This window comes from Psychroflexus salis, assembly GCF_014640175.1.
Classification (GTDB): domain Bacteria; phylum Bacteroidota; class Bacteroidia; order Flavobacteriales; family Flavobacteriaceae; genus Psychroflexus; species Psychroflexus salis.
The window spans coordinates 1-57,671 of the sequence record NZ_BMGL01000012.1 but is presented as its reverse complement, the minus strand read 5'-3'; the positions used below and the strand labels follow the sequence as shown (position 1 = coordinate 57,671).

The 57,671-nt window shown below is 32.4% G+C and carries 55 protein-coding genes and 1 other RNA gene (1 of these 56 running past the window's edge); 20 read left to right on the top strand and 36 right to left on the bottom strand.

Annotated features, from left to right (window positions below):
• Positions 1-1,854: the 5' portion of a catalase/peroxidase HPI gene (gene katG, locus IEV63_RS10700; RefSeq protein ID WP_188406810.1), read on the bottom strand. The gene continues 474 nt to the left of window position 1, outside the view; only the first 1,854 of its 2,328 coding nucleotides appear in the window; the start codon lies at positions 1,852-1,854; the stop codon falls past the left edge of the window.
• 259 nt (positions 1,855-2,113) lie between these two features.
• On the opposite strand from katG, the gene IEV63_RS10695 reads away from it, so the two are divergent.
• Positions 2,114-2,539, top strand: a complete 426-nt coding sequence (locus IEV63_RS10695; RefSeq protein ID WP_188406809.1) for a DUF2147 domain-containing protein — start codon at positions 2,114-2,116, stop codon at positions 2,537-2,539.
• Here the strand turns inward: IEV63_RS10695 and IEV63_RS10690 are convergent.
• Together IEV63_RS10690 and IEV63_RS10685 are read right to left on the bottom strand one after the other, a co-directional pair.
• Positions 2,532-3,299 carry an SDR family oxidoreductase gene (locus IEV63_RS10690; RefSeq protein ID WP_188406808.1) on the bottom strand — a complete coding sequence of 256 codons (768 nt, stop codon included), beginning with the start codon at positions 3,297-3,299 and terminating at the stop codon, positions 2,532-2,534. The genes IEV63_RS10695 and IEV63_RS10690 overlap by 8 nt on opposite strands.
• Before the next feature lie 431 nt (positions 3,300-3,730).
• The gene (locus tag IEV63_RS10685; protein WP_188406807.1) at positions 3,731-5,518 is read right to left on the bottom strand and encodes an SLC13 family permease; all 1,788 of its coding nucleotides are present in this window, start codon (positions 5,516-5,518) and stop codon (positions 3,731-3,733) included.
• A 342-nt stretch (positions 5,519-5,860) separates the two neighbouring features.
• Here IEV63_RS10685 and IEV63_RS10680 point away from each other — a divergent pair, with 342 nt between their 5' ends.
• The 6 genes from IEV63_RS10680 to IEV63_RS10655 are packed head-to-tail and all read left to right on the top strand — an operon-like array spanning position 5,861 to position 11,063.
• A complete protein-coding gene (locus tag IEV63_RS10680) occupies positions 5,861-6,625 on the top strand; it encodes a ParA family protein (protein WP_188406806.1) in 765 nt (254 codons plus the stop codon).
• Positions 6,625-7,524 carry a ParB/RepB/Spo0J family partition protein gene (locus IEV63_RS10675; RefSeq protein ID WP_188406805.1) on the top strand — a complete coding sequence of 300 codons (900 nt, stop codon included), beginning with the start codon at positions 6,625-6,627 and terminating at the stop codon, positions 7,522-7,524. Before IEV63_RS10680 ends, IEV63_RS10675 begins: the two co-directional genes overlap by 1 nt.
• A 10-nt stretch (positions 7,525-7,534) precedes the next feature.
• Positions 7,535-8,110, top strand: coding sequence for a DUF5683 domain-containing protein (locus IEV63_RS10670; protein WP_229737233.1), 576 nt, complete (start codon positions 7,535-7,537; stop codon positions 8,108-8,110).
• Between the two features lie 2 nt (positions 8,111-8,112).
• Positions 8,113-8,838, top strand: a complete 726-nt coding sequence (dapB, locus tag IEV63_RS10665; RefSeq protein ID WP_188406803.1) for a 4-hydroxy-tetrahydrodipicolinate reductase — start codon at positions 8,113-8,115, stop codon at positions 8,836-8,838.
• Between the two features lie 11 nt (positions 8,839-8,849).
• Positions 8,850-10,421 carry a signal peptidase I gene (gene lepB, locus IEV63_RS10660; RefSeq protein ID WP_188406802.1) on the top strand — a complete coding sequence of 524 codons (1,572 nt, stop codon included), beginning with the start codon at positions 8,850-8,852 and terminating at the stop codon, positions 10,419-10,421.
• Positions 10,422-10,424: 3 nt separating this feature from the next.
• Complete coding sequence (locus IEV63_RS10655) at positions 10,425-11,063, top strand: WbqC family protein (RefSeq protein ID WP_188406801.1); 639 nt, start codon at positions 10,425-10,427, stop codon at positions 11,061-11,063.
• Here the strand turns inward: IEV63_RS10655 and IEV63_RS10650 are convergent.
• The 7 genes from IEV63_RS10650 to IEV63_RS10620 form a co-directional block, all read right to left on the bottom strand.
• Positions 11,050-12,099: an endonuclease/exonuclease/phosphatase family protein gene (locus tag IEV63_RS10650; protein WP_188406800.1), complete on the bottom strand. Its 1,050-nt coding sequence runs from the start codon at positions 12,097-12,099 to the stop codon at positions 11,050-11,052. The genes IEV63_RS10655 and IEV63_RS10650 overlap by 14 nt on opposite strands.
• Positions 12,099-12,989 (bottom strand): rhomboid family intramembrane serine protease, encoded by an 891-nt coding sequence (locus IEV63_RS10645; RefSeq protein ID WP_188406799.1) that lies wholly within the window; start codon positions 12,987-12,989, stop codon positions 12,099-12,101. The genes IEV63_RS10650 and IEV63_RS10645 overlap by 1 nt, the downstream gene beginning before the upstream one ends.
• A gap of 3 nt (positions 12,990-12,992) precedes the next feature.
• On the bottom strand, positions 12,993-13,748 hold the full coding sequence (locus tag IEV63_RS10640; RefSeq protein WP_188406798.1) for a rhomboid family intramembrane serine protease: 756 nt from the start codon (positions 13,746-13,748) through the stop codon (positions 12,993-12,995).
• Positions 13,749-15,593, bottom strand: a complete 1,845-nt coding sequence (gene mutL, locus IEV63_RS10635; protein ID WP_188406797.1) for a DNA mismatch repair endonuclease MutL — start codon at positions 15,591-15,593, stop codon at positions 13,749-13,751.
• A complete protein-coding gene (locus IEV63_RS10630; protein WP_188406796.1) occupies positions 15,593-15,889 on the bottom strand; it encodes a hypothetical protein in 297 nt (98 codons plus the stop codon). The genes mutL and IEV63_RS10630 overlap by 1 nt, the downstream gene beginning before the upstream one ends.
• 90 nt (positions 15,890-15,979) lie before the next feature.
• On the bottom strand, positions 15,980-16,492 hold the full coding sequence (ribH, locus tag IEV63_RS10625) for a 6,7-dimethyl-8-ribityllumazine synthase (RefSeq protein ID WP_188406795.1): 513 nt from the start codon (positions 16,490-16,492) through the stop codon (positions 15,980-15,982).
• An 8-nt stretch (positions 16,493-16,500) separates the two neighbouring features.
• Complete coding sequence (locus IEV63_RS10620) at positions 16,501-17,271, bottom strand: tetratricopeptide repeat protein (RefSeq protein WP_188406794.1); 771 nt, start codon at positions 17,269-17,271, stop codon at positions 16,501-16,503.
• 205 nt (positions 17,272-17,476) lie between these two features.
• Between IEV63_RS10620 and recF the strand changes: the two genes are divergently transcribed.
• From recF to IEV63_RS10605, 3 genes are read left to right on the top strand one after another with little or no spacing between them, the layout of a single operon-like run.
• Positions 17,477-18,562, top strand: coding sequence for a DNA replication/repair protein RecF (gene recF / locus IEV63_RS10615; RefSeq protein WP_188406793.1), 1,086 nt, complete (start codon positions 17,477-17,479; stop codon positions 18,560-18,562).
• Positions 18,563-18,572: 10 nt separating this feature from the next.
• Entirely contained in the window at positions 18,573-18,998 is a 426-nt protein-coding gene (locus IEV63_RS10610; protein ID WP_188406792.1) for a lipocalin family protein, read from the top strand.
• Positions 18,988-19,290 carry a DciA family protein gene (locus IEV63_RS10605; protein ID WP_188406791.1) on the top strand — a complete coding sequence of 101 codons (303 nt, stop codon included), beginning with the start codon at positions 18,988-18,990 and terminating at the stop codon, positions 19,288-19,290. The genes IEV63_RS10610 and IEV63_RS10605 overlap by 11 nt, the downstream gene beginning before the upstream one ends.
• A 19-nt stretch (positions 19,291-19,309) precedes the next feature.
• Here IEV63_RS10605 and IEV63_RS10600 read toward each other — a convergent pair whose 3' ends face one another.
• The 3 genes from IEV63_RS10600 to IEV63_RS10590 all read right to left on the bottom strand — a co-directional run bounded on the left by IEV63_RS10600 (position 19,310) and on the right by IEV63_RS10590 (position 21,112).
• Positions 19,310-19,660, bottom strand: coding sequence for a hypothetical protein (locus tag IEV63_RS10600; protein WP_188406790.1), 351 nt, complete (start codon positions 19,658-19,660; stop codon positions 19,310-19,312).
• 116 nt (positions 19,661-19,776) lie between these two features.
• On the bottom strand, positions 19,777-19,926 hold the full coding sequence (locus IEV63_RS10595; protein WP_188406789.1) for a hypothetical protein: 150 nt from the start codon (positions 19,924-19,926) through the stop codon (positions 19,777-19,779).
• Position 19,927: 1 nt separating this feature from the next.
• A complete protein-coding gene (locus IEV63_RS10590) occupies positions 19,928-21,112 on the bottom strand; it encodes a hypothetical protein (protein ID WP_188406788.1) in 1,185 nt (394 codons plus the stop codon).
• A gap of 324 nt (positions 21,113-21,436) precedes the next feature.
• Between IEV63_RS10590 and IEV63_RS10585 the strand changes: the two genes are divergently transcribed.
• The 3 genes from IEV63_RS10585 to IEV63_RS10575 are packed head-to-tail and all read left to right on the top strand — an operon-like array spanning position 21,437 to position 23,037.
• The gene (locus IEV63_RS10585) at positions 21,437-21,661 is read left to right on the top strand and encodes a TonB-dependent receptor plug domain-containing protein (protein WP_188406787.1); all 225 of its coding nucleotides are present in this window, start codon (positions 21,437-21,439) and stop codon (positions 21,659-21,661) included.
• Positions 21,662-21,717: 56 nt separating this feature from the next.
• Positions 21,718-22,164 carry a hypothetical protein gene (locus tag IEV63_RS10580; protein WP_188406786.1) on the top strand — a complete coding sequence of 149 codons (447 nt, stop codon included), beginning with the start codon at positions 21,718-21,720 and terminating at the stop codon, positions 22,162-22,164.
• 6 nt (positions 22,165-22,170) lie between these two features.
• Positions 22,171-23,037 carry a TonB-dependent receptor domain-containing protein gene (locus IEV63_RS10575; RefSeq protein WP_188406785.1) on the top strand — a complete coding sequence of 289 codons (867 nt, stop codon included), beginning with the start codon at positions 22,171-22,173 and terminating at the stop codon, positions 23,035-23,037.
• Between the two features lie 134 nt (positions 23,038-23,171).
• Here the strand turns inward: IEV63_RS10575 and IEV63_RS10570 are convergent, their stop codons facing one another.
• On the bottom strand, positions 23,172-24,332 hold the full coding sequence (locus IEV63_RS10570) for a tetratricopeptide repeat protein (protein ID WP_188406784.1): 1,161 nt from the start codon (positions 24,330-24,332) through the stop codon (positions 23,172-23,174).
• A 62-nt stretch (positions 24,333-24,394) separates the two neighbouring features.
• Between IEV63_RS10570 and IEV63_RS10565 the strand changes: the two genes are divergently transcribed.
• From IEV63_RS10565 to IEV63_RS10555, 3 genes are read left to right on the top strand one after another with little or no spacing between them, the layout of a single operon-like run.
• Positions 24,395-24,967, top strand: coding sequence for a hypothetical protein (locus IEV63_RS10565; protein WP_188406783.1), 573 nt, complete (start codon positions 24,395-24,397; stop codon positions 24,965-24,967).
• Positions 24,968-24,969: 2 nt separating this feature from the next.
• A complete protein-coding gene (locus IEV63_RS10560) occupies positions 24,970-25,668 on the top strand; it encodes a DUF2490 domain-containing protein (RefSeq protein ID WP_188406782.1) in 699 nt (232 codons plus the stop codon).
• A gap of 60 nt (positions 25,669-25,728) precedes the next feature.
• Positions 25,729-27,642: a fumarate reductase/succinate dehydrogenase flavoprotein subunit gene (locus IEV63_RS10555; protein ID WP_188406781.1), complete on the top strand. Its 1,914-nt coding sequence runs from the start codon at positions 25,729-25,731 to the stop codon at positions 27,640-27,642.
• 15 nt (positions 27,643-27,657) lie between these two features.
• Here IEV63_RS10555 and typA read toward each other — a convergent pair whose 3' ends face one another.
• Positions 27,658-29,454 (bottom strand): translational GTPase TypA, encoded by a 1,797-nt coding sequence (typA, locus tag IEV63_RS10550; protein WP_188406780.1) that lies wholly within the window; start codon positions 29,452-29,454, stop codon positions 27,658-27,660.
• Between the two features lie 320 nt (positions 29,455-29,774).
• Here typA and IEV63_RS10545 point away from each other — a divergent pair, with 320 nt between their 5' ends.
• On the top strand, positions 29,775-30,638 hold the full coding sequence (locus IEV63_RS10545; RefSeq protein ID WP_188406779.1) for a sigma-70 family RNA polymerase sigma factor: 864 nt from the start codon (positions 29,775-29,777) through the stop codon (positions 30,636-30,638).
• A gap of 62 nt (positions 30,639-30,700) precedes the next feature.
• On the opposite strand, the gene IEV63_RS10540 is transcribed toward IEV63_RS10545, so the two are convergent.
• The 5 genes from IEV63_RS10540 to IEV63_RS10520 are packed head-to-tail and all read right to left on the bottom strand — an operon-like array spanning position 30,701 to position 37,671.
• The gene (locus tag IEV63_RS10540) at positions 30,701-31,738 is read right to left on the bottom strand and encodes a CNNM domain-containing protein (protein ID WP_188406778.1); all 1,038 of its coding nucleotides are present in this window, start codon (positions 31,736-31,738) and stop codon (positions 30,701-30,703) included.
• Between the two features lie 21 nt (positions 31,739-31,759).
• Entirely contained in the window at positions 31,760-32,899 is a 1,140-nt protein-coding gene (ribB, locus tag IEV63_RS10535; protein ID WP_188406777.1) for a 3,4-dihydroxy-2-butanone-4-phosphate synthase, read from the bottom strand.
• Between the two features lie 13 nt (positions 32,900-32,912).
• A complete protein-coding gene (locus IEV63_RS10530) occupies positions 32,913-34,598 on the bottom strand; it encodes an LptF/LptG family permease (RefSeq protein ID WP_188406776.1) in 1,686 nt (561 codons plus the stop codon).
• Between the two features lies 1 nt (position 34,599).
• Positions 34,600-35,256 carry an outer membrane lipoprotein periplasmic chaperone LolA1 gene (gene lolA1 / locus IEV63_RS10525; RefSeq protein WP_188406775.1) on the bottom strand — a complete coding sequence of 219 codons (657 nt, stop codon included), beginning with the start codon at positions 35,254-35,256 and terminating at the stop codon, positions 34,600-34,602.
• Positions 35,257-35,268: 12 nt separating this feature from the next.
• Positions 35,269-37,671, bottom strand: a complete 2,403-nt coding sequence (locus tag IEV63_RS10520) for an FtsK/SpoIIIE family DNA translocase (RefSeq protein WP_188406774.1) — start codon at positions 37,669-37,671, stop codon at positions 35,269-35,271.
• Positions 37,672-37,888: 217 nt separating this feature from the next.
• On the opposite strand from IEV63_RS10520, the gene hutH reads away from it, so the two are divergent.
• Positions 37,889-39,400, top strand: a complete 1,512-nt coding sequence (gene hutH, locus IEV63_RS10515; RefSeq protein ID WP_188406773.1) for a histidine ammonia-lyase — start codon at positions 37,889-37,891, stop codon at positions 39,398-39,400.
• Between the two features lie 423 nt (positions 39,401-39,823).
• Here the strand turns inward: hutH and IEV63_RS10510 are convergent, their stop codons facing one another.
• The 15 genes from IEV63_RS10510 to IEV63_RS10440 form a co-directional block, all read right to left on the bottom strand.
• Entirely contained in the window at positions 39,824-40,741 is a 918-nt protein-coding gene (locus IEV63_RS10510) for a ribonuclease Z (protein ID WP_188406772.1), read from the bottom strand.
• Positions 40,741-41,073, bottom strand: a complete 333-nt coding sequence (locus IEV63_RS10505) for a ribonuclease Z (RefSeq protein ID WP_188406771.1) — start codon at positions 41,071-41,073, stop codon at positions 40,741-40,743. The genes IEV63_RS10510 and IEV63_RS10505 overlap by 1 nt, the downstream gene beginning before the upstream one ends.
• Positions 41,074-41,075: 2 nt before the next feature.
• Positions 41,076-42,002 (bottom strand): aspartate carbamoyltransferase catalytic subunit, encoded by a 927-nt coding sequence (locus IEV63_RS10500; protein ID WP_188406770.1) that lies wholly within the window; start codon positions 42,000-42,002, stop codon positions 41,076-41,078.
• Complete coding sequence (pyrR, locus tag IEV63_RS10495; protein ID WP_188406769.1) at positions 41,995-42,543, bottom strand: bifunctional pyr operon transcriptional regulator/uracil phosphoribosyltransferase PyrR; 549 nt, start codon at positions 42,541-42,543, stop codon at positions 41,995-41,997. Before pyrR ends, IEV63_RS10500 begins: the two co-directional genes overlap by 8 nt.
• 125 nt (positions 42,544-42,668) lie before the next feature.
• Complete coding sequence (locus IEV63_RS10490) at positions 42,669-43,484, bottom strand: prohibitin family protein (protein ID WP_188406768.1); 816 nt, start codon at positions 43,482-43,484, stop codon at positions 42,669-42,671.
• A gap of 12 nt (positions 43,485-43,496) precedes the next feature.
• Positions 43,497-45,407: a vWA domain-containing protein gene (locus IEV63_RS10485; RefSeq protein WP_188406767.1), complete on the bottom strand. Its 1,911-nt coding sequence runs from the start codon at positions 45,405-45,407 to the stop codon at positions 43,497-43,499.
• A 128-nt stretch (positions 45,408-45,535) separates the two neighbouring features.
• Positions 45,536-46,282: a 3-oxoacyl-[acyl-carrier-protein] reductase gene (gene fabG / locus IEV63_RS10480; RefSeq protein ID WP_188406766.1), complete on the bottom strand. Its 747-nt coding sequence runs from the start codon at positions 46,280-46,282 to the stop codon at positions 45,536-45,538.
• A gap of 79 nt (positions 46,283-46,361) precedes the next feature.
• Complete coding sequence (gene sucD / locus IEV63_RS10475; protein WP_188406765.1) at positions 46,362-47,234, bottom strand: succinate--CoA ligase subunit alpha; 873 nt, start codon at positions 47,232-47,234, stop codon at positions 46,362-46,364.
• A 76-nt stretch (positions 47,235-47,310) separates the two neighbouring features.
• The gene (locus IEV63_RS10470; protein ID WP_188406764.1) at positions 47,311-47,709 is read right to left on the bottom strand and encodes a hypothetical protein; all 399 of its coding nucleotides are present in this window, start codon (positions 47,707-47,709) and stop codon (positions 47,311-47,313) included.
• Positions 47,702-48,640 (bottom strand): UDP-3-O-(3-hydroxymyristoyl)glucosamine N-acyltransferase, encoded by a 939-nt coding sequence (locus IEV63_RS10465; protein WP_188406763.1) that lies wholly within the window; start codon positions 48,638-48,640, stop codon positions 47,702-47,704. The genes IEV63_RS10470 and IEV63_RS10465 overlap by 8 nt, the downstream gene beginning before the upstream one ends.
• A gap of 9 nt (positions 48,641-48,649) precedes the next feature.
• The gene (gene efp / locus IEV63_RS10460; RefSeq protein WP_188406762.1) at positions 48,650-49,216 is read right to left on the bottom strand and encodes an elongation factor P; all 567 of its coding nucleotides are present in this window, start codon (positions 49,214-49,216) and stop codon (positions 48,650-48,652) included.
• A gap of 8 nt (positions 49,217-49,224) precedes the next feature.
• The gene (lpxA, locus tag IEV63_RS10455; RefSeq protein ID WP_188406761.1) at positions 49,225-50,007 is read right to left on the bottom strand and encodes an acyl-ACP--UDP-N-acetylglucosamine O-acyltransferase; all 783 of its coding nucleotides are present in this window, start codon (positions 50,005-50,007) and stop codon (positions 49,225-49,227) included.
• On the bottom strand, positions 50,007-51,416 hold the full coding sequence (locus IEV63_RS10450) for a bifunctional UDP-3-O-[3-hydroxymyristoyl] N-acetylglucosamine deacetylase/3-hydroxyacyl-ACP dehydratase (RefSeq protein ID WP_188406760.1): 1,410 nt from the start codon (positions 51,414-51,416) through the stop codon (positions 50,007-50,009). Before IEV63_RS10450 ends, lpxA begins: the two co-directional genes overlap by 1 nt.
• Before the next feature lie 4 nt (positions 51,417-51,420).
• Complete coding sequence (gene lpxD, locus IEV63_RS10445; RefSeq protein WP_188406759.1) at positions 51,421-52,440, bottom strand: UDP-3-O-(3-hydroxymyristoyl)glucosamine N-acyltransferase; 1,020 nt, start codon at positions 52,438-52,440, stop codon at positions 51,421-51,423.
• A gap of 27 nt (positions 52,441-52,467) precedes the next feature.
• Positions 52,468-53,694 (bottom strand): HD domain-containing protein, encoded by a 1,227-nt coding sequence (locus tag IEV63_RS10440; RefSeq protein ID WP_188406758.1) that lies wholly within the window; start codon positions 53,692-53,694, stop codon positions 52,468-52,470.
• Positions 53,695-53,727: 33 nt separating this feature from the next.
• Between IEV63_RS10440 and porX the strand changes: the two genes are divergently transcribed.
• Positions 53,728-55,278, top strand: coding sequence for a T9SS response regulator signal transducer PorX (porX, locus tag IEV63_RS10435; protein WP_188406757.1), 1,551 nt, complete (start codon positions 53,728-53,730; stop codon positions 55,276-55,278).
• Positions 55,279-55,586: 308 nt separating this feature from the next.
• Here porX and ssrA read toward each other — a convergent pair.
• Positions 55,587-55,987, bottom strand: a transfer-messenger RNA (tmRNA) gene (ssrA, locus tag IEV63_RS10430).
• 347 nt (positions 55,988-56,334) lie between these two features.
• Between ssrA and IEV63_RS10425 the strand changes: the two genes are divergently transcribed.
• Positions 56,335-57,540: an NAD(P)-dependent oxidoreductase gene (locus tag IEV63_RS10425; RefSeq protein WP_188406756.1), complete on the top strand. Its 1,206-nt coding sequence runs from the start codon at positions 56,335-56,337 to the stop codon at positions 57,538-57,540.
• The last annotated feature ends 131 nt before the right edge of the window (positions 57,541-57,671 follow it).

The following is a 57,671-nucleotide window of genomic DNA, read 5'->3' as shown; positions in this document are numbered from 1 at the left end:
AATAGGCTTCAGTAAATTAATTGATTCTTCATCAGTTTGTTCAGCTAAAGCATCCATTCTTCCCGGTGTAAAAGGAATTTCAACTTCAACACCAGCATCTTTTGCTGCTTTTTCTACTGCAGCATTTCCAGCCAATACAATTAAATCGGCCATTGAAATTTGCTTATTTCCTTTAGCTTTCTTATTAAATTTTTTCTGAATTTTTTCTAATTCAACTAAAACTTTATCCAATTGCTCAGGATTATTTACTTCCCAGTTGCGTTGTGGCTCAAGTAATAAACGAGCCCCATTTGCACCACCACGTCGATCTGAATGACGATATGTTGAAGCAGAAGCCCAAGCTGTTGATACCAATTCACCTACGCTTAAATTTGAGTTTAAAATTTCTTTTTTCAGTTTATCCACGTCACCTTGTGCTACCAATTTATGGTCTACCGCTGGAATTGGGTCTTGCCAAACAAATTCTTCCGATGGAACATCTGAACCTAAATATGTAGAGGTTGGCCCCATATCTCTGTGAATTAATTTAAACCATGCCTTTGCAAAAGCTCTTTTAAATTCGTCTTCGTTTTCTAGAAAACGACGTGAGATTTTATCGTAAGCTGGGTCCATTTTTAAAGACAAATCTGTAGTTAACATATAGGGTAGTTGTTTTTTCTCTTCATCAAATGCATGAGGAATAATTGCTTCTGCATCTTTAGCTTTCCATTGATGTCCACCGCCAGGGCTTTTCATTAATTCCCATTCGTATTTATACAAAAACTCTAAATAATCATGACTCCATTCGGTTGGTGTAGATGTCCAAGTAACTTCTACTGTAGAAGTAATGGCATCAGCACCGCTGCCCGATTTGTAATCGCTAATCCAGCCTAAACCTTGATTTTCTATACTTGCGGCTTCAGGTTCAGCTCCTAAGTGTTCATCTCCAGCTGCTGCGTGGGTTTTTCCTAAGGTATGACCACCAGCAATTAAAGCAACAGTTTCTTCGTCGTTCATACCCATTCTAGCAAAAGTTTCGCGAATATCGTGAGCTGCAGCTACTGGGTCAGGCTCTCCATTTGGTCCTTCAGGATTAACATAAATTAAACCCATTTGTACAGCCGCCAAAGGTTTCTCTAATTCTCTGTCGCCTGAGTAACGTTCATCTTCTAGCCATTTTGATTCTGGACCCCAGTAAATATCAGTATAAGGTTCCCAAGAATCTTCTCTACCACCTGCAAAACCTAAAGTTTCAAACCCCATGTCTTCTAAGGCAACATTACCAGCTAAAATCATTAAATCTGCCCAAGAAATTTGGTTGCCATATTTTTGTTTAATTGGCCAAATTAATCTTCTAGCTTTATCTAGGTTAGCGTTGTCTGGCCAGCTATTAATCGGTGCAAAACGTTGTTGACCATCGCGAGAACCTCCGCGGCCATCGCCAGTTCGGTAGGTACCTGCACTATGCCAAGCCATACGAATAAATAAACCGCCATAATGACCAAAATCTGCTGGCCACCAATCTTGAGAATCTTTCATTAAAACTTTTAAATCTGATTTTACAGCTTCTAAATCTAATTGACTGAAAGCTTCTGCATAATTAAAATCTTCGCCCATTGGGTTAGATTTTGCTGCATTTTGTCGTAAAATACCAACGTTTAATTGATTTGGCCACCAGTTTTTATCGCGGGTTGCAATACGATTCATATCCGAATCATCGTAGGAGTTTTCTCCAGCACTTGCTGTTTCTCCATGAGCAGAATGTGCATTACCTTTCATTCCTGTAACTGGACATGTAGCAGTTTCTGAAGCTGCAGATTGTGCCCAACCTGAAAATGAAAGAAAAAGCATACTGAGTAATACTAAATTTTTCATGTGTACTAATTTTTGAGTTTTTATAAATATAATCATTTGTCAAAAGTAAATTATTAATAAACTTGTAAATATTTTAATAGATTGATATTATTTATACTTCAATTAGCTAATAAAATTTTAAATTAAGAGTTTATTTTAAATCATTAACTATTAGATATTTAAATTATATTATTTTTTATAATAGAACAAATCTATATTTAAAATATTTCACAAAGCTTAAGCTATCATTTGATATTGTATTAATTTAGAATCAAAAAGAATGAAGATACTGCTTCTGTTTGTTGGTTTATTGTTAAGCTCAATATCGATTTCTCAATCTATTGAAGACAAATGGATTACCATAGATGTTGATTCTGGAAAAGAAAAATCTGTTGTAGAAATTTACAAACAAGATGGGCAATACTACGGGAAAATTGTGAGATTCCTTGAAGATGGTGTTGCAAATGATGCTGTTTGTAAGCATTGTAAAGGCAAAATGAAAGACAAGCAGCTTATGGGTTTTAATGTACTTAAGTCGTTTAAAAAGGATGGAAATGAATTGATAAATGGAACCGTAACTGACCCAGAGAATGACAAAACCTACGATGCGAAATTGTGGATTGATAAAGAAAATCCAGATATTTTAAATCTACGTGCTTACGTGAGTATTATTTTTAAAACCATTCAATGGAAACGCGCTAAATAATACTTTCGCCACCATCTACTTTTATAATGCTTCCATTAATCCAACTTGCTTCAGGTAGACTTAACATATAAACCACATTAGCTACATCTTCTGGTTGAGTTAATCTTCCTAAGGGATGTTGTTTTTGTCTAAATTCAGCTAATTTTTCACTATTGGGTATTTTCTTAAATGCTTCAGTTAAAGTTAATCCAGCCTGAATACAATTGGAAGTAATACCGTGTACTGCAAATTCTATCGCTATATTTCTACTTATCGCTTCCAAAACACCTTTAGCAGAAGAAACCGCTGCGTAGCCTGCCCAAGCTTTTTGATTGCCTTCACTAGTAAAAGCCAAAATTCGCGAAGGATTGTTTAGCAATTTTGAAGTAAATAAAGCATCTACCCATTCGTACAAGCTGTATCCCATAGCTTGTATTGTAATTGAAAAATCTAAATTAGATAACTTTTGCTCACCATGCATAGATTTCATACTTCCTTTCGCTATGCTATGCAAAACTAAATCGATTTTTAAATTGGAATTTTCATTTTGAAACTCTTTAATTAGTTTTTGAATGGATTCTGACTTGGTAGCATCTTTATTATAGGTTGTAATCTTACAGCCTGAATCTTCTAACAATTTGACTTCAGCATAGAATTGATCCAATTGATTTTTAGGATCACGATGAATTATTATTAAATTCCAATCGTGTTTGGCTAATTTTTGAGCACTAGCCCATCCTAAACCTTTACTTCCGCCTAAAATGAGAGCTGTTTTTTTCATTTAAAATTTTGAGTTTTTTGGTAAAAATGCATGTGCCATAACAAGCTTTTTTAGTTCATCAATAACACATTTATGCAATTCTACTATATTTTTTAGTCCCGAAAGTACAATCTCAATAATATCTTAATAATGATTTATGTTTTTTAATAATTTATATTTAGTTGTTTAATATTATACAAAGACTATTCTGCTTACTCCTATTTTTAATTATGACTTTATTTTTAACTTTATTAGTAAGCATGTTAAAAATAAACTGGCTTTGTCCTTAGATAGAAAAGTAAGTGATATTACCTGTTTAAAAAGCTTTTTAAAAACTATAAATAAAGTCACTAATCTATACTATAAAAGACTTATTTCTACGGCAGCAATTGCACAATTTGTTTAAAACCTATAGTTATCTGAAAAAGAAATAAATTAAAAGTACTGTAGATTTAAAAATAAAGCAGTGGTATAAGTATGCTAGCAGCAATCCAAAAAAGAATATTTAGTCCCACCCCAACTTTAAAAAAGTCAACAAAAGTATATTTACCAGCACTAAATACCATGGCATTGGTTTGGTAACCAACTGGAGTCATAAATGTTGCTGAAGCTGCGAACATAACTGTAATTAAAAAAGGCAGTGCTTCCATATCCATTCCATGGGCTGTAGCAATGGCAATGGGAGCCATAATTGCTGCCGAAGCGTTATTCGACATAATTTCGGTTAACATAGAAGTAGTTAAATATAAACCTGATACTATAGCAACTGGCCCATAACTACCTAATTGATAGGTTATAAAATTAGCAATATAAACATCTAGGCCTGTATTGACCATGGCGGTTCCTAAACTTAATGTGCCCGCAATTAAAAAAATTATTTTCCAATTAATGGCTTTATATAATTCTTTCATATTAATTACCTTAAACAACACCATCATAACCACGCAAGATATGGCTCCAACCATAATGTCTAAGATATTAAAGGCTGCTAAGCCAATCATTATTAAAATTAAACTCAATACCAAGCTAAACTTAGGTTTGTCGAAGTCTGTAATTACATCTTCGCTTAATAAAACAAAAGGTGGTTTTTGTTTACTTTCTATACGTTTTAGTTCTTTAACATAATGAGTTTTTACTTCAGCAAGAATAATATCGCCTGAACGTAGTTTTACATCGTAAATGCCTTCGTTAGAAATCGATTCTCGATGTTGTATAGCTAAGGGAATTGCTCTAAAACGTCTTCTAAAATCTAGTTCCCGTAAGGTTTTATTGTGTAGTTCAGATTCTGCAGAAATCACCATTTCCACCAAAGTAGATGCTTTACCTTTCAAGTCGTCGTCTCCAATTTTTATAGGTGTAGCAACTACAATTTTGGCTTGGTCTTTTAAGGTTTTAATTTTATCGACATTACAACGCACTTTTAATACATCGTTAGCCTTTAAAACAAAATCTCCCGAAGGTTGATTGTACTTATTTTCACTTCGCCTAACCTCCATTACGTCTAGGTGTAAATCCTTGACCATTTCAGCATCCATAATAGCCTTATTTACCGAATTTGAATATTCTAAAATCTCTATTTCAGTAATATAAGAACGTAAATTAAAGCGTTGCTTTAAATCTTGATTTGCTCGATTAGGTAGTAATTTCTTACCAAAAATCAGCATATAAACAATACCAATTACAAGAAAAATTATTCCCATTTTGCTCATAGCAAATAAATCGATAGCAGCTTCTCCTTCCTTTTCTGCAATCCCACTTACTAAAATATTAGTCGAAGTACCAATGAGCGTACACATGCCACCAAAAATGGAAGCAAAAGACAGAGGAATTAACATTTTAGCAGGGCTTAAACCTGCACGATGTGCAATTTGTATTACTACAGGAATAAAAACAGCTACTACAGGCGTATTGTTAACGAAGGCCGAAATAAAAGCGATAAGTAACATCATTAACAACAAGCCTAAATTAAAGTTTTGCTTAAATAATTTAGATAAACGCTGTGCTAAAACTTGCAAAGCTCCGGTTTTTAATAGTGCTTCGCTTAGCACAAACATAAAAGCAACCGTTATGGTAGCTTTATTACTAAAACCAGCTACACCTTCTTCAGCAGAAATACTTCCGGTTAATACAAGCGCCAACATAGTTAAAATCGCTACTAAATCTATAGGCAACCAATCTGTTGCAAACAACAACACGACAACTCCAATAATAATAAGCGTAATAATTGCTGCTGTAGCCATTTTTTAGGTTCTAAAACAGGCAAATATAAATTATCTCTATCAATTTACTAGAGTAATAGGATAAATAGTTTTAAAATGTAAGTTAAATTTAAAACCTTAACATTTAGACTTCAATTTCATGAGATTCCTTTGTGCACTGTTACTTATACGGAATAAATAGTTGTAGTTTAGTTATTAATAAATAATTGAATCAAAAATCGTAAATCTTAATTTTTTTGTGGAATCAAAAACTGAAACTTTAACACATTTTCATATTCTAAAAACCACAATAAGTATTGATAATTCGAGTTTTATAATGGGAGAATAAATTGTACTTTTACAAACTGAATTTTATAAAATTTCATGGGAAAAATTATCGCGATTGCTAACCAAAAAGGAGGAGTTGGGAAAACAACCACAGCTGTAAACTTATCGGCATCTTTAGGGGTTTTAGAGAAAAAGGTTTTGTTGATTGATGCTGACCCACAAGCCAACGCTACTTCAGGCCTAGGTATTGATGTAGAAAGTGTTGAAATTGGAACCTATCAAATTTTAGAACATAGTAATCCTGCCGAAGATGCTATTATAATAACCGACTCGCCAAATCTTTCTATTCTACCTGCTCATATAGATTTAGTGGCTATCGAATTGGAATTGGTAAACCAAGAACGTCGAGAGTACATGCTAAAAGAAGCCTTGGAACCCATTAAAAACAACTACGATTATATCATTATAGATTGTGCACCTTCTTTGGGTTTATTAACTTTAAATGCCTTAACAGCAGCCAATTCGATCATCATTCCTATTCAATGTGAATACTTTGCTTTAGAAGGTCTGGGTAAATTACTCAATACAGTGAAAAGTGTTCAAAAAATACACAATCCCAACTTGGACTTTGAAGGTTTGTTGCTAACTATGTACGATTCGCGCTTACGTTTATCTAACCAAGTTGTAGAAGAAGTAGAAAATCACTTTGAAGATATGGTTTTTAAAACCGTAATTCAACGTAATGTGCGCCTAAGTGAAGCACCTAGTTATGGAGAAAGCATAATTAAATACGATGCAAGTAGCCGTGGAGCAAATAATTATTTAAGTTTGGCAGAAGAAATTATAAAGAAAAACAAGTAATGGCAAAAGCTACCAAAAAAAAGGCTTTGGGTCGTGGGCTTTCGGCCTTACTGAAAGATCCAGATAACGACATACAATCGGCTAAAGATAAAAATGCAGATAAAGTTGTAGGTAATATTGTAGAACTCGACTTAGACAGTATCGATGTCAATCCGCATCAACCTCGTACCAGTTTTAATGAAGATGCATTAACAGAGTTAGCATCTTCTATAAAAGAATTGGGAGTAATACAGCCCATTACCGTACGTAAATTAGGCTTTAACCAATATCAATTGGTTTCGGGTGAGCGACGTTTTCGCGCATCTAAACTTTTAGGTTTAGCTAGTATTCCCGCTTACATTCGCATAGCCAACGACCAAGAGTCGCTCGAAATGGCTTTAGTTGAAAACATACAACGCCAAGATTTAGATCCCATAGAAATTGCACTTTCTTACCAACGTTTAATTGAAGAAGTAGATTTAACCCAAGAGGAAATGAGCGAACGCATTGGTAAAAATCGTTCTACTATTGCCAATTATTTGCGTTTACTAAAACTCGACCCAATTATTCAAACTGGAATGCGCGATGGCTTTTTAAGCATGGGTCACGGTAGAGCTTTAATTGCTTTATCGGACACCAAACAACAATTAGAAATATACGAACGCATTGTAAAAGACAAACTTTCAGTTAGAGAAACCGAACGTTTAATAAAAGCTCTAAACACTAAGCAAAAAACAACTGCCCCAACCAAGTTTGACGAAAATAAGCAAAATGCAGTTAAAGAAATTTCGAGTTACTTTGGAGCCAAAGTAGAAGTTAAGCTCAATAAAAAAGGAAATGGAAAATTGATAATTCCATTTGCTTCTGCTGAAGATTTTGAGCGAATCAAAAAACTAATCGATGAATCTAAGCAAAACTAAATATTGCCTTTTGTTTATTTTAATTTTTGGGCTTCATTTTACCAATGCTCAAAATGATAGCATTCCCCAAAAAAAAGGCATGAGCATGAAATTAAAAACAGAGCCTAATTTAAAAGAAAAGGATTTCAGTTTAGATTTATACGACCCGCTTGGTCCTGCAAAAGCTGCATTTTACTCGGCTATTGTACCTGGATTAGGCCAGATTTACAATGGTAAATACTGGAAATTACCAATAGTTTATGCAGCGATTGGTACAACTACTTATTTTTATATCGATAACAATAACCAGTACAAAAAATATAGAAATGCGTTTAAACAACGCTTAACAGGTCAAGAAGACGAATTTTTTGATGTGTTAACGGATCAAAATTTAATTGATGCTCAAAAATTATTTAGAAAAAATCGAGATTTATCCTTGCTTTTTGTAGTTGGTGCTTATGTTTTAAACATTGTAGACGCTAATGTAGATGCACATTTGCAACAATTTAATGTCAGCGAAAATTTATCTTTAAAACCCCAAGCTGAGCAAGATTTTTTTACGGGAGAATTACGCTACGGCTTAAGCCTAAATTTTAAATTTAATTAATTATGAGAATTGCTTTGTTAGGATATGGAAAAATGGGGAAAACCATAGAACAAATTGCTTTACAGCGCAAACATACAATTGTTCTGAAACAATCGGCTACACCGATGGATATAACCAAACTACAAAATGCAGATGTAGCGATAGATTTTAGCATTCCTAAAGCAGCATTTAACAACATATCCACTTGTCTAGATTTAAACATTCCTGTTATTTCTGGAACTACAGGTTGGTTAGATCAGTATCATGAAATTTGTGAACTAACCAAAACTAAAAAAGGAAGATTTATCTACGCTTCAAATTTTAGTCTAGGTGTTAATTTGTTTTTCGAATTAAATTCGAAGTTAGCACAACTTATGGCAAATTTTAAAGAGTATTCAGTTGACTTAGAAGAAATTCACCATACCGAAAAACTCGATGCGCCAAGCGGTACTGCCATTACTTTAGCTGAAGCTATTATGGATGAAAACGAAAGATACATTTCATGGAAATATCCAGCTAATGAAGCTAATAAAAATCAACTTCCAATTGAAGCTAAACGCATAGAAGATGTAAAAGGCACCCATCAAATCGCCTACAAAAGCAATATTGATACTATTGAAATTAAACATACAGCTCATACCCGCGACGGATTTGCACTAGGTGCTGTAATTGCCGCAGAATGGCTTTACAACAAATCTAATCCAGGCGTTTATCTAATGAAAGATGTGCTAAAAACCTTTACCGCTTAAAATCTAAACTCATGACTTTTATTCAATTAATTATTTTTATACTCGCAATTCAAGTAATTCACTTTTTAGGGACTTGGAAATTATACAAACGTGCTGGCAGAAGTCCATGGCAAGCAGCAATACCTATTTACAATGCTGTAATTTTAATGCGTATTATTCAGCGTCCTACTTGGTGGACAATTTTGCTGTTTATCCCTATTATTAATTTAATTATGTTTCCTGTAATTTGGGTAGAAACTGCAAGAAGTTTTCAAAAAAACACGAGTACAGATACATGGTTAAGCATACTAAGTTTAGGATTTTATTTGTATTATATCAATTACTTTACTACCACAAAATACGTTGGAAAACGAGAGTTAAATGCACAAAGTAAAGCGGGAGAAACTGTAAGTTCTATTTTATTTGCTGTTGTAGCTGCAACCCTTGTGCATACCTATGTAATGCAACCCTTTACCATTCCAACTCCTTCCTTAGAAAAATCGCTTTTAGTTGGCGACTTTTTATTTGTAAGCAAGTTTCATTATGGTGCTAAAACGCCACAAACTCCGCTTGCGCTTCCTATGGTGCACGATAGTATTCCGTTGGTTGGTGTAAAATCATATATCAGCGATGTGAAGCTTCCTTATTTTAGATTGCCTGGTTTTCAGGAAATACAACGTAATGATATTGTAGTTTTTAATTGGCCGGTCGATACAGTAAGGCAATTTTTCGATACTTCAGGAAAACACTACTATAAACCCATCGACAAAAAATCGAATTACGTAAAAAGAGCAGTCGGTATTGCTGGAGATTCTTTAGAAATTATAGATGGTTACGTACATGTAAACGGAAAACAAATTGAACTTCCTGATCGGGCTAAACCTCAATTTTCGTATATGGTACAAGGTAAAGGACAAGGCTTTAATCCAGAGTTTTTACGAAGTAGATACAACATTACCGATGGTATTAGTTACTACAATAAAGATAAAGACCAATACTACATTAAAGCCATGTCTGAAGAAAGTATAAAAACTTTTATCAATCACCCCAATGTAAAAGAAGTTACTCGACTATTTTCTCCAACCGATTATAAAGACGACCGAATTTTTCCTAATAATAAAAAACATACTTGGAACCACGATCAAATGGGACCTATTTACATTCCAAAAGCTGGACAAAGCGTAGCTTTAAATGCAGAAAGTTTCGGTTTTTATAGGAGAGCTATTGAAGTTTACGAAGGCGAAGAAATGGGAATTGAACAAGTTATGAGTATAGAAGGCGACCAAGTCTTTATTAACGAAAAAGCTGTAAACGAATACACATTTAAACAAGATTATTATTGGATGATGGGTGATAATCGCCATAATTCTGAAGACAGCCGTTATTGGGGCTTTGTACCAGCTACGCATATTGTTGGTAAACCAGTTTTTATATGGTTAAGTATCGATCCACACGCAAGCGGTTTAAATAAAATTCGATGGGATAGGATGTTCACTACCGTTGGTGGTGAAGGTGAACGAACTTCTTATTTACCTTATTTTTTAATTTTTGTTTTGATTTGGATTGGTTACAGCACTTTTAAAAAACGTAAAAAAGAAGCTTAAATTATGAAAAAAACGCTTGTTCAACCTTTATACTTTGGACCAATCGATTTGTTTGTTCCTATTGCTCAGGCAGATGCGTTAGCGTTTGAAATCAATGAAAATTACCAAAAACAAAGTTACCGAACAAGACAATATATTTATGGTGCTAATGGGAAATTGTTGTTAAATATTCCTATAAAACACAATGGTAGCGGAGCGCATCAGCTTTTGAAAGAAGTAAAAATTGAAAACGATTTTAAGTGGCAACGTTTACATTGGAAGTCCTTAGAATCTGCGTATCGAACTTCTCCGTATTTCGAATTTTTTGAAGATGACTTTTATCCTTTGTATCATAAAAAATATGAATATTTAATCGATTTTACTCAAGATGCTTGGCAGGTACTTTTAGCAAGTCTAGGGCTGGATTTACAGATTGAGTTTACAAGCAAATACCAAGAAGCGCAAACCGATAAAGAAGAAATAAACGATTTGAGATTTTTGGGAAAAGCGAAGCGGACTGCGAATCTTAACTTAGATAAATACATTCAAGTTTTTGAAAGTAAGAAAGGTTTTATTTCTAATTTAAGCATTTTAGATTTACTTTTTAATGAAGGCACAAACGCGCTAGCATATTTGCGAACCCAAGAAGCTAAGGAAGCTTAAATTCAACAGAAATAGGATAATGATCGGATAATTGAATGTCGTAATTTTTAAAATTTAAAACTTCAATTTCATTATCAACTAAAGCATGATCTATACGAATTGGAATAAAATCGAAGTCGAAAGTTTTTCCAAAACCATTTCCCTTTTCTTTGAAAGCATCTTTTAAATTATTATTCTTAAGAGCTCTATATATATAAGAAAATGCAGTATTATTAAAATCTCCAATTACAATATTTTTAAAAGGTGAAGCTTCCAAATGTGGTAAAATTAATTCAATTTGTTCAGCTTGTTTTTTAAATGAATGCCCTACCCTACTAATTAACTGATTGCGGTCTTCATTTTGAAGTTCCTTTACATCAGGTTTAATTTTTAAGGATTCTAAATGAATATTAAAAATACGTAGGGTGTCTTTAGGTAACTTAACATCAACAAAAAAAGCACCATTCCCCGTATTGCTAAAATCTAGGTTTTTTTGTTTTAAAAACGGGTATTTAGAAAACAAACTTAGACGAAGATATCGATTACCTTCTTTTTTAAATTGAACCTGGTAAGGATATATTTTTTTTAAATCAAAATCATCTCTAAATTCAAAATCTTGAAAGGCTATAAAATCTGGTTGTTCCTTAAGCAAAAAATCTTTTATTTGAGGAGTGACCTCTGTATTGGGAATCCATTCATGCATATTGAAATGCCGAACATTATAACTTATTAATTTAAAACTAGATGTGTTTGAAATAACTTCATTTTCAGAAGTTTGCTCATTAAATACATACAAAGATGTGATATGGTTTAATCCTAACAATAAAGCTATTGCTGATAAAAGTACTTGTTTTTTCAATTTTAAAATCCAGTAAGCACAAAACAGCACATTAATTAGTATCAACAGCGGTATTCCAAAATTTAAAATGGAAATAAAAGGAATAAATTTAGGCGATATAAAAGGAAGTAGATAAGAAATTAAAAGTAAAAAAGCAAAAACTACATTCAAAAAATAGATAAAACGATCCAACCAATGTAGTTTTTTTTGCGCCATCATTACAAATCTTTGCCAGCATCAAACAAAAAGTCTTTTTCTGCTTTAGTTAGACTTTCGTAACCGCTTTTCCCTATTTTCTCAAGGATTTGATCAACTCTTTTTTGTTTTTCAGATTTAGAAACTGTAGATGTAGATTTTTTAGATTTGGATTTATGAACGGTTTTCATATTGCGTTTTGACCGTGCAGAACCATCGAATAAAGACTGGAAATAATGCATTATTGATGTTACAAAACTTCCCAAATCGTTTCCTTTGTCTAGTTGTTTTGAGTAATAATAACCAATAAAAGCACCCCCTAAATGCGCTAAATGTCCGCCTGGATTGCCAAAGGGAATTCGTATAAAATCTAGAATTACAAAAACTACAGCAATATGCCAAAGCTTTACATTCCCGAATAAAAACAAACGTAACCCATAATTAGGAACTTTTGTAGCGATGCCAATTAAAATAGCCATAACTGCTGCAGACGAGCCAATTAACCTGCTACTGCCTAAAGTTTTAAATACAGGAAACAAGTTGAAGCTTAACATAAAAATAAGTGCTCCAAATATGGCTCCTAATACGTAAAAGTTAACCATTTTTTGTGGCGCATAAAATTCAAGAAAAATCCTTCCCGAAAAATAAAGCACAACTAAATTGAACAAAATATGAAAAAATCCACTATGCAAAAAAGCATAAGTTACTATGCTCCATGGCTGAAAAATAAATTCAAACGGATTAGAAGGGAAAATTAACCAATCTAAAAAAAAATTACCTTGAGCTTCAAAAAAGAAAGCAATGGTTTGAAAAGCGTAAGTAAGTACAAAAAAAAGTAAATTTAAAGCAATTAACTTCTCTAGTACATTTGCCGTTGCATATTTATATCGTAATTTTTGTTGCCAGTCGCTCATATTTTAATTCCACCTATTTTGGTTAAACGAATTTCTTTTCCAATACCACATTACTAAAAAACCTACTACTGCTCCACCAATGTGCGCCCAATAAGCTGTATTGGATGGACCTAAAATTGTTGAACCGGTAACTGCTGAATATAAATTAATTAAAAAATAACCTCCTATTAAATATTTAGCTTTTATTGGTATGGGTACAAATATAAAGTATAAAGGCATGTTTGGATAAATTAAAACAAAAGCAGCTAAAACACCAAATATAGCTCCAGAAGCACCAACCATAGGAGTTCGAAAGTTACTAACCAAAGAACGCGCAGCTTCTACATTAGAATCGTTTATGTAATATGGAAATTCTCCAGTTTTTAAAGTACTCGATATCATAGTAGGAATTTGATCTAATGCTACGCCAGAGTCGGTTAAAATCTGTAAAGCTCCATAATAACCAATGTAGCTAAATAATACCTGAAGTCCAGCAGCACCCAAGCCTGCAGATATGTAAATATAAATAAATTTAGACTGACCAATACTGCGTTCTAAAACACTACCGAACATGAATAACGCAAACATATTGAAAAAAATATGCGACTGGTCACCATGCATAAACATATGGGTTATAATTTGCCAGATACCAAAGTTAGGATTTTCTGGAAACCATAAAGCAAAAAGCTGATAGGCATAGTCTCCTAAGTACAAAGTACCTACAAAAAAGAGTATATTGGCAATTAATAGAGTTTTTACAGTATCGGTAAGGTTTCCCATTTACAATAGTTTATGTTCTAAATCTTGATGTGCAAAATTGATGAAAATATTTTGGTTTGTAGCCGTTTTTGTTGGTTCCTTACAAGTAAATAATTGATGAATTAAATCATGTTGTTCTTCTGTACTTAAAATTCGGCCTGATTTAATCGCCATGTTCTTAGCTAAAGATTTTGCTAAAATATCGTTTTGTTCAAAGTTATTTTTAGGAATTCCTAAACGCATGTCGGCCACTAATTGATCAAACATAGCAGCAATATCACTTTCTTTAACATGACTAGGAATACCAGATATAAGTGTTTCATTATCTTCCCATTTTTCAAAACTAAATCCTATAAGCACCAAAGCTTCTTGCACATCCGTTAAAATTTGAAAATCAGCTGAACTAAATTCCATTTCTAAAGGAAAAAGCAATTGTTGGCAAGGAGCTGCATCTAGTGTAATACTTTTCATTAAATCTTCATACAAAATTCGAGAATGTGCCCGATGCTGATCTATAACCAATAACTTATCATTTATATCAGCAACAATAAATTTTCCATTAAATTGAAAGCATTTTATACTTTCTGAAATGGCTTCATGTTGAAACAAGTTATTTTCTAAAGGTGCATTTAAAAATTTAGATGAATGTTCAACTTTGTCCTTTTGGGGTTGAATATCAGTATACAGGCTTTCCCAAGCATTAGGTATAATTGGTTTGTGGTTAGAAAAGTTAGATGTTGCTTTTCTTGGAGTTTCTACTTCAAAGGGATTGTAATCTCGATTTACCTGAATTGTGGGATTAGAGATAGGTTTTTTATGTTGTTCGTAGGATGTATCGAAATCCGTATCACGATCGAAGTCTAAAGCTGGTGCGATTTGAAATTGACCTAAACTATGCTTAATTGCACTACGCATAACAGCGTAAATGGAATGTTCGTCTTCAAATTTAATTTCAGTTTTGGTAGGATGAATATTAATATCGACTGTTTTAGGGTCTACATCAATATACAAAAAATAAGAAGGAATAGATTTGTCTCTCATTAAACCTTCGTATGCAGCATTAACAGCATGATGTAAATACGAACTTTTAATAAAGCGATTGTTCACAAAGAAAAACTGTTCACCTCTTGTTTTTTTGGCGAATTCAGGTTTTATTATAAAACCTTTTAAGTGAATATAATCGGTTTGTTCTTCGACAGGAACAAGTTTTTCATTGGTTTTTGCTCCTAAAATTCCAACAATACGTTGCCGAAAATTAGCAGATTTAAGATGAAACAATTCTGATGAATTGTGTACGTAGCTGAAACCTACTTTTGGATGTGCCAAAGCAACACGTTGAAATTCATCGATGATATGGCGTTGTTCTACAGCATCAGATTTTAAGAAATTTCGACGAGCTGGTATATTGTAAAATAAATTTTTCACAGCAATTGAAGTTCCTTTTGGTGTTACACAAGCTTGTTGTTCTTTAACACGACTGGCTTCAATTTGTAATGAAGTTCCCACATCTGCTTTTTCCGTTTTACTCTTAACCTGAACTTGTGCAACAGCTGCAATCGAAGCTAAAGCTTCACCTCGGAAACCTTTGGTGTGTAAGTTAAATAAATCTTCGGCTGATTTTATTTTGGAAGTGGCATGGCGTTCAAAAGCTAAACGTGTGTCGGTCATACTCATACCTAAGCCATCATCGACCACTTGTATTAAGCTTTTACCGGCATCTTTAACCACTAAATTTATTTGTGTTGCACCTGCATCTACTGCATTTTCAAGCAATTCTTTTACAACAGAAGCTGGACGCTGCACTACTTCTCCAGCTGCAATTTGATTAGCAACATGATCGGGTAAAAGTTGAATTATATCACTCATTAATAAACTTGACTAAATATGGATAAATCAAAATCGATAATATATAAAAAAACAAGAATTAAAATTGCAGCAATTAATAAAATCCTACCGTTAAACGAGCGGTTGCCTCGAGTTCTACTTTGTTTTCTAGCTTCTGCCCATTGCGAACCAAAATCGATTTGGTTGGTTGTATCTTTGTATTTTTTAAACTTCGAATCGAATTCGTATATATTACCTTCAGACTTCCCTTTGTAATATCTAGGAGTATAGTTGTAACGCTGGTTTTTGTTCAGCTTAAAGGAATTGAATTTTAACATGAAAACGATTTTGAACAAATTTAATCATTTCCTAATAAATCTGGGCGTTGGCCAATAATTTTAAGAAAAATAAAGGTCTAATGAATCGGCTTAATTTTCAAATCCATAAAATTTAGCATCCTTTTTAAGCTGAGCCATTTTTATAGCAGCAATGGCAGCTTCTGTACCTTTGTTTCCGTGTTTACCACCCGATCGATCTATACTTTGTTGAATATGATTATCGGTTAAAACACAAAATATAACTGGAATATCGCCATTTATGTTCAAATCCATAACGCCTTGAGTAACACCTTGGCAAACAAAATCGAAGTGTTTGGTTTCTCCTTGAATTACCACACCAACCACTACAATTGCATCTAGCATATCAAAGCTTTCCCGCATTTTTTTAGCAGCATAGACCAACTCAAAACTACCAGGTACGTTCCATCGCACAATGTTTTCCTTAAGAGCTCCATTCTCAATAAATGCATCAAAAGCACCTTGAAACAAGTTTTGTGTAATCGTTGGGTTCCATTCTGAAACAACAACGCCAAATTTAAAATCTTTGGCGTTGGGTATTTCTTCTTTTTGGTATGTAGATAAATTTTTATGTGCTGTTGCCATAATATAATTTACATTAAACCTTCAGCTTTACCAGTTAAGGCTTTAGCTTGTCTAGCTTCTGTAGCTTCTGGAAATTCTTCGTTAATACGCTCTAAATAACCAAGCGCTTTTGCTGGTTCTTTAATTTCTAAAGCCGTAATAGCAGCTTTTAGTAAATACTTTGGTGTTGTAAAACTATTTTTACTTAAACTAATGGCAGACTCAAAGTAGCCAAGAGCTTCTTTAGGCTGATTAATTTGCAAAAAAGCATCACCCAAAGCTCCTTTTGCCATAGGTGCAATTACTTCATCGTTTAAATTGAATCTATCTAAATGATCGATTGCTTTTTGGTATTCACCAATATTCAAATAAGAGATACCTGCATAGTAATTGGCTAGAGCAGCGGTTTTTGTTCCACTAAAATTATCTGCAACAGCAACAAAACCAGGCTTAGCATTACCTCCATTAATAGCTAGTTTAAAAATTGAATCTTGTGCTGTTCCGGTAGCATTAATTGCATTGTCGAAAAAAACTTGTGCTTGATGCATTTCTGCAGCAGCTTCTTTTTCTTTAGGGCCTAAAATAAAGTTTTGATAACCTAAATAACCTAAAACAACTACGGTTATTAATACAATTACACTTAAAATTACATTTTGATTTTTACTAATAAAAGCTTCCGTTTTTGAAGCGCTTTCGTCTAAAGAATCAAATACTTCTGCAGTTGTAGATTCTTCTTGGATTAACTCTTCTTGCTCTTTTTTATTTTTAGGCTTGTAGCCACGTTTTTTGTAAGTTGCCATATTGCTTTTTAATTCAATTGGCAAAAATATAATTTTAATTGAATATTCATCTTTCCACTTCTGTTTTTTTAATCTACTTATTAACATAACAACACTAATATAATCTTAGATAGTGAAGTATATTTATAAACTGTAAGCTAAAATCGAAAACAAAATAGTACATTCGTGAGCATTAACCTATGTTTAATTAATTGAAGCAAACCGCATGGTATTAAGGGATTTATCGATTATTAACTTTAAAAATATTACACAAAAAGAGTTTCATTTTAATGCTAAGATTAACTGTTTTGTTGGCAGAAATGGCGTTGGCAAAACCAATATATTAGATAGTATTTATTTATTGGCATTCGGAAAAAGTTATTTTAATCCTATTACCAAACAAAATATTCAGCATGGAAGCGATTTTTTTGTAGTTGATGGTAATTTTCAAAAAAATGAAAATCAACAACAGCAAATTGTAGTTTCTGTAAAAAAAGGACAAAAAAAAATTATTAAAAAGAATGCTAAAGTCTATGAAAAAATAGCAGACCACATCGGTGAGATCCCCTTGGTAATCATTTCTCCAGCCGATCGCGATTTAATTGTAGAAGGCAGCGAAATTAGAAGAAAATTTGTAGACTCAGTAATTGCACAAGGAAACAGAACTTACCTAAACGCATTAATTAATTATCAAAAAATACTTTCTCAACGCAATGCTTTATTAAAATATTTTGCAGCTAATTACCAATTTAATCAAGCACAATTAGACGTTTATAATTTACAATTACAAGAGTTTGGTACTTATATTTATCAAGAGCGCGAAGCTTTTGTAAAAGAGTTTCAACCCATACTCCAACAGCGATACGAAAACATAAGTAATGCCAGAGAATACGTAAACTTTGTGTATAAAAGTCAACTGCAACAAGATGATTTTTCAACGGGATTTGAAAAGCATTTAGAAAAAGATAAACGTTTGCAGTATAGTAGTTTTGGAGTACACAAAGACGATTTTCAATTTGAAATTCAAAATTATCCAATAAAGAAATTTGGTTCGCAAGGACAACAAAAGTCTTATTTAATTGCATTAAAATTTGCACAATACGATTATATGAAAGCCCAAAAAGGAACCAAACCATTATTGTTATTAGACGATATTTTTGATAAATTAGACGAAGAACGTGTGCAAAAAATTATTGAAATGGTAATGAAAGATGATTTAGGGCAACTGTTTATTTCGGATACGCATGCGCAACGAACTGAAAAAGTGGTACAAGAAAACACAAACGATTATCAATTATTTGAGCTAACTTAAAAATAGAAAAATGAAAAATATTATATGTATTGTAAGCCTTGTTCTTCTTTTTAGCTGTAACAAAAAAGAAATTAATTTAAGTAATCTTGATGGCTATTGGGAAATTACAAAAGCTGAAAATAATAAGGGAAAATCTAAAGAATTTCCCTATAATCAAACGGTCGATTATTTTGTTTTAAAAGATTCAACTGGATTTAGAAAAAAGCTAAAACCTTTGTATAATGGAAAGTTTAAAGGTAGTAAAGACATTGAAAATTTTATGGTAATTACAAAAGATGATACTTCAATTATTTTAAAGTACTCCACTAATTATGATTCTTGGGAAGAAGAAATTTTAAGTTTAACTTCAGAAGAATTAGTACTTCAAAATAAAAATGGAATTATTTATACTTATGCACCTTACACTGGTTTCAAAAAAATTGAAGATGAAGAATAAAACAAGATTTAGTGAAGAAAAAAGTTTAAAAGATTTATTACAAGATTTTAAGAAAAACGATAAACTCTCTAAAGGATTTAATCAATTAGCTATTGAAGATGCTTGGCATAACGAATTAGGTCCAGCTATAAAAAACTACACCCAAAGCATTCAATTAAACAGAGGAAAATTATTTGTAAAACTAAACTCTTCTACTTTACGAGAAGAGTTAAGTTACGGAAAGCAAAAAATAATTGATATGTTAAATGAAAAAGTCGGCGAAGCTGTGGTAAAAGAATTGATTTTAATTTAATAGCATTGATTAAAATAATTTAGTTTTCCTTAAATTTTAGCGAATTCCAAAATACTTCGATTAATTTTCTTCCTTGCGATAACTCGTTATCGTCCATAGCCATAGTCATGATTAAAATTCCTGAATCTTTTTTACCTATTGAAGTAATTTCGTAAATGTTAATTTCGTCGTTATAAGTTAAAGTAGCTTTTTGTATGCTTAAAGTTTGACCACTCAATAAGGTTTTTTCGTAATCTTCTCGTTGCATTTCGAAACCATAATTTAAACTTTCTTTAGTGACATCGTTAAGCATCATTTCATTTAAAAAAGCGGGATTAAAAGATACGTATTCTTGCAAAATTACACCCGTTCCTTCTGCTGTTACCATCATTAATTGTTTGATACCTTCATCTAAAATAACTTCAGAAATAGGATTAGTTCTCAGGTATTTAAAACTCGATAAATTACTGTTATATTCTAAGGTATCTTTAGCTCGTAATTGAAGGTTTATTTCCTTTTTCCAACTTTATAACTGTAGCTTTTATCAAGTTCAATTTCAAGCTCTTCGCCATCGATAGTTAAGTAAAATTTATCTTGTGCATAATTAGTTTGCCAACCAAAAATTAAAGCAATGGCAATAAGACTTAAGTTTTTCATTTTATCGGAGTTTATTTCGGTTAAGAATAGATTTTAAATTTACTTTTATTTCTTCACTAGCATCAATTAACATGCGCTCATTGCTAGGGAAAGGTACCGCTCTATTTTGTAAAAGCTGTCTTTCTTCGTCGTTTAATACACGGGCATCACCTTGAAAAGATGCAAATACATTTTCGAAAATAAATTCTGATGCCAATGGAAATGAATTAATTTGTTGGTTAGCCTTCAGATCTTGGTAAATTACTCTAGCTTCAACCATCACTGCCTTACGTTGAACGCTTTTTATCAAGACACCTTCTACTTCAACATAAATATCTTCTTTAATTCTATTTCCTTCATCGTCTTTAATGTAATTTCCCCTAGCATCGGTTTTATATTTCCAACCATCTACTATTTCGTCTTGCAATTGAATTTCGCGTTCTCGTAACTGGTCGGGAGAAAAATTAAAATTGGTAAAATCGATTAATAAACCAAAGTCATAATCTAAGTCTGTTTCTAAATTAGTGTGGTACTGTGTCCACTTATCGTTTAAACCATAAGTATTAAAGTCGGTTATAACATCTTGTAATTGTTGTGGAATAACAAAACCGGTTTGATTTTCGATACTAACTATAACAAAATCAGTTCCCAAAAAATAAGCTTCATCTATTAATTTAACTGTGTTTTTGTAGTTGGGTCGTATGCTTTGTAATTCTTGCAAATCATCAAAAGCTTGTCTTGCACTAAATTTTTCTCTGCTGTTTAGCAACATATTAGCTTCTTGGTAATAAAATTCTACCAATTCATCTTGAGCTTCTAAAATTGCTGAAGAATAATCTGTAAAGTTAAATTCTACTTTTGTAGCTAAACCTTGGTGGTATAATGGCAAAAGTGGCTGAATACGGTTTTGAATACGGTCTAACTTTTGGTAGGTATTATAAATTTCAATGATGTTGGCATCATTCTTTTCGCGTTCTAGAAAGCGAATTCTTTTTTTATCTCTTACGGTTAACTTTGTAAAAGCTTCCTGTAGGATTAAAATTTGTTCCTGTCCTCTACTGCGTGTTTGGTCACGCTGTAAATGATTAATGGCAATATCGATAGCTTGTTCGTAGTTTCCCATCGCTATTTTTTTCTGTGCTTTTTTAGCTGAATTACAGCTTACTAAGACCAACAAAACCGTACAGAGAAGTAATATTTTTTTCATCTTCTAATTTTATTTTTCAAACATAGTAATAAAATAGAAATACTACTCTAAGTGAACAAATCTAAAACATCAATAATTTTGAAACTAATCTAAATAAGCTTTGTGCTTATTATAAAGTGAAATATATTTGCAGCGCTATTTGAAATTAATCTAAATAAATGTCAAAAACACCCCTATTCATCTGTCTACTCTTGGTAAGTTTAATTTCTTTAGGACAAAAAGATACTGAAAAAACAAAAAAAAAAATTATAGCGAAGAACGCTTTCCGTTTGAAATAGATTCTACTGAATTTTAGATGAAGTAATTTTAAAACCAAACACTGTATTGGGTAGTAAATTTCAGGCCCGTAACCGAACTGGATCTGCTTATTTTCTCTCTAAAGAAGATTTACAAAAACACAACTATTTAGATGTTAATCGGGTTTTAGGACAAATTCCTGGTATAAATGTATACGAAGAAGGTGGTTTTGGATTACGACCTAACATTAGTCTACGTGGAACTTCGCCAAAGCGATCGGCAAAAATAACACTTATGAAGATCGTGTTTTAATTGCACCTGAGCCCTACTCTGCTTCTGCGGCTTATTATTTTCCAAATGTAGCACGTATGCAAGCTGTAGAAGTATTAAAAGTAAGTAGCCAAGTACAATATGGCCCATTTACTACCGGTAGTGCCATCAATTTTGTTTCTTCTGAAATTCCAACTGAGTTTAATGCAGAATTAAGAGCAAATTATGGCTCGTATGGAACTTCAAATTCTATGGTTAGATTTGGTGAAACGATGCATAATTTCGGTTACATGCTAGAGTATTTAAAAAATACTTCTAACGGATTCAAAAATTTAGATGGACCTGGCGGAACTGGTTTAGACCGGGATGATATAGTAACTAAATTTATATATACTACCGATAATGATGCTAAATTTAAACAATATATTGAATTAAAATTACAGTATGCTGAAGAAGATCGTTTTCAATGGGTAGATGGTTGCCGAATCTTAGATGGTGTAATGGGGCTAACTTCATCTGGAGTTCCCGGTACCGATAGCAACTGAATTTCGATGGCAGAAGCAGTCTCAGCTCATTTGTTGTATAAAATTAATAATTTAATGCTTACACCTGGCTTGCGTTACGAAAATGTAAACTTAACTCGTGAAGATTTCGGTACTGCTGATGTAAGCCGAACTGGAACAGATTTAAATATTACCAAAAATAATTTTGCCCAATTTATACCAGGCATTGGAGCCAATTATAAATTCAATGAAAATTTATCAGCTTTTGCTGGAATACACCGCGGTTTCTCTCCAGCTGGCTTTGTTGAAAATCAAAACCCCGAAGAAAGTACAAACTATGAACTAGGAACCCGTTTTAATTGGAAAGGATTTACCAGTGAAGTTGTTGGTTTATATATTGATTATACCAACATGTTAGGCAGCGATTTAGTAGCAACTGGTAGAGTTGATGGAAGTTTAGACCTATTTAACGCTGGAGCTTTAAAAGTACAAGGTTTTGAAGTACAACTCGATTACAATCTTATTGAAAAAAGCAATATGAAATTACCCATAACATTTGCTTATACCTACACTTCTACTGAATTTCAATCTGATTTTGATTCGCCTGTAGGCATTTGGGGAGAAGTTTCAACTGGAGACGAGATGCCCTACATCCCAAACCATCAATTCAATTTGAGTACAGGGTTTGAATATGGAAAATTAGAAATTAATTTAAATGCTCGCTATAGAGATGAATTTAGAACCGTAGCTGGCGTTGTAAGTATTCCCAAAAACCAAAAAGTAGAATCGATGTTTGTAATTGATGCATCTGCTGCCTATCAACTTACATCAAAATTAAGTTTAACTGCCAATATAATTAACTTGTTAGATAAAGTTTATGTTTCATCACTTGTTCATGCCGGATTACGACCTTGACACCCATTCGGAATTTATGGCGGATTAAGATTGCAGCTCTAACTTGATCTTTAACATTTAAAAGTCATCAAAAAAGCCATTTCAAACTGAAGTGGCTTTTTTAGTGGTATTATACGGAAATTCTAAAATAAAAACTAATTACAATAGTTTAGCAGCGCTTCCAAAAGCATTCTACTTTCGTCTCCTAAACCTTTTGCTTTTTGTAAATCTTTACAGATTTGATCTATGGCTTCTACTGTTACATCTACTTTCGAGCTTCCAAATATGGGTGATTTATGATCGCTTTCAGGCTTATTGGCATCTTCAAACTCTTGTTTTCTTAGTAGCGTAAAAGCGCGATTTGTATATGCATAAGCATCTAAAGGCTCAATTTGTATGGCTTGGTTAAAATCAGCTAAAGCTTTTTCAAATTGGTTGTTGTTTAAATAGGCCGTACCACGTGCAAAATAAGCATCATTCCACGTAGACTTTAATTTTATGCAGTGGCTAAACTCCTCAATTGCTTTAGAAAAGTTAGCAAGCTTAAAATATTGTTCTCCAGCTTCATATAATTGCTGAAGCTTTTTTTCCTTTTTAGTTTCAACTAGTTCTCCATTTACAAAATTGCTGCTTCCCTTTAAGGCACCTGTAGAATAGTAGGATTTAACTTCACCGTTTAGTTTTCCGTTTTCAGAAAAGAAAGAAACTTGCTTTAAATTTCCGTTGGGGTGAAATTTTTTCCACTCGCCTACTTCATATCCATTTTCATAAAAACCTATTTGCTTAATTTCTCCATCAAGAAAATAACGCACTTCTTTACCATCGGGAAATCCATTTTTATACTGCATTTGTTCAGAAACCTTTCCATCTTCAAAAAAAAGCCAGCGTTCTCCGTCTAATTTTCCGTCTTTAAAAGTTCCTTTACCTTGTAATTTTCCATTTACATAATAATCTCGAAAAGGTCCAGAATAAGGATTGGGTTTATTGTTTAAATGCCATTTACCCTTAATGCGTTGCATTTGTTTAGAAGACGGAATTTGCTTTAAACTGTCTGGCCTATTTACAAAATTTTTAGTGGTAATTTGAACCAACTTTTTGACTTGATGATAACCTAAACGATCAATTTTTGAAGGATCATCAACCTCTTGAATCGAATGTATATCCTTTTCAGTTAAGTCTTTTAATTCTATTAAATAAACACTTTGTACTACAATACCATCAACTTCATAAATTACTTCTTGTTTTTGAGCATGAAGCATACAACTAAACAGAAAAACATTTACACCAAATAATATCTTTAAAGTGTTTATTTTCATATTAAGTAAGTCATTATTCAAAAAAAATGTATAGAATCTTTATTTTTGGGAAAAATACACAAATGAAATATATATTTAGCATCATACTTTCATTTTTAGCCTTTCAACTCCAGGCGCAAGTTAAAAATGAAACCGAAAAACGTATCAAAAAAAAGGATGTTCCTGAAGAAGTAATGGAATGGTTTAAAGATGCCTATGAAAAAAGAAAAAAAGTAAAGTGGTTTTACCAAACTGATGGAGAAAAAACGGTGTATGAAGCTAAATTAATGTACAAAAAACAAAAACACAGTGTTGAAATTTTACCTAATGGAAATATTGTAAACATTGAAGTTTTAATTGATTTTGATACGATAGAAGCTAATTCGAAAAATAATATTGAAACTTATTTATATGCCAATTACACCAAATTTAGCATTAAAAAAGTACAGATACAATATACAGGAAGCAATGACGATTTAGAAGATTTAATTGATGAAGATGAATTAAATGAAGCTATTACAATTAACTATGAAATAGAGTTTTATGGAAAAAATGAAATAGTAGATGAATTATGGGAAGGCTTATTTAATAGCGATGGAAAACTGATGGAACATAGAAAAATAAAATTAAAAGCAACCGATAATTTAGATTACTAACTATGCAACCTATCAAAGCATTATATTTTATACTATTTGTATGTTGCCTATATAATACCACAGGTAATGCGCAAAATACACGACAATCAATAGGTTTTTTTCCAGAAGCTTCATTGAGTTATAAATTAAACAACGGATATTCCATTACCCATAAAATTGAATCGCAACATGGAGTTTTCGATAAAACATCGCAATTAAATGAAGAATTAGCATACAAGCATGTTTTAACCGATTTACAAAGCTTTATAGGTAAGAAAATTAGTCCCTTTGTAAAAATAGATTTAGGTTATCAATACCGTTTAGAAAAAGGAGAAAACACACACCGCACCATACAACAAGTTTCTATTTTACAACGGGAATCGCGTTTTAGGTTGGGACATAGAATTCGAATAGACCAAACCTTTTTTAAAGAAGCAAAAACACTTTGGCGAGCAAGATACCGAGCAAAAATTCAAATTCCATTACAAGGATTTGAGTTAGATGCAGGAGAAAAATACATTAGTTTAAGTAACGAATTGATTTATATGTATCAAGATAGAGAAGATGATTTAGAAAACAGACTTGCTGCTAGTTTAGGTTTTTATATTAACGATAAAAATAAACTTGAAATTGGGTTTGATTATCGAACAGACGACTATCTTGTAGAAGATAGATTTCGACATCGTTTATGGTTTAAAATAGGCTATTATAAATCAATTTAAAAACAATCACCCACTAAAACTAAGTTTCAACATAGTATTAATAGAGTTAAATTTTTAAATATGCTAGATGCTAAAATTCCCTCTGGTCCATTATCTGAAAAATGGGAAACTTACAAACAAAATGCTAAGCTAGTAAGTCCAAACAATCGCAATAAGTTAAAAATAATTGTGGTTGGAACAGGTTTAGCAGGAAGTTCTATTTCTGCATCTTTAGCAGAAATGGGATATAATGTAGAAGCCTTTTGTTTTCAAGATACAGCACGTAGAGCACATTCGGTTGCAGCACAAGGTGGAGTTAACGCATCTAAAAATTATAAAAATGATGGTGATAGCGTTTACAGGATGTTCCGTGACACTTTAAAAGGTGGCGATTTTAGGGCGCGAGAAGCCAATGTGTATCGCTTAGCCGAATGCTCGATGAGTTTAATAGACCAAGCCGTTGCACAAGGCGTTCCTTTTGGTAGAGAGTATAGTGGTTATTTAAATAATCGCTCGTTTGGTGGAGTTCAGGTAAGCAGAACGTTTTATTCTCGCGGACAAACTGGTCAACAACTCTTACTCGGTGCTTATCAGGCACTTTTGCGACAGGTAAATCGAGGAAAAATTACCCTACATACTAGCCACGAAATGTTAGATTTAGTAATAATCGATGGAAAGGCAAAGGGAATTATTTCTAGAAATTTAGAAACTGGAGAAATTAAAAGACACGTCGCTAATGCTGTAGTTTTAGCAACAGGTGGTTTTGGTAAAATATTTTATTTATCAACGTTAGCAATGGGATGCAATGGTTCTGCTATTTGGCGGGCACATAAAAAAGGAGCTTTTGTAGCCAACCCAAGTTGGACACAAATTCATCCAACATCTTTACCACAATCGGGTAAACATCAGTCAAAACTTACCTTAATGTCTGAGTCGCTTCGAAATGATGGTCGCATTTGGGTACCTAAAAAGAAAGCTGAAAATCGCAAACCTAATGCAATTCCAGAAGAAGAACGCGATTATTATTTAGAAAGACGTTACCCTGCATTTGGAAATTTAGCTCCACGCGACATCGCTTCAAGAGCTGCAAAAGAACGTATTGATGCTGGACATGGAATTGGTGCTATGAAAAATGCCGTGTATTTAGATTTTAGCAAAGCCATACAAGACCACGGAAAAGACTTAATTAAAGAACGTTACGGAAATTTATTTTCGATGTACGAAAAGATTACAGGAATTAACGCCTACGAAGAACCGATGAAAATTTCTCCAGCTGCGCATTTCTCCATGGGCGGTTTATGGGTAGATTATGAATTGATGACTAATATTCCAGGTTTATTTGCTTTAGGAGAAGCCAATTATGGCGATCATGGTGCTAATCGTTTAGGAGCAAACTCCTTATTACAAGCTTGTGTAGATGGTTACTTTATTGCGCCATATACCATCGGAAATTATTTAGCAGACGAATTAAAAGATGCCTTACCCGACGTAAATAACCAAGCATTTATTGAAGCTGAAAATAAAGTAAAACAGCAATTAGATTTTTTTATTAATAATAAAGGAAGTAAAACCGTAGATCATTATCATAAACAGCTTGGTAAATTACTATACGATTATTGTGGACTATCGCGAAGTAAAAAAGGTTTAGAAAAAGCTATTAAAGAAATTAGTGCTTTAAGAGAAGATTTTTTAAAACTGGTATTAGTACCTGGAAACACCAAAGAAGTAAATGCAGAATTGGAAAAAGCAGGTCGTGTTTACGATTATTTTGAAATAGCCTTGTTAATGTGCGAAGATGCTTTACAACGCGATGAATCTTGTGGTGCACATTTTAGAGAAGAATACCAAACCGAAGATGGAGAAGCTATGCGGGACGACGAAAACTTTCAGTACAGCTCTGCATGGGAATGGAAAGGGGAAAATAAAAAACACCAACTTCATAAAGAGAAATTGGTGTTTGAATATGAAAAACCTAGTATTAGGAGTTATAAATAAGTTTTAATTAAAAAATTAAATTATTTTATATCTTTTTCTATCAGTTTCCTTTAAGTATATTTTTCGAATACGAAGATGGTTAGGAGTAACTTCTACATATTCATCTTTTTGAATATATTCTAAAGCTTCTTCTAACGAAAACTTTTTAGCAGGTACAATCTTAGCTTTGTCGTCTGCTCCTGAAGAACGAACGTTCGATAATTTTTTAGTTTTGGTAATATTTACCGTCATATCATCTTGTCTAGAATTTTCTCCGATAACCTGACCTTCATAAATATCTTCACCTGGATCTACAAAAAACTTACCACGATCTTGAAGCTTATCGATTGAATAAGGTATAGCTTTCCCTTTTTCCATAGAAACCAAAGAACCATTCATACGTTGAGGAATATCTCCTTTTAAAGGCTGAAATTCTTTAAAACGATGAGCCATAATTGCTTCACCAGCAGTAGCAGTTAATAATTGATTTCGCAAACCAATAATTCCACGCGAAGGAATTATAAATTGAATAATCATGCGTTCTCCACGCGTTTCCATGCTTAACATTTCACCTTTTCGTAGAGTTACCATTTCTACAGCTTTACCCGATAAATTTTCAGGCAAATCGATAGTTAATTCTTCAACAGGTTCGCATTTAACACCATCAATTTCCTTAATAATAACCTGTGGTTGACCAATTTGCAATTCGTAACCTTCTCTGCGCATAGTTTCAATTAATACAGACAAGTGCATTACACCACGTCCAAATACATTAAATTTATCTGCAGAATCAGTTTCTTCTACTCTAAGCGCCAAGTTTTTTTCTAATTCTCTTTTTAAACGGTCTTTAATGTGTCTTGAAGTAACAAATTTTCCATCTTTACCAAAGAAAGGCGAATCGTTTATAGTAAACAACATACTCATAGTTGGCTCGTCGATAGCAATAGATTTTAGTGCTTCAGGATTTTCGATATCGGCAATAGTATCGCCAATTTCAAATCCTTCTAAACCTACAATAGCACAAATATCTCCAGGTTGAATTTCTTCAACTCTACGTCTTCCTACTCCTTCAAAAGTATGTAATTCTTTTATTCTTGTTTTAGAAATAGTTCCATCGCGTTTTACCAATGAAACCGGCATATTTTCCTTTAAAACTCCACGGTGTAAACGACCAATTGCAATTCTACCGGTATAGGAAGAGAAATCTAAAGAAGTAATTAGCATTTGGGTGTTACCTTCTTTAATTTTGGGTGATTCGATATGTTCAATAACCATATCTAGTAATGGTTCAATATTTTCAGTTTTAACATCTGGGCTATCGCTCATCCAGTTGTTTAAAGCTGAACCATAAACCGATGGAAAATCGAGCTGCCATTCTTCTGCACCCAATTCGAACATTAAATCGAAAACTTTTTCGTGCACTTCGTCGGGTGTACAGTTAGGCTTATCTACTTTATTGATAACCACACATGGCTTTAAACCTAAATCTAAGGCTTTTTGTAAAACAAAACGGGTTTGTGGCATAGGTCCTTCAAAAGCATCAACTAAAAGAAGTACTCCATCTGCCATATTTAAAACACGTTCAACTTCACCACCAAAATCGGCGTGACCAGGTGTATCGATAATATTAATTTTTGTTTCCTTGTAAACAACAGAAACGTTTTTAGATACAATTGTAATTCCACGTTCGCGCTCAAGGTCGTTATTATCTAAAATAAGATCTCCAGTAGATTCGTTTTCACGAAATAATTTACAGTGGTGCATAATTTTATCCACTAAAGTTGTTTTTCCGTGATCTACGTGAGCTATAATCGCTATGTTCTTGATATTCATAAAAAGGCATTATTTAAGTCGGCAAATGTACGGTTTATTTCTTTCAGAAAAACAGCTTGAAGCATAAGGAAATAAAAAGATAAATAAAAGATAAATAAAAGATAAAAAACTGACTATATGCACTTTAAAAAATATTAAATTAAAATTAGGTTTGATTTATTTTAAATAGGTAGTTTTTTTAACACTTTTAATTAAAAAAAAATCATTAAAAATTAGTGTTGCAGATAGAAGCTGTACTATTTTTGCTTGCTGTTTTTTTGCGAAAAAGTGTAACCTTTTGTAAAAAACTGCGTACAAATTATAAAACTGAATAGTTATTAATGAGACAACTTAAAATTACCAAACAGGTAACCAATCGAGAAACTGCTTCGTTAGACAAGTATTTACAAGAAATTGGTAAAGTAGATTTAATTACTGCTGAAGAAGAAGTAGAATTAGCACAACGTATTAAAGCAGGCGACGATCTTGCCTTAGAAAAGCTTACTAAAGCCAATTTACGATTTGTAGTTTCCGTATCTAAACAATACCAAAACCAAGGTTTAACTCTGCCCGATTTAATTAATGAAGGTAATTTAGGCTTAATAAAAGCAGCAAAACGCTTTGATGAAACTAGAGGATTTAAATTTATTTCGTACGCTGTTTGGTGGATTAGACAATCTATTTTACAAGCTTTAGCCGAACAATCTAGAGTAGTTAGGTTACCTTTAAATAAAATTGGTTCGATTAATAAAATTAATAAAACCTATGCTTTTTTAGAACAAACTAATCAGCGTCCACCGAGTCCAGATGAAATTGCGAAGGAATTAGATATGTCTATAACCGATGTAAAGGAATCTTTAAAAAATTCAGGCAGACACTTATCGATGGATGCACCACTTCGAGAAGGAGAAGATTCTAGCTTATATGATGTATTAAATTTTGAAGAATCGCCAAATCCAGATAAAGATTTGATGCACGAATCGCTTCAAACAGAAATTGAACGTGCTCTAGAAACATTAGCACCGCGTGATGCCGATGTAATACGTTTATATTTTGGCTTGAATGGTAACCAACCCATGACTTTAGAAGAAATTGGTGAAACCTTTGGTTTAACCCGTGAACGTGTTAGACAAATTAAAGAAAAAGGAGTTCGGAAATTGAAGCACAATTCTAGAAGTAAAATTTTAAAAACTTATTTAGGTTAATTTTACGTATTCAAGATTTAGCATACAAGTGCAGCATTTAAAATGCTGCACTTTTTTTTTAGTTATGTATCCTTGCCTCTATTTTTTTTCTTCCATTTATTCCTAGCATACTTTTGCATATCGTCTACTTTATCTTTTTCGTCGATAATTTCGAAACCGAGCATTGATTCTATTATATCTTCTAAAGTAGTAATCCCATCCATACCACCATATTCATCTATAATTAATGAAATATGTTCACGTTTAGATAACATTTCTTCCCATGCATTAAAAAGTGTAACTGTTTTAGGAAAAGTTAGTATATCTCGTTTGATATCTTTCAATTTCACATCAAACTGATCTTCTGCTAATTCTTCAAAAACCATTGAACGTAAGACATAACCCGTAATATTGTCTTTGTTATTTTTAAAAATTGGAATTCTAGAGAAGCTTAAAAACTCTTTGTTATCCATGAATTCTTGTAAACTCATATCTTCACTTGCCGTAATTACCACAACTCTAGGAGTCATTACTTCTGCAACTTTAATATCTTTTAATTTTATTAAATTCTGAATAATTTTATTTTCATTGTCTTCAAAAATACCTTCATCTGTGCCAATATTAGCTAAAGCTGAAACTTCTTCTCTACTAGTCGTAGGTTCATTTTCATTTCTAGAAAGCACTTTAGTTAAGTATGAAGAAATCATGACAAAAGGATAAGTAATAAAAATCATAGCACGAATAGTAGATGCAGAGACATTCATTAATTCTTTGGAATAATTAGCTCCTAATGTTTTTGGAATAATTTCAGTAAAAACCAATATTAAAATAGTTAAAATGGCAGACACCATTCCAAAATATGCATCACCAAAAATAATGGTTGCTTGTGCTCCTACTCCAGCAGCACCAACTGTATGAGCAACCGTATTAAGCGAAAGTATAGCAGATAATGGCTGATCTACGTTTTCTTTTAATGCTAACATTTTTTTTGCTTTTTGCTGTCCGTTTTCAATACGTGAAATAATGTAAGAAACAGGTAAAGACAACAATACAGACTCCATGATGGAACAAATAAAAGATACTACTAAAACTAAAGCTAAGTATGCAAATAATAATGCCATATTAAGTTAAGGTAAAATTGATTAGTACTGAATGTACTCTGTAATTTCTAAGCCATAGCCAATCATACCAACACGTTTCTTTTTTTGTGAATTCGATAAAAGTTTAATTTTATGAATGCCTACATCATGCAAAATTTGAGCGCCAATTCCAAAATCTTTGCTGTCCATGCTTACATTTGGGGCTTTCATTACTCCGTTGCTTTGTTGCTCTTTTAAAACACTCAGTCTGTTCAATAAATTAAAACCTTGGTTAGATTGATTTATAAATACAATTGCTCCTTTGCCTTCATTGTTGATGGCTTTAAACATGTCATCTAGCTTCTTATCTGCATTATTGGTTAATGTTCCTAAAATGTCATTATTAACCAATGTGGAGTTTACGCGCACCATTAGGGGTTCGTTAGGCTTCCAACTTCCTTTAGTTAATGCTATATGTACATGTTGATTAGTAGTTTGTTGGTAAGCGCGTAAACGAAACTTTCCAAAACGAGTTTGTATTTCAAAATCTTCCTTTTTTTGAATTAAAGAATCATGTTGCATCCGGTAGGCCACTAAATCTTCAATACTCACTAATTTTAAATCGAATTTTTCTGCGACTTTTACCAGTTGAGGCAAGCGAGCCATGCTGCCATCTTCATTCATTATTTCAACAATTACACCCGCAGGTTTTAAGCCTGCTAATCTGGCAAAATCTATAGCTGCTTCGGTGTGTCCAGTTCTTCTTAATACTCCACCTTCTTTCGCTTTTAGAGGAAAGATGTGTCCAGGTCTATTTAAATCTTGTGGTTTAGTTTCATCGTTGGCTAATGCTTGGATAGTTTTAGCACGATCTAATGCAGAAATACCTGTGGTTACTCCATTTCCTCTTAAATCTACAGAAATTGTAAAAGCTGTTTCCATGGGGTCGGTGTTATTACCAACCATCATATCTAAGCTTAATTTTTTACATCTGTTTTCTGTTAATGGAGTGCAAATTAATCCACGGCCATGAGTAGCCATAAAATTAATCATTTCGGGAGTAACTTTTTCGGCTGCTGCTAAAAAATCTCCTTCGTTTTCGCGGTCTTCATCGTCTACTACAATAATAACTTTACCAGCACGAATATCTGCAATGGCTTCTTCTATGCTTGATAATTGAATTTTCTCTTGATTATTTGTCATATTACAAAAGTACTTACTCTCTAGTTTTATATTTATCCAGTTTCAGTTTAATTAACAACTTACGAATCGGAACGCTTATAAAATCGATGTTTACGAAGCCTTGATCGGTTGTAGCTCTATAGGTAAAGTAAATTCCTACAGGCAAAAACACAAAAGTTGAAATCCATGAACCTAAAAATGGAGATATTTTTCCCGTTTCGGCTGAGTTTTGAGCAAAGATTCCTAAAAAATGATAGATTAAAAATATAACTATTGCAAAGACTAAGGGTAAACCTATTCCTCCTTTGCGAATTATTGCTCCTAAAGGCGCACCAACAAAAAATAAAACTACACAAGCAACCCCCAAAGCGTATTTATTGTGTAAGTGTGTTTCGGTTTTGTTTAAGACTATAAACCTATTTTTATAAGAATTTTGTTGGTTTTTAATTTGTGGTAAAATGCTATTTACTGTACTAATGGCTCTACTGAAAATTTGACCTGACTCCCGATCAGGGAATTCGAATACAATTTCTTCCATATCGTAAACACTAGACAAATCTTTGTACTGTGGATCTGTTTTGTTTGTGTTTTTATTAGAGTTATTTTGATTGTTATCTTTCTGTCGATTTTCGTTTAAAATTGATTGTATACTCTTTGATTTGGTTAAAATTGCTTTGTGTGCAAAATCACTTAATTTAGCTGAATCTTCAGGTTTGTTTTGAGATGAAGAATTATTGTCTTGGTTTTTGTTTGGAGTGTTTTCTTTTTTACTAGTATCTTTTTTAATTTTTTTCTTGATGGGAGTTCGGTTATTTACGCTCGAAAACCCATTACGTTGAATAATTAGATTTTGGTAACGATCTTGAGCACGATTTAAGTCTGCCGAAGCCGTATCTATCTGACTAACCAATTCGCTTATATTTAGCATTTTATATGGATGCGATACACTTTCGTCTCCCAAATCAACTTTGTTAATTTCAGACAAATCTATGTTGATAATGTGTTCTTTAAACGAAGATTTTACAAAAGGAAGCGTTCTCCTTTTTTCAACTGTATTTGGGTAAATTTCGTTGTAGTAATGGCCGTTGTGTAGGATTAATTTTAAAAAATTAGAGTTTTCTTCTGAAGCTAACTCACCTTCTTCAGATTTAATTACTGTATAATTACCAGGTCTTCCTTTTAATTTTTGATGAATAATTACATCTTCTAAAAATTGATTGTTTTCGCCAGACTTTTTATTTACCTTAATGTTGTAATTTCCAACTTCAGTGAAAACGCCTTCCACAATAGCCATGGCTGGTTTTACTTTAGCAATGTTATTTTTTAAATTAATAGCTTTAAATTCTGCCCAAGGAATAACTGTATTGGAGAAATAAAAAGTAGCAAAACCAAATATCACTATAAAAAGTATTAAGCTTCTCATTGCACGCTGTAAAGAGATTCCTGCCGACTTCATAGCAGCAAATTCGTAGTTTTCAGCAAAATTACCGAAAGTCATTATAGAAGCTACCAAAACTGTAAGCGGCAGCAATAAAGGAACTTGATAAGGCAAATAATAGAATAAAAACTTAGCAATTACTAGTAACTCGATATCCTTACCTGCAAAATCTGATATAAATTGCCAAATGGCTTGCAAAACAAATATGAGCATGAGTATAACAAATACCGAAAAAAAAGTTTTCAGGAATGAAAAAAGAATGTACCGATCTAGTATTTTCAATTTATTTTATTCTATTGATGTAGTAATTGCTATACTTCTTTTCGTTAAACTGGAATAAGATTTCAGAAAGCGGTTGGTTAAATTTGAAGCTATTTACTTTAATTTCAGTTTTTGTTCCGTTGTCCTGAATTTGAATTAAATTATGAATGTGGTAGGTTTGCTGATCAATTCCTAAAAGTATTTCTTTAACTTCTTTTTCTTGGTCTGTTGGTATTAGTTTAACAAACTGAATTTTTCGGCCTTTATTATTTTGTATAATATCCATTTTATAATCGTAGCCATCTTTAAAAAAAGTAAGCATGGATGAAGGAGTAATCTCATTGTTATCATCCTTATTGTATGGTGAAATAATCACTTCTTCGTCTTCTGGTATAATCGTATAGATATATTCACCATCAAAAATACGTTGTGTTCCCATTAAATTGAGTACATACTTATCGTCTTCTATGGTAACATCGCCACGAGTTTCTTGTTTAACATTTTCGGTTGTATTTTCTAGAGTATATCGAAAAGATATAATAACATTATTGTAGGCTTCAACTTTTTGAAGTACCTTATTTACTATTTTTTTAGCTTCAGGATCAGATTGTGCTGATAGTTTAGGAGCGTAAAAAAGAGCGAAAACAAAAACACTAAGTATTATTAATTTAATTTTCATACGTATATAATTTTATTCAAGTAATTGTTCTAAAGCTGTAAGGTCTGTAACTAAAACTTGTCTTGCTTTACTACCTTCGAAAGGTCCGACAATTCCTGCTGCTTCTAATTGATCTATAATTCTACCAGCTCTGTTATAGCCTAATTTCATTTTGCGTTGTAAAAGTGATGCTGAACCTTGCTGAGCAGTTACAATAATTTCTGCAGCTTCTTTAAAACGTTGATCCCGTTCATCTATATTATCATCAAGACTTGTGCCACCTTCTTCGCCTTGATATTCGGGAAGTAGATGTGCATCGGGATAAGCTTTCTGCGAACCTATAAAATCTGTAATTCGTTCAACTTCTGGAGTATCGACAAATGCACATTGCAATCTAACCAAATCGTTACCTTGTGTAAAAAGCATATCTCCCCGACCAATTAATTGGTCGGCACCACCGGCATCTAAAATAGTTCTTGAATCGATTTTGGAAGTAACTCTAAAAGCCAAACGTGCTGGAAAGTTAGCTTTAATCATACCTGTAATAACATTTACAGAAGGCCTTTGTGTGGCAATAATTAAGTGTATTCCGATTGCCCTAGCCAATTGTGCCAACCGAGCAATTGGCGTTTCTACTTCTTTTCCGGCGGTCATAATTAAATCGGCAAACTCATCTACTACTAAAACTATATAAGGCAAGAATTTATGTCCATTTTCGGGGTTGAGTTTACGAGCTTTAAATTTCTCGTTATATTCAGCTATATTTCTCACCATGGCATCTTTTAGCAAATCGTAGCGTGAATCCATTTCAATACACAAAGAATTTAAAGTGTTAATTACTTTAGAATTATCGGTAATAATAGCTTCTTCCACATCGGGCATTTTCGCTAGATAATGCCTTTCAATTTTATTAAACAAAGTAAGTTCTACTTTTTTAGGGTCGACCAGTATAAACTTTACTTCTGCTGGATGTTTTTGATACAATAAAGATGTTAAAATTACATTTAATCCTACGGATTTACCTTGGCCAGTTGCACCCGCCATTAATAAGTGGGGCATTTTAGCTAAATCTACAACAAAGGTTTCGTTAGAAATAGTTTTACCAAACGCAATAGGTAAAGCCATTTTACTTTCTTGAAATTTACTAGATGCAACTACCGAACGCATAGGTACAACTGAAGGATTTTGGTTAGGCACTTCAATACCAATGGTGCCACGACCAGGAATGGGTGCTATAATACGAATTCCTAAAGCTGAAAGTGAAAGTGCAATATCATCTTCTAGATTTTTAATCTTAGAAATGCGAATTCCTGCTTCGGGGATTATTTCATATAATGTAACCGTTGGTCCAACCGTTGCTTTTATTTCGGCAATACCTATCTTATAATTTTTGAGCGTTTCAACAATCTTATTCTTATTGCTTTCTAACTCAGATTGGTCTATTGTTATGCTTTTGCCTTTATTGTAATCTTTTAATAAATCTATACTAGGAAATTGATAATTTGCCAATTCTAACGTAGGATCAAATTCACCAAAATCTTCAACTAATTTTTTACTGGTAGCATCAACTTCGTCTTCTTCTTCGGCGGTTTCAACTTCCATAGCAACATCATCTTGATTTTGAGATTCAATAATGATTTTTTCTTTAGGCTGGCTTTTAGGTTCTGTAATTTCAGTTTCAACTTGATCATCATGTGTTGATGATAAATCTACTTCTACCGATTTTTCTTCAGTGCTAGGCTTAGTTAAATTATTTATATCTGAGTTTTCGTGAACTGAAGTCGATTCAGAATTCAGTTCATTTTGAAGTTTTTGATCTTCTGAAAAATCGTCTTCGATAGCTTTTTTGCTGGATTTTAGTTTAGAAATAACCAAATCTGGTGTAATATTTAAACGAATAATAAAATAAAGTATAAGCATAAAAAGCAAAACAGCTCCAACCCCAGCTTTACCAATAAAATCCTGTAAAAACATATTGAGTTCAAAACCTGTAACTCCACTTAATAAGGCTTTATCGGGTAATATAAAACTCAATAAAACCGATAACCACAACATGGCCGCTAAGCCCCAAAACCAGAATTTATGTAATTTTTTAATGCTGATATTTAAAAACAAATACAAGCCTGTAAAAGTAATAAGTAAAGCAACATAAAAGCTGGCTACACCAAATCCACTATACATAAAAAAATGACTTATTTGAGCGCCAAATTTACTCAGCCAATTATCAGCTACAATTTCTCGTTGGGCAAATTGATTTAATAAGCTTTGGTCAGCTTTCCAAGAAAAAAGAAATGACACAAAAGCAATTAATAACATAATCCCAAAAAACAAAAGGAAACTACCTAAAATCACCTTGTTTTTTTTGGTAAAATTCAACTTTGGAAAATTAAATCTAGCATTTAATTTTGAAGTTTTTTTCTTGCTTTTTTGGGTCATACCCTTCAGAATTAATTAATTTCCAAAAGTACAAATATTAAACGAAATCTTTAGAAATAGCTTCATTTAAAAAAAGGGTTTTTAAATTACTATAAAAACTAAAAAATAGAATGTTAGATTATTAAATTTAAAAAAAAACAAATGAAAAAGATATGTCTATTGAAAAATATTCAGAAATCCTCTACATTTGTTAATATTTTAAAAACGCTAAACATTCATGGATAATACATTTTACATCAGTTCTGCACTTTTATCTTTAACCGACATATACTTGATTTTAAAAGAAAACAAAAAAATTGAACTTAGTGAAGAAGCCATACAAAATATTAAAAAATCGCGTTCATATTTAAATAAAAAGCAAGATTTAAGCGAGAAAGCAGTTTACGGAATAAATACTGGTTTTGGTTCTTTATGTAATATCAAAATCTCGGATGATCAACTTTTAAAACTACAGGAAAATTTGGTACTTTCTCATGCATGTGGAACTGGAGACCAAGTAGATTTTACTATTGTAAAATTAATGCTATTACTAAAAATTCAATCCTTAAGTTACGGACATTCTGGTATAAGCTTAGAAGTTGTAAATCGATTAATTAATTTTTTTAATTACGATATTTTACCCGTAGTTTACGAACAAGGTTCTTTAGGTGCTTCTGGAGATTTGGCACCACTAGCACATCTTGCATTGCCTTTGTTAGGAAAAGGAAAAGTGAAATACAAAAATAAAATTATTGAAGCTAATCTGGTATTAAAAGAATTAAACTGGAAAGCTTTAATATTAAAGTCTAAAGAAGGTTTAGCACTTTTAAATGGAACTCAATTTATGAGTGCGCATGGAGTTTTTGCTCTACTTGAAGCGCATCGCCTTACTTTTTTCGCTGATGTAATAGCGGCCATTTCTATTGATGCATTTGACTGTAATATGTCTCCATTTGATCAATTAGTGCATCAAATACGACCGCATGCTGGCCAAGTTAAAACTGCAAAGCGCATTAATGCTTTACTAGAAGGAAGTGAACTCGCAAAAACTGAAAAACAAAATGTACAAGATCCTTATTCATTTAGATGCGTTCCACAAGTACATGGAGCTACTAAAGATGCAATCGATTTTACTACTAAGTGCATAAAAACCGAAATAAATAGCGTTACCGATAACCCCAATGTTTTTGTAGATGAAGACAAAATAATTTCTGGAGGAAACTTTCATGGACAACCTATTGCTTTATCACTCGACTTTTTAGCAATTGCTATTGCAGAGCTTGGCAATATTTCTGAACGTAGAATCTATCAATTAGTTTCGGGTTCACGAAATTTACCTGCCTTTTTAATTCATAATTCGGGTGTAAACAGCGGTTTTATGATTCCTCAGTACACCGCAGCAAGTATTGTTAGCCAGAATAAACAATTATGTACTCCAGCCACAGTAGATTCAATAGTATCTTCTAACGGCCAAGAAGACCATGTTAGCATGGGTGCCAATGCCGCTACTAAATTAATTAAAGTAGCTACTAATTTAAAAACAATTTTAGCCATTGAACTATTCAATGCATCTCAGGCACTGAGTTTTCGAGACCAAAAAAGCTCTGTTTTTGTAGAAAATTTAATTGCAGCATACCGAAAGCATGTACCTATTGTTAAAGAAGATTGCTTAATGCATAACGAAATTGAAAAAAGTATTCGGTTTTTAGACGATTATAAGGTTGATTTAGAAACTTTTTTAAATGATTAGCTTTTCTTTTACTAAACCATTTTTGGATTTTTAAAGTAAACAGAAAAAGTGGTGATTACTCCTAACTTACTTTTCACTCTAATTTTACTGTCTATAGCTTCAATTTGATTTTTGTTTTATAACAAACAACAGTCTTTATTGTCCTGATTTCTATGAAACTTTTGGTGTATTTTTAAATTTCTCTAAATCTATTTCTGCTTTCTTACTAGTTGTAGTATCTAATAAATTCATCATAAGGTGTTTAACGAATTAAACTAGCTAAATTCTTAATTTGGTCGTATTCTATTTCTTGAACACTATCGAGTATTCCAAACAAATTTAAACAATTAAGTAAGTTTATTTTCAACTATTATTAGTTGGAATTTATTCAAAAAAATCTAAATATTTTTTATTGAAACTAGTACTGTTTAAAAAATCAAAAATTTAATTAATACTAATTGTAAGTCCAGATTTAGCAAGAGTAACATTACTAAAAACTTCTTCAGCTTCTAATTTAAATTTTTCAAGATTTCTATATCGAACAGAAAAATGGCCTAAAACCAAATGTTTTGCTTTAGCTTTTTGTGCAATTATACCAGCTTGCTTAGCAGTAGCATGTTTGGTTTTGAAACATAAATCTTCATGTTCTTCTAAAAAAGTAGATTCGTGATATAGTAGATTTACATTTTTAATTTGATGAACTATATCTGGCTTAAATGAAGTATCTGAACAAAAAGCATAGGTTTTAGGTTCATCTGGTGGTAGTGTAATTTGTTGATAGGCTATAGTTTTACCATCTAAATTAACTACGTCTTTTTTGCGTTTAGCTAAACTAAAATAGGTATGACTTACCTTATGATTTTTAGCAGCTTCAAAGTCTAGTTTACGTTCGCCTATTTTTTCTTTAAAAAGAAAACCATTGGTATATACTCGATGATGAAGTGGAATTGTCTCAACGCTTAATTTTTCATCTTCAAAAATAATCTGTGGTGCCAAGCTTTCTAGTTCATGAAAATGAATTTGATACTGTGTATAAGATTTGCTTAACTTTAATTGAAGCTGTATAATTTCTTTAATTCCATTAGGTCCATAAACATGCAAATCTTGCTGCCTATTCATTAACCCAAAAGTAGAGATAAGTCCTATTAAACCAAAAAAATGATCGCCATGTAAATGCGAAATAAAAATATGATTGATACGAGAAAATTTTGCCTTTTGTTGGCGCATTCTAATTTGCGTTCCTTCTCCACAATCAATTAAAAATAAATGTCCTTTCATTTCTAACAATTGTGCAGTTGGGTGTGCATTTGCCTTCGGACTTGCAGAAAAACATCCTAATATGGTAAGTCTTGGGTTGTGCACTAAAATCCTAAATCGCGTTCAATTTCTTCCATTTGTACCATATCTTGTGCTTCTTGCATTGTTGGTACCACGTTTAATTCGTCTGGTACGTCATCTATATTTATCGTATCGTTTATTAATATAAATGATTTTTTATTAGAACGATGATGATTAGAAATATCTAAAAAGGATAAAAGTTCTTCTAATTTAAGTAACTTATATTTTTGTAAGTCTAGAACCAAATTATCATTTTCAAATTGGTGGTGAATACTTCCTATAAATGAAGCAAAGTCTTTTGCATCATCTTTTTCATCAGTTAAGACTAAATAATTATCGAATTTTTCAGTTTTCATCTTTATTTAATTTTTGATGCTAGCAGATAAATAACTGCCATTCTAATCGCTACGCCATTTTCAACTTGATTTAAAATAATAGAATGTTCAGAATCGGCTACATCACTACTTACTTCTACTCCACGATTTATAGGTCCCGGATGCATTATAGTAATGGGTTTATTTAATTTAGCTAATAAATCTGAAGTTAATCCAAATTGCTGAACATATTCGCGGGTTGAAGGAAAATAGGTTATTTCCATGCGTTCGTTCTGTATACGTAACATATTGGCAACATCGCACCACTCTAAAGCAGCTTTTAAATTGGTTTCTACTTTAACTCCTAAACTTTCTATATGCTTTGGCATTAAAGTTAAAGGACCGCATACTTTTACTTCTGCTCCTAACTTCTGTAAGGCAAAAATATTACTTAAAGCAACCCGACTATGGAGTATATCACCGACGATAACCACTTTTTTACCCCTTACGTCTTTCAATTTTTCGCGAATTGAGTATGCATCCAATAGTGCTTGTGTAGGATGTTCGTGAGCACCATCACCCGCATTAATAATAGCAGCATTAATATGTTTTGAAAGAAAGACTCCCGCACCAGGATTGGGGTGGCGCATAATTAACATATCTACTTTCATAGCCAAGATGTTATTGACGGTGTCTTGTAAAGTTTCACCTTTTTTAACCGAAGAAGAAGCTGCAGAAAAATTAATTACGTCTGCGCTCAAACGTTTTTCGGCTAACTCGAAAGATAATTTAGTGCGTGTACTGTTTTCAAAAAATAAATTGGCAATGGTAATGTCTCGTAGGGATGGTACTTTTTTTATGGGACGGTTTATAACTTCTTTAAAATGATCTGCAGTTTCGAAAATAAGATGTAAGTCTGCTTCGGTTAAAAATTTAATTCCTAAAAGATGTTTTACACTTAAATTACTCATCGTTTAATCGTATTATTTCAACTGCATCTTCGCCGTCGTTTTCTTTCCATTTTACCACTACACGTTCTTTGTTAATGGCGTCTACTTGCTTTCCGTTGTAATCGGGTTGTATAGGTAAATGTCTACTAAACCTTCTATCGATTAAAGTTAGAAGTTCGATTGTTTTTGGTCTTCCAAAAGATTGTATTGCAGTTAAGGCTGAGCGAATGCTTCTACCGGTGTACAACACATCGTCTATAAAAATTATGTTTTTATCTTCAACAATGAAATCGATTTGAGTTTGGTTGGCTTCTAGTGTTTTGCTCCCGCGCCTAAAATCGTCTCTATAAAATGTAATATCTAGCTTCCCGAACTTTGGGCATTTATTTCCTAATTCTTTTTGAAGTATTTTTTCGATGCGGTTAGCTAAATAAACTCCACGGGGTTGAATACCAATTAAGACTGTGTTTGAAAAATCGGAGTAATTTTCAATAAGCTGAAAAGCCAAGCGCTGAAGAATTATATCAATTTCGTTTGCATTTAAAAGCTTATGTTGACGCATTGAAAATATAAATTGTTAGACAAAAGTAGGCAATTTAATCCATATATTTTGATTGCAGATGCTAAGAAAATCAATAAAAAAACCTGCCAAAGCAGGTTTATAAGTTTTTCTTTAACTTAACAATATTAATTATTCCCAAGAATAATTGGCATTCCTTCTTGTCCAGAACCAATTACAATTACTTTTGAGTTATTAGATTTAGATAATTCAATTGTTGCTTGAATTCCTTTTTCTTTTAATATGTTAGAAGTTAAAGATGCATTTAAAATTTCGTTTGCACGAGCTTTACCTTCTGCATCAATACGTTGACGTTCAGCTTCCTGTACTGCTTTTGTTAATCTAAACTCGTATTCTAAAGCTTCCTGTTCTTGTCTTAATTTACGTTCAATAGCATCCTTAATGTTTTCAGGTAAAGAAACATCTCTAACTAAAATTCGGTTCACTTGTATGTATTGATCTTTAAGTTGCTGTTGCATCTCATCGTCGATTTCACTTTGAATTATTTCTCGCTTGCTAGCATATAATTGTTCAGGAGTGTATCGCCCCACAACAGTTCTGGTAGCAGAACGTATAGCTGGCATTAAAACACGTTGCACATAATTTTCGCCTTTTTCTTGGTGTAATAAACCTAACTTTTCGCGTTGCGGCTCAAACCAAACCGATGCATCTAAGCGAATATCTAAACCATTTGAAGAAAGAACTTTCATACTTTCATCTAAAGTTTGTTGTCTTACTTCGTAAATAAAAACATCGTTCCAAGGAGCTACAATATGAAAACCTTCGCCAAGTGCTGGCTCATCTGTAACTACACCACCGCCAAAACGTTCGAATAACACGCCATTTTGACCTGAGCTAATGTTAACAGCTGACTTTGAAATAATAATTATAACAACGATTGCTATAATAACAACGGGTAATGCAATTTTAGGTAACTTATCCATATAAAAATTTAATTAAATTAATCCTTTGTATTTTCTTAAAAACCACTCTAAGAACAAAGTTAAGGCTAAAAATACGAATAGTAATATTCTATCGATTAAAGATTCATTTTTTAAGATGCTTTTTTGAATTGGATTAAACTTCGTATTGTTCAGTAAGTCTTTTTTTAGTAGTTCAGCTTCATTTAAAGTGTAAAGTTTATTGTTTTTATGCAAGGTTTTTAAACCATCCAAATTCGGACTAATAAATTGCTTTTCGGCATTATAACTTATTATACTAAACTTTCCTGATTTCTGTATTTTAGTATCCTTTTCTGTAATAGTGTATTCGTAATTTCCAGCGCTTAAAGCTTCTGTGTTATAACTAAATTCGTTATTCAATAATAACATCGGAAATTCTTGCCAATCTTCATCGTCAAGTTTTTTAATTTGAATACTTAAATTAGCATCAGCTAAAAAACGATAGTTGGCATCATAAAATTTGGCTGTAATTTGGTTTGGTTCACCTTCATATAAAAAATTTGATGCACTAACCAACAAACGTTCTTTTGTGTTATTGGTACTTACATATTGCACTAAACTTGAAATAAAAGCATCGAATGTTTTAAAATCTCCAGTGTTTAAGTAACTCTCGCTTCGCCAACGCCAAGCATTTTCTCCAAGCAACATCGCACTTTTAACCTTATGGTTTGAATAGGTTAAAAGCATAGGCGAATTAGTTTGAATTCCTTGAACTTTTTGAAATAATAGAGTTTGAAATGGCGTATTTAATGAAACTGTACCAAATTGGTCACGTATTGGCGGATAAGATTGGAATTCTAGATTTTCTACCTGAAAACTATTGAAATTATTGTTAAGCAAAGGAAAAAAATCTTCAATTACAGCTGATTTTTCTTTGGTAAAGAAGTCAAATTCTTTGTTTAAAAAATTATAATCTGTTTTAGTGCCCGTTATTAGCAAACTACCCATTTGCTTTTTAGCAACCTGTTGCATTAAACTTTTAAAATTAGCCTTGGGTTGGTAGTAAATAAGCATTTCATACTTATCGATATCTATAGGATTTTCTCCTACAAGCTTTACATCTACTTTTCGTTGCGGATTAGATTCGATACTGCGTTTTAACATTGCTATATCTGGATGTAAAATGGAAGTTGCGATAAGAATTTTAGCACTTTCGTCTATTATTTCTACACCTAATTGAAAAGAATTGTTTTCTGTAAATTTTTCATCTTTTAAAGGTGAAAGCCTTAAAGAAAAATTTTGAAGCCCTATTTGATTAGCCTTCACTTTAAATTCTATTTGTTGTGAAGCTTTATCGGGAGTAAATAATATATTTTTAGAAGCCAGTAAACGATTATTTTGAAATAATTCTAGTTTGGTATTTAAATCTTCTTCAACATTGTAACTAACAAAGGCTTCAATAGGAAAAGTATTATTAAAAAAAGAATACTTATTAGCATTAACTAAGTCTATTTTAGAATCGATTACAGGCAAAGTGTCACCAATTACTATTGGAAAAAAATTCAGCTTCTTTGTACTAGCCCAAAAACTAAAATCTGCACCCAAGGTTTGGTTACCATCTGAAAGGAATACAACAACATCTTTTTGCAAATCAAAGATTTCTTCAATTGAAGTAAAAGCCTTAGCAATGTTTGTTTGTTGGCTTGAAAAATTTAATTGACTAAAAGGCTCGATGTTAGTGCCAAATTTAAAAATCTCTAAATTAAATTTATCGTTTAAAGCTTGGTCTTGTTGTATATTATCTGTTACTTTATTAACTAATATCGTATCGCCTAAATGTTGAATAGAAGCAGAATTATCTGCTAAAATCACTAAATTTCTTTTTTCAATTTCTGTGCTTGTACTTTCAATTTTAGGGTTTAGTAAAAGCACACCTATTCCAAAATATGTAAAAAAGCGAAGCATGAAAAACCACAGGTTAATCTTGCTTCGCTTTTTAGGTAAAAAAATATATTGATAATAAGACAAAGCCAGTGCAATGAAAAAAATGCATATAAGTAATGCGATGCTTTGGTTTGTCATTAAACTTTAATTTAGGTTAGCATACCACCATCGACATTAAGTGTTTGTCCAGTAACATAAGTACTTAAATCGCTTGCTAAATATACACAGGCATTAGCTACATCTTCTGGTTTCCCACCTCGTTTTAATGGAATAGCTTGTCTCCAACTATCTACTGTTTTTTCGTCTAATTTAGCGGTCATTTCAGTTTCTATAAAACCTGGTGCTACAACATTACAACGAATATTTCTTGAGCCTAACTCCAAGGCAGTAGATTTAGAAAAACCTATAACGCCAGCTTTTGAAGCTGCGTAATTAGCCTGACCTGCATTCCCCTTAACACCAACAACTGAACTGATATTAATAATGCTTCCGTTTCTTTGTTTTAACATAGGACGTAAAACAGCTTTAGTTAAATTGAAAACAGAATTAAGGTTTACTCGAATTACTTCGTTAAAGTCTTCTTCAGACATACGCATCATTAAATTATCTTTAGTGATACCTGCGTTATTGATAACCGCATCAATACTTCCAAAATCTTTTAAAACTTCAGTTACAAAATCTTGGGCTTGGTCAAAATCTGAAGCATCAGATTTATAAGCTTTTGCCTTTACACCCAATTGTGTTAATTCTGCTTCTAGGTCTTGTGCAGGTTGAACAGAAGAATGGTATGTAAAAGCAATATTGGCACCATGTTGAGCAAAAACTTGAGCAATACCTTTACCTATTCCGCGACTAGCGCCAGTTACAATTACATTTTTATTTGCTAATAATTTCATAAGTTATTTATGTTGTTAAAATGTACAAGCCTTTGCTGAGACAAAAGCATCAGTAAAGGCTTGTACAAATAAATTAAACTTAGCTTAAAACTTCAGCTACTTTTTTTCCAATTTCAGCAGGAGAATCAACCACGTGAATTCCGCATTCACGCATAATTGCTTTTTTAGCTTGAGCTGTATCTTCAGATCCACCAACAATTGCACCAGCATGGCCCATGGTTCTTCCAGCAGGAGCAGTCTCGCCAGCAATAAACCCTACAACTGGTTTTTTACTTCCACTTTTTTTATACCAATTGGCAGCATCAGCTTCTAATTGTCCGCCAATTTCGCCAATCATAACTACACATTCAGTTTCAGGATCATTTACTAAAAGTTCTACAGCTTCTTTTGTGGTTGTTCCTATAATTGGGTCTCCACCAATACCAATTGCAGTAGTTATACCTAAACCTTGTTTTACAACTTGGTCTGCAGCTTCGTAGGTTAAAGTACCTGATTTAGAAACAATACCAACTTTTCCTTTTTTAAAAACGAAGCCTGGCATAATACCAACTTTGGCTTCTCCTGGTGTAATTACACCTGGACAATTAGGACCAATAAGCCTACAATCTCTATTTTTTATATAATTTGAAGCTTTAATCATATCTTTTACAGGTATTCCTTCAGTAATTGCAATAATTACTTTAATTCCCGCATCGGCAGCTTCCATAATAGCATCGGCAGCAAATGCAGGTGGCACAAAAATAATAGATGTGTCTGCTTTCGCTTCTTTAACAGCTTCTGCAACTGTATTAAAAACCGGTTTATCCAAATGCGTAGTTCTTCCCTTGCCTGGAGTAACACCTCCTACTACATTGGTACCATATTCAATCATTTGTTGTGCGTGGAAAGTTCCTTCGCTACCTGTAAATCCTTGAACAATTATGTTTGAATTTTTATTGATTAAAACGCTCATTTATTTATTTTTTTTATGAAACAAAAGTAATTTTTTATAAAGACTAATTAAAGCTTTTAACTGTATATTATCTTGATTAATTGGGAAAAAATGAATAGAGATTATCCACATTTGCATCTGCTGGTTGTGAAACAAAAAAACCTTTATAAAGCAAATTGTTTTTTATTTCCCAAATGCAAATAAAATCTGCCAACGGAACCATCTCTTCTTCTTCTACCATTTCAACTTCATAAGAAAAACGGATGGCAACTTGATTTTGATCTTCTAACACATGAGAAATAATAGCATTCATACTTAGAAAAGATTTACCCATTTCGAGCACTAAATCTTTAAATGTATCGAAATTAAGGTGCAAAAAGCCAGTACTTCCATTCCATTTAACTTCAACTTCAGGATGAATGTATTTTTTAAAATCAGCTTCATTTTTATAAAAATCTGATGTAAAAAAGGCTTTTACTAAATCTTTGTTAGACATTTCGTTTTAATTTTTGTATTAAATTTGGCAGCTGAGTTATTGCAGCTACTTCTTTAAATTTAACTCTTATTTTGCCAGCTGGTGAACCGAAATAAGTTTCGTTAACTTCTGTATTTTTATTAATTCCGCTTTGTGCCAATAGGGTGGTTCCTTTTGCTAAAGTTACTCCACTCGTTACACCTACTTGTCCCCAAAGTGTAACTTCATTTTTTAAAATAGTACACCCAGCTATACCAACTTGTGCTGCAATTAAGCAACGTTCTCCTATTACCGTATCATGTCCTATTTGAACTTGATTGTCTATTTTAGTTCCTTTTTTTATGCGTGTAATGCCGGTAACACCACGATCTATTGAGCATAATGCTCCGATTTCAACATCATCTTCAATAGCAATGCTTCCACAGGTTTCTAAACGCTCAAAATGCGTTTCTCTTTTTTTATAATAAAATGCATTTGCTCCTAAAACAGTTCCTGAATGAAGGATGACGTTATTTCCGATTTCTACTCCATCGTAGATAGAAACATTGCTATGGATAATACAATTTTTACCGATTTTTACGTTGTTTCCAATAAACACATTGGGTTGAACAAAAGTACCTTCACCGATTTGAGCAGATGCTGCTACACTTTGAGAAGCCGGTTGGAAAGAGTTAAAGTGTCTAGAAATAATATTAAAATCTGAAAATGGATTATCGGAAATTAATAAGGCCTTACCTTCGGGGCATTCTACTTTTTTATTAATTAGAATAATACTTGCTTTAGACTGTAGGGCTTTATCGTAATATTTAGGATGATCTACAAAAACAATATCGCCTTTTTCTACCACATGAATTTCGTTCATCCCCAAAACTGGAAAATCAGAAGGACCAACAAATTCAACATTAATCAAATCTGCTATTTCTTGCAAGGCATATGTTCGTGGAAACTTCATAAATAAAAATTATTCTTTAACACGCTCTTTGTACGTACCTTTTTCAGTTTCAATTTTTATTGTATCGCCTTCATTAATAAAAAGGGGAACATTTACTTCAGCACCTGTTTCAACTGTGGCTGGTTTAGTTGCGTTAGTTGCAGTGTTTCCTTTTACGCCTGGTTCCGTATGAGTAACTTTTAAAGTTACACTTGCAGGCATATCTACAGATAAAGGGGTGTCGTTTTCGGTATTAATTAGTACAGTAACTACTTCACCTTCTTTTAATAATTTTGGAGCATCTAAAGCCGCTTCTAACAAACGAATCTGGGTATAATCTTCAGTATTCATGAAGTGGTAAAATTCGCCTTCTTGATATAAAAATTGAAATTTATGCGTTTCAACACGAACTTCATCAATTTTATGCCCTGCAGAAAAAGTATTATCGATTACTTTTCCTGTAGTTACACTTTTCATTTTTGTTCTAACAAAAGCAGGGCCTTTGCCAGGCTTAACATGTAAAAACTCCGTTATTTTATAAATGTCGTGGCTATACTTAATGCATAATCCGTTTCTAATATCGCTTGTTGTTGCCATAATATGGTTTAATTAGTAAAATATCCTTTCATGATTCCACGTTGAGAATCTTTAATAAATTGTAAAATCTCATCGCGTTCTGGGGTTGCTTCCATTTCCGCTTCAATTATAGAAACTGCTTGAGAGTTATTATAATTTTTCTGATATAAAATTCGATAAATATTTTGTATTTCTCTTATCTTTTCAGTGTCAAAGCCTCTTCTACGTAGACCAACTGAATTAATTCCTACATAAGAAAGCGGTTCTCGTCCAGCTTTTACATAAGGCGGAACATCTTTTCGAACCAGCGAACCACCCGTAATAAAAGCGTGGTTTCCTATGCTACAAAATTGCTGAACAGCTGCCATGCCTGCTAAAACAACATGGTCGCCAACCGTAATGTGGCCTGCTAAAGTTGAATTGTTAGAAAATACACAATTGTTACCTACAATGCAATCGTGTGCTATATGGCTATATGCCATTATCCAACAATTTTGACCAATTTTAGTTTTCATGCGATCGTAAGTTCCCCGATTAATAGTAACACATTCTCGAATAGTTGTATTGTCTCCAATTTCGGTAACGGTGTCTTCGTCTTCGAACTTTTTATCTTGTGGAATAGCCGAAATTACAGCACCGGGAAAAATACTTACATTTTTACCGATTCTTGCGCCTTCCATAATGGTTACGTTTGAACCTATCCAAGAACCTTCTCCTATGACTACGTTATTATGAATAGTTGTAAAAGGTTCAATAACAACATTTTTGGCTATTTTGGCTCCTGGATGGACATATGCTAAAGGTTGATTCATTAATTTTCTTGTTTTTGTTTAACAATTTGCGCCATTAGTTCAGCTTCGCAAGCTAACTTACCATTTGCATATGCATATCCTTGCATGTGGCATATTCCTCTTCGAATTGGGGTTATTAATTCTAATTTAAAAATCAGGGTATCACCAGGTACAACCTGACGTTTAAATTTCACATTATCAATTTTCATGAAAAAGGTTAAGTAGTTTTCTGGATCGGGTACTGTGCTTAAAGCTAGAATACCGCCTGTTTGTGCCATAGCTTCAATTTGAAGCACTCCAGGCATAACAGGTTTCCCAGGAAAATGACCTACAAAAAAAGGTTCGTTCATGGTTACATTTTTCATTCCGATAACGTGCTTGTCTGATAATTCAAAAATTTTATCAACTAACAAAAAAGGGCTTCTATGAGGTAGCCTATCCATTATTTGATTTACATCGTAAAGTGGCTCGGCATTTAAGTCGATTTGTGGTACTTTATTTCTTTTTTCTAATTTAATAATTTTTGCCATTTTTTTGGCAAACTGAGTATTAATGGTATGTCCTGGTTTATTAGCTATAACTTTACCACGAATTCTGGTACCAATTAATGCTAAATCTCCAATTACATCTAGCAATTTATGTCTTGCAGCTTCATTAGGATAATGCAAATCTAAATTATCTAAAATACCATTAGATTTAACTGAAATATTGTCTTTATCGAAAGCCTTTTTTAGGCGCTCCATATTGGTTTCAGACAATTCTTTATCTACATATACAATGGCATTGTTTAAGTCTCCACCTTTTATTAAGCCGTGTTCTAACAAAGCTTCTAGCTCATGTAAAAAACTGAAGGTTCTGGCGTTAGAAATTTCGTCTTTAAATTGATGGATAGAAGATATAGAAGCATTTTGAGTGCCTAAGACTTTAGTTCCAAAATCTACCATAGTTGTAACTTGGTAATTGTCTGATGGCATGACGATAATTTCGGACCCTGATTCTTCATCTGAGAAAGAAATTACATCCTTTACTATATATTCTTCTCTTTCTGCATCTAATACAGTGATTCCTGCTTTTTCAAGAGCTTCTACAAAGTATTTAGAAGAACCATCCATAATTGGAGGCTCAGATGCATTTAATTCAATAATAACATTATCGATATCTAGTCCAACGCAAGCAGCTAAAACATGTTCTGAAGTATTAATAGAAACTCCATTTTTTTCTAAACTTGTACCGCGCTCTGTACTAGTGACTAAATTGGCATCGGCAGGAATAATTGGGGATCCTTGCAAGTCTGTTCTTACAAATGCATAACCGCAATTTGCTTTAGCAGGTTTAAATGTTAACCTAACTTGTTGTCCTGTGTGTAAACCTACTCCATCTAAAGTAATTTCTTTAGAAATAGTAGTTTGTTTATTGGGTTGGTCACTCATTATTTTAATGATGTTTAGTTTCTAAACTATCTAATTTTTTAACTAATTCTGGTAAATTTTTAAAATGCACGTAAGATTTATAGTAATCGGAATACCCTAGAGCTGGTGAGCCTTGAAGTACTTCATTGTCTTTTACATTTCTTCCAATTCCTGATTGGGCTTGGATTTTAACGTTGTTTCCTATTTGAATATGGCCAACAATTCCTACTTGTCCACCAATAATACAATTTTCTCCAATTTTTGTCGAACCTGCTATTCCTGTTTGAGCAGCGATTACGGTATGTTTACCAATTTCGACATTATGTGCAATTTGAATTTGATTATCTAACTTTACTCCTTCTCTAATAATTGTAGAACCTAAGGTTGCTCGATCTATAGTTGTACCAGCTCCAACATCTACATTATTTTCTACAATTACATTACCTATTTGTGGTACTTTTTTATAAACTCCTTTATTATTTGGTGCAAAACCAAAACCATCAGCACCTATTATAGCACCACCATGTATTACAACTTGGTTTCCTATAATGCATTCTGAGTAAATTTTACCACCACTAAACAATACTACATCATCGCCAATAACCACATTGTCACCAATGTAAGTATTGGGATAAATTTTTACACGGTTTCCTATTTTTACATTTTTTCCAATGTAAGCAAATGCACCTATATAAATTTCAGTTCCGTAAGTAGAAGTCTCATCTATAAAAATAGGTTGTTCTATGCCTGATTTATGAAGTTTAACTTGGTTATAATATTCCAATAACTTAGAAAATGCTTCATAAGGTTCGTCGACTTTAATAAGCGTTGTATTAACATTTTGAGTAGGCTCAAAGTCTTTAGCTACAATACAAATACTTGCATTAGTTTTATAAATAAAGGATGTGTATTTTGGGTTAGCTAAAAAAGTAAGCGAACCCTTTTCAGCTTCTTCAATTTTTGAGAGTTTATCAACTTCAACATCGGGAATGCCTTCGATGGTTCCGTTTAATATTTCGGCTATTTGAGTTGCTTTAAATTTCATTTTGACAAAAATAGAAAAAAAAGTCGATTAGTTGGTTTTTGGGTAACACATATAATATTTAACAACTGGTTTTGCTAATGCTTTTAAGTTTAATTGGTCCGATGCTTTAGACACATCTTTAATTTTTCCATTTTTATACAGAATGTTAATAGGTGTGGTTAATGTTTGATAGGCTAAATTTGTTGTACTTCCTTTAAAAACAAAATAACTAGTTTCTTCTAATGTAAAATTAAATTTTGCTTGAACTGCATTGAATCTAGCATTGAATTTTTCATCAGAAATAGGCTTGTTCTTCAACTTTATTCTAAGTAAATTACGGTGTAATATCATGTTACATAAACGTTCTAAAACTTCATCTCCACAAGTTGTCCATTCTTTAACTGCTGAAATAATATCGTAGTCGTCTAGACTTGCAAAACGATCTAAAACTTCATCAGAAAGATTTTCGATATTACCTTGTTGCTTCATGAAGTATAAAAGATTTATACTAGCTTTTAATTGAAAGGAATTGTTAACTAAAAACTTAGCTCGGTTCAACATTTTAATTAAAAGCTGCTCGGCAACTAAACTCGTTTTGTGTAAATAAACTTGCCAATACATTAACCTACGAGCTACCAAAAATTTTTCGACTGAATAAATGCCTTTCTCTTCAACTACTAATTGGTTGTTTTTAACATTTAACATGGTAATTAATCGCTCAGAATTAATATTGCCTTCTGCTACACCAGTGTAAAAACTATCTCTTTTTAAATAATCTAAACGATCTATATCCAATTGACTTGACAACAATTGTGTAAGAAAGGATTTAGGATGTTGGTTAGTAAATAATTGAATAGCTAAACTCAATTTACCTTGAAATTCATCATTTAGCTTTTGCATAAACTTTAGAGATAAGTGTTCGTGGCTAACACCTTCAATAATACTATGTTCCATAGCATGTGAAAAAGGTCCATGGCCAATATCGTGTAACAAAATGGCGATATACAAAGCTTCTTCTTCTTCTTTGTTAATTTCAATACTTTTAAAACGTAAAACTTGAACTGCTTTTCGCATTAAATGCAAACAACCTAAAGCATGATGAAAACGAGTATGTTGCGCTCCGGGATAAACAAGATGCGACAAACCCATCTGAGTAATTCTTCTTAATCGTTGAAAATAAGGATGTTCAATTAAATCGAAAATCAATTCGTTAGGTATGGTAATAAAACCATAAATTGGATCGTTTATAATTTTAAGTTTGTTTCTTTGAGACAAGTTGAATGAATTTAAAAACAAATATACATATATATGTCTAACATAAGTCTACTGTGGGTGGATGATGAAATTGATTTATTAAAACCCCATATTATATTTTTAGAAAAAAAAGGCTACCAAGTAACTACTTGCCAAAGTGGAACCGAGGCTTTAGAAGAAATTGAAACTAAAAATTTTGATATTATTTTTTTAGATGAAAACATGCCTGGTTTAACTGGCTTAGAAACTTTAACTGAAATTAAAGCAGTTAAAGATTTTATTCCTGTAGTAATGATAACTAAAAGTGAAGAAGAGTATATCATGGAAGAAGCTATTGGATCTAAAATTGCCGATTACTTAATTAAGCCTGTAAATCCTAATCAAATATTATTGAGTTTAAAGAAAAATTTAGATAATACACGCTTAATTACTAACAAAACTACTTCTAATTATCAACAAGAGTTCAGAAAAATAGCGATGGATTTAACAGCAGTCGATTCTTATGCAGATTGGTCTGAGCTGTATAAAAAATTAATTTATTGGGAGTTGCAGCTTGAAGATGTAGAAAACACAGGTATGCTAGAGATTCTTGAACAACAAAAAACAGAAGCTAATAATGAATTTTTTAAATTCATAGAAAATAATTATCAAAATTGGTTTAGCCAAGAGAATGAAGCTCCTATACTATCTCATACAGCTTTTAAACGTTTTGTGCTACCAGAAATAACCAAAGAACAACCAACCTTATTGGTCGTAATTGACAATTTGCGATACGACCAGTTTAAAGTTTTTGAAGATGTAATTCAAACGTATTACAAATCTAAAAAAGAACATACGTATTATAGCATCTTACCTACTGCTACACAATATGCTAGAAATGCATTTTTTGCTGGCTTAATGCCATCTGAAATGGAAAAATTATATCCAGATTATTGGTTAAATGATACAGATGAAGGCGGAAAAAATCAATTTGAAAATGAATTTTTAGCTGCACAATTAAAACGTTTAGGTAAGGACATAAATTATGAATATCATAAAATAACTAGCCTGCAAAAAGGCAAAAAATTAGCTGAAAGTTTTAGATCGCAAAAAAGTCTAGATTTATCAGTAGTAGTTTATAATTTTGTAGATATGCTTTCGCATGCAAAAACTGAAATGCAAGTAATTAAAGAACTTGCAGGAGACGACAAATCCTACAGATCCCTTAGTTTGAGTTGGTTTAAAAACTCTGCATTGCTAGATATTATTCAACAAGCCAAGCAAATGAATTTTAAATTGATTTTAACTACAGATCATGGGACTATAAATGTAAATACCCCTACAAAAGTAATCGGCGATAAAAATACAAGTTTAAACCTGCGATATAAAACAGGGAAAAGCTTAACTTATAACGAAAGAGATGTATTTGCAGTAAAAGACCCTAAAAAAATACACTTACCATCAATTAACATGAGTAGTTCGTACATTTTTGCAAAAGGTGATTATTTTTTAGCTTATCCTAATAATTACAATTATTACGCTAACTACTATAAAAACTCATTTCAACATGGTGGTATTTCCTTGGAAGAAATGATTATTCCTTTGGCTGTCTACACTCCAAAATAGATTTAACAATCAATTTACTAATGATAATAAATGAAGATATAATAATACTGTAAAAAAATGTAAAAGTAACATTTTATAAAAAATCACAAATAAACATCCAAATTTGGATCAACTTAAAAGTCAAACTTTAATTAGTTTGGCTTTTTTTGTCTATGCATTAAATGTACGAAATGAAGCTTTAAAAACAACTTTTTTTATTTGGTGTAATAAGCCTTAAATATGACTTAATCTTAAACGTAATACATAAATTGTACTATACGACAAAAAAAACCTTAATACACTCACATAAAGTATATTAAGGTTTTTAATAGTGGAGTCGGGGAGACTCGAACTCCCGTCCAAACAAGCAATCAAACAGTTTTCTACACGTTTAGTTTTTACTTAAATTTTCGAGTTTATACTGGCCAAAAACAACCTACATAAACCTTATTCTCAATTAAATTTCACTTGTGCATCAAGACCCTACACAAACTATATTTACTTTATCGGTGCCTCTAGTGTAAATGCCGTAAATCAAGGCCTTTACGAGACATCATGGCCCACTACCTTGTAGTGGCTAAGCAATCCTACTGTAATTCGGATTATGCAGCCATGGCGTAGTTATTCTCGCCGTTTAAAAAAGTGTGAAATATGAGATTTACGAGCTGTATCCCAGCGCTCGACGTGCTTACCCTTTAATTGTCCTTGCTGTCAAAACCAAATCGACCCCAAGTGTGATTAAGAATAAATTTATTTCAATGAACTATTTTTTTTGGCGTTCTTGTGAAATAAACAATCAACTATAATAGTTATTTAAAAAACAGTAAAATATTTTTGTTGTAAAAGTCTTACCATGATTTCCACAAGATAGGATTGATAACATACCTAACTTCCTGCAGGCAGGTCTTTTTGTGCCATTTAAAAAAAACACAAAAAATATGGCGCTGCAACCCTTAACGCAAAAAAAAGAAATTAAATCGAATATTTGAAATATTAGATAAATTCAATCTTCCAATCATCTTGCAAAAATAGAGAATTCAACTATATTTGAAACTAAATTCATCTTAAATTCTTTATATGAAATTCGGAATAATAAAAGAAAGAAAAAATCCACCAGATCGAAGAGTAGTTTTTTCACCAAAAAAAATAAATGAACTTCAAAAAAAATTTCCTGAAGCTGAATTTATTGTTGAGCCATCAGATATTAGAATTTTCTCTGATCAGCAATATAAAAACAATAATATAAAAGTAAGTCAAAATATGGAGCAATGCGATGTACTTCTTGGAGTGAAAGAAGTACCTATAGACGCTTTAATACCAAATAAAAAATATTTTTTCTTTTCACACACAATTAAAAAACAAATCTACAACCGTAATTTATTAAAAGCTATAGTAGAAAATAACATAGAGCTTTACGACCACGAAGTGATTATTAAAGAAAATGGCACTAGATTAATTGGTTTTGGTAGATATGCTGGTTTAGTAGGCGCATATAATGGGTTTAGATTACTCGGCATCCATGATAATTTATATAACCTACCTAAAGTAGAAAACTTAGCTGATTTGGAAGAAGCAAAAACAGAATTAAATAAAATAAAGATTCCAAATATAAAAATTTGCCTTACTGGTCTAGGTAAAGTAGCTAAAGGGGCCAAAGAAATACTGGAACATTTAAAAATAAAAAAAGTAAGCGTAGTTGATTATTTATCTAAAGAGTTTAATGAACCTATTTATGTAAATATTGATGTTCTAGATTACAATAAACAAAAAAATGAAAAAGCAGGAAATAAAAGAGAATTTTTTAAAGATCCATCCAATTACGAATCTAATTTTATGCGTTTTGCAAAAGTAACTGATTATTTTATTGCAGGACATTTTTATGGAGATGCTGCTCCTTATTTATTTACTAGGGATGATGCAAAAGACAAAGACTTTAAAATAAAAATAGTTGCAGACATCAGTTGTGATATTGATGGACCAGTAGCTTCAACTATTCGAGCTTCAACCATTTCAGATCCGTTTTATGCTTACCATCCGATTTCAGAAAAAGAAGTTGAAGTAGGCAACCCTAATTCAATTGCCGTAATGGCAGTCGACAATCTACCCTGTGAACTACCTAAAGACGCAAGTGAAGGCTTTGGAGAAATGTTTGCAAAACATGTTATTCCTGCATTTTTTAATAATGATGAAGATGGTATTTTAAATAGAGCAAAAATGACTGAAAATGGGAAATTAACACCACATTATAAATATCTGGAAAATTATATAAACGGTAATGAGTAAGTTTAAATTACAGATACTTTAATTTAATATTACTACAAACAAAAAAGTCCTTTATTTTTATAGATAAAGGACTTTTAGTATAAGGAAGGCGGCGACCTACTCTCCCACATAATTGCAGTACCATCGGCGCA

Bases quoted from the DNA above. Each gene is read 5' to 3' on its own strand.
- IEV63_RS10610 (WP_188406792.1), top strand. From the start codon at position 18,573: ATGAAAAATATTATATGTATTGTAAGCCTTGTTCTTCTTTTTAGCTGT.
- IEV63_RS10565 (WP_188406783.1), top strand. From the start codon at position 24,395: ATGAAATATATATTTAGCATCATACTTTCATTTTTAGCCTTTCAACTC.
- porX (WP_188406757.1), top strand. From the start codon at position 53,728: ATGTCTAACATAAGTCTACTGTGGGTGGATGATGAAATTGATTTATTA.
- IEV63_RS10620 (WP_188406794.1), bottom strand. From the start codon at position 17,271: ATGGCAACTTACAAAAAACGTGGCTACAAGCCTAAAAATAAAAAAGAG.
- hutH (WP_188406773.1), top strand. From the start codon at position 37,889: ATGGATAATACATTTTACATCAGTTCTGCACTTTTATCTTTAACCGAC.
- IEV63_RS10680 (WP_188406806.1), top strand. From the start codon at position 5,861: ATGGGAAAAATTATCGCGATTGCTAACCAAAAAGGAGGAGTTGGGAAA.
- lolA1 (WP_188406775.1), bottom strand. From the start codon at position 35,256: ATGAAAATTAAATTAATAATACTTAGTGTTTTTGTTTTCGCTCTTTTT.
- lpxA (WP_188406761.1), bottom strand. From the start codon at position 50,007: ATGAATCAACCTTTAGCATATGTCCATCCAGGAGCCAAAATAGCCAAA.
- fabG (WP_188406766.1), bottom strand. From the start codon at position 46,282: ATGAAATTATTAGCAAATAAAAATGTAATTGTAACTGGCGCTAGTCGC.
- IEV63_RS10580 (WP_188406786.1), top strand. From the start codon at position 21,718: ATGCAAGCTGTAGAAGTATTAAAAGTAAGTAGCCAAGTACAATATGGC.
- IEV63_RS10465 (WP_188406763.1), bottom strand. From the start codon at position 48,640: ATGAAGTTTCCACGAACATATGCCTTGCAAGAAATAGCAGATTTGATT.
- IEV63_RS10675 (WP_188406805.1), top strand. From the start codon at position 6,625: ATGGCAAAAGCTACCAAAAAAAAGGCTTTGGGTCGTGGGCTTTCGGCC.
- IEV63_RS10520 (WP_188406774.1), bottom strand. From the start codon at position 37,671: ATGACCCAAAAAAGCAAGAAAAAAACTTCAAAATTAAATGCTAGATTT.
- dapB (WP_188406803.1), top strand. From the start codon at position 8,113: ATGAGAATTGCTTTGTTAGGATATGGAAAAATGGGGAAAACCATAGAA.
- IEV63_RS10560 (WP_188406782.1), top strand. From the start codon at position 24,970: ATGCAACCTATCAAAGCATTATATTTTATACTATTTGTATGTTGCCTA.
- IEV63_RS10470 (WP_188406764.1), bottom strand. From the start codon at position 47,709: ATGTCTAACAAAGATTTAGTAAAAGCCTTTTTTACATCAGATTTTTAT.
- ribH (WP_188406795.1), bottom strand. From the start codon at position 16,492: ATGGCAACAGCACATAAAAATTTATCTACATACCAAAAAGAAGAAATA.
- IEV63_RS10485 (WP_188406767.1), bottom strand. From the start codon at position 45,407: ATGCTTCGCTTTTTTACATATTTTGGAATAGGTGTGCTTTTACTAAAC.
- mutL (WP_188406797.1), bottom strand. From the start codon at position 15,593: ATGAGTGATATAATTCAACTTTTACCCGATCATGTTGCTAATCAAATT.
- sucD (WP_188406765.1), bottom strand. From the start codon at position 47,234: ATGAGCGTTTTAATCAATAAAAATTCAAACATAATTGTTCAAGGATTT.
- IEV63_RS10695 (WP_188406809.1), top strand. From the start codon at position 2,114: ATGAAGATACTGCTTCTGTTTGTTGGTTTATTGTTAAGCTCAATATCG.
- IEV63_RS10605 (WP_188406791.1), top strand. From the start codon at position 18,988: ATGAAGAATAAAACAAGATTTAGTGAAGAAAAAAGTTTAAAAGATTTA.
- IEV63_RS10685 (WP_188406807.1), bottom strand. From the start codon at position 5,518: ATGGCTACAGCAGCAATTATTACGCTTATTATTATTGGAGTTGTCGTG.
- typA (WP_188406780.1), bottom strand. From the start codon at position 29,454: ATGAATATCAAGAACATAGCGATTATAGCTCACGTAGATCACGGAAAA.
- IEV63_RS10555 (WP_188406781.1), top strand. From the start codon at position 25,729: ATGCTAGATGCTAAAATTCCCTCTGGTCCATTATCTGAAAAATGGGAA.
- IEV63_RS10655 (WP_188406801.1), top strand. From the start codon at position 10,425: ATGAAAAAAACGCTTGTTCAACCTTTATACTTTGGACCAATCGATTTG.
- IEV63_RS10540 (WP_188406778.1), bottom strand. From the start codon at position 31,738: ATGGCATTATTATTTGCATACTTAGCTTTAGTTTTAGTAGTATCTTTT.
- recF (WP_188406793.1), top strand. From the start codon at position 17,477: ATGGTATTAAGGGATTTATCGATTATTAACTTTAAAAATATTACACAA.
- IEV63_RS10450 (WP_188406760.1), bottom strand. From the start codon at position 51,416: ATGAGTGACCAACCCAATAAACAAACTACTATTTCTAAAGAAATTACT.
- IEV63_RS10425 (WP_188406756.1), top strand. From the start codon at position 56,335: ATGAAATTCGGAATAATAAAAGAAAGAAAAAATCCACCAGATCGAAGA.
- IEV63_RS10575 (WP_188406785.1), top strand. From the start codon at position 22,171: ATGGCAGAAGCAGTCTCAGCTCATTTGTTGTATAAAATTAATAATTTA.
- IEV63_RS10595 (WP_188406789.1), bottom strand. From the start codon at position 19,926: ATGAAAAACTTAAGTCTTATTGCCATTGCTTTAATTTTTGGTTGGCAA.
- IEV63_RS10640 (WP_188406798.1), bottom strand. From the start codon at position 13,748: ATGGGAAACCTTACCGATACTGTAAAAACTCTATTAATTGCCAATATA.
- lepB (WP_188406802.1), top strand. From the start codon at position 8,850: ATGACTTTTATTCAATTAATTATTTTTATACTCGCAATTCAAGTAATT.
- IEV63_RS10500 (WP_188406770.1), bottom strand. From the start codon at position 42,002: ATGAGTAATTTAAGTGTAAAACATCTTTTAGGAATTAAATTTTTAACC.
- IEV63_RS10570 (WP_188406784.1), bottom strand. From the start codon at position 24,332: ATGAAAATAAACACTTTAAAGATATTATTTGGTGTAAATGTTTTTCTG.
- IEV63_RS10645 (WP_188406799.1), bottom strand. From the start codon at position 12,989: ATGAGCGACTGGCAACAAAAATTACGATATAAATATGCAACGGCAAAT.
- IEV63_RS10690 (WP_188406808.1), bottom strand. From the start codon at position 3,299: ATGAAAAAAACAGCTCTCATTTTAGGCGGAAGTAAAGGTTTAGGATGG.
- IEV63_RS10505 (WP_188406771.1), bottom strand. From the start codon at position 41,073: ATGAAAACTGAAAAATTCGATAATTATTTAGTCTTAACTGATGAAAAA.
- IEV63_RS10600 (WP_188406790.1), bottom strand. From the start codon at position 19,660: ATGATGGTAACAGCAGAAGGAACGGGTGTAATTTTGCAAGAATACGTA.
- IEV63_RS10590 (WP_188406788.1), bottom strand. From the start codon at position 21,112: ATGAAAAAAATATTACTTCTCTGTACGGTTTTGTTGGTCTTAGTAAGC.
- efp (WP_188406762.1), bottom strand. From the start codon at position 49,216: ATGGCAACAACAAGCGATATTAGAAACGGATTATGCATTAAGTATAGC.
- IEV63_RS10630 (WP_188406796.1), bottom strand. From the start codon at position 15,889: ATGTTAAAATTCAATTCCTTTAAGCTGAACAAAAACCAGCGTTACAAC.
- pyrR (WP_188406769.1), bottom strand. From the start codon at position 42,543: ATGCGTCAACATAAGCTTTTAAATGCAAACGAAATTGATATAATTCTT.
- IEV63_RS10650 (WP_188406800.1), bottom strand. From the start codon at position 12,099: ATGATGGCGCAAAAAAAACTACATTGGTTGGATCGTTTTATCTATTTT.
- ribB (WP_188406777.1), bottom strand. From the start codon at position 32,899: ATGACAAATAATCAAGAGAAAATTCAATTATCAAGCATAGAAGAAGCC.
- IEV63_RS10490 (WP_188406768.1), bottom strand. From the start codon at position 43,484: ATGGATAAGTTACCTAAAATTGCATTACCCGTTGTTATTATAGCAATC.
- lpxD (WP_188406759.1), bottom strand. From the start codon at position 52,440: ATGAAATTTAAAGCAACTCAAATAGCCGAAATATTAAACGGAACCATC.
- IEV63_RS10545 (WP_188406779.1), top strand. From the start codon at position 29,775: ATGAGACAACTTAAAATTACCAAACAGGTAACCAATCGAGAAACTGCT.